We start from the raw sequence: 57,671 nt of genomic DNA, 5'->3' as shown, positions 1-57,671 counted from the left end.
GGAAGAAAAATTTGATGTCAATGAAATTGTGGACATCATTAACGGAAATGGACATCTGGGACCAATCGTTTCAGGAGAGCTTGATGTCGACAGGATGGATTATCTTTTAAGAGATTCACACAATACCGGAGTTTCTTATGGAAAAATTGATTATGAAAGATTAATCTCAAATTTAAGTTTAGACGACGGATTGATACTTGACATCAAGGGAGTCCAGGCAGCTGAGGGAGCATTGGTATCAAGATATTTCATGTACCCAAGCGTTTATCAACACCACACCACCAGAATCGTCAACACAATGTTTAGACGAGCATTGCAAAAGATAATTGATGAAGGCATGATTGATGAACGTGAAATATATAAATACGATGATACAGACCTCATTGCGATGTTCAGACAATGCGAAAACGACTATGCAAATGACATAATGCATAGACTAGACAACAGGATTGTTCCAAAAAGGGTTAAAACAATCCGTTTAGATAATTTTAAATTCCCTGAAAAGATGTATAAAATCCCCGCTGATGATCTTCGAAAAGCGGAAGAGGAAATTGCTGAAGACTATGGGCTTGACAAGGATTATGTATTCATAAACATTGCCGAATACCCTCGTTTTGATGAAATGAAAACTCAGGTAAGCGTTGATGGAAAACTATTCCCATTAACTGAAATATCAAATATCATCTCTGCGTTAAGTAAAGCAAGATTCAACATTCCAGACATTAGCGTTTATGTTCCAGAAGAGGAAAAATCCAAATTCAACAAATTAAAATTAGAAAATTACCTTGATTTACCGGAAATTGACCGTGAAAAATTCCACGGAATACATTATGACCAAATCAAACTATTTTAGGAGAATAATATGATAGTAGTTGGAATAACAGGAGCTAGTGGAGTCATATATGGAATAAGACTCATTGAAGCTTTAAAAAAACTGAATATTGAAAACAGTCTAGTCATAAGCGATGCGGCTAAAATCGTTATCGAATCTGAAACCGATTACAGCGTTGAAGATGTTATTAACATGGCTGATTCATATTATGATTTCAATGACCTGACTGCTTCCATCAACAGCGGGTCATTTAAGGCTGACGGCCTGGCAATTGTGCCATGTTCAATGAAGACATTATCATCAATCGCACATGGTTACGGTGCGAATACAATAACAAGAGTGGCAGATGTGAGTTTAAAAGAAAGAAGACCAACTGTTATTGTTCCACGAGAAACTCCGCTTAGAAGCGTACATTTAAAAAACATGCTAACATTATCACAAGAAGGAGCTATTATCTTGCCTGCAATGCCTGGCTTTTACTCAACACACGATACTGTTGATGACCAGATTAATTTCATTGTCGGAAAAATCTTAGACTCCTTAAAAATTGAAAATAACTTATTTAAAAGGTGGGAGTAAATGTTAGAAGATAAGGATTTTATCAAATCCTGTGACGTCCCAGGACCAACAAAAGAAGCCATAAGAGCAATAATATTATATAAATCAGAAGTGACATCAACCGATAAGGTTGTTGATTGTGGATGCGGAACCGGTGGAATAACCTGCGAATTTAGCCAAAGGGCAGGCGAAGTAATTTCCATTGACACCAATCCGGAAGCAATTGAAGTTACTTCAAAGAATCTTAAAAAATTCGGACTTGGAGACAATGTCACATTAATTAATGATGATGGGGCAAATGCCCTAAAAGATATTGAAAACATTGATATCGCTATTGTTGGAGGTAGCGGCAGACAATTGGAGAATATCTTAGACATCGTCCATGAAAAACTGAATTCAAAAGGAAGAATCATCATTACAGCTATTCTGGTTGACACTAAAGTTGAAGCAGTGAACAAGCTTAAGGATTTGGGATATAATCCAAAGCTTATGGAAGTTAATGCTTCTAATGGAAGAATCCTTGACAGAGGAATCCTGATGATTAGTGAAAATCCGATAGCAATCATAACCGCTAAAAAACGATAGATTGGAGATTAAATAATGAGCAAACGATTAAGTTGGAAAGTGAAATTTTCCATAGTAATGATTTTATTGATAATAATCATCTATGGATCAAATTACCTTGTACTAGGTGATGGAGAGCATATTATCTCATATGTCTGGACACACTTAGGTTTTATTCCGGTAGATATTTTACTTGTAGCATTTTTGCTTGATGAAATTATAGAAAAAAAGGAAAAAGAAGCTATGCTTGAAAAATTGGACATGCTTATGAGTACCTTCTTTTCAGAAGTTGGAAACGACTTAATTAACCAATTAAGCACAGCAAACAAATACAAAGCAAGTACCGAAAATTTAAAGTCAATCAAAGATTGGGATGAAAAGGACTTTGACAATAAATTGGCTGAACTGAAAGACGCTTCACTTGATTTCCAGGTCGACATTCCTGCTGAAGAACGTGAAGAGTTTTTAGAAAACTTAAGAACCATGCTTGCAAGTAAAAGGGAATTTATTATTAATTTAATTAATAATCCTAATTTGCTTGAAAAAGAGGAATTCACTGAATTGACCAATGCCATTCTTCACTTAGATGAGGAATTGGAACATAGAAAAGATTTAGCTTTAGTAAATGACACTGACTTTGGTCATTTGAATGGAGATATGAAAAGAGTATACGATAAATTAGTCTATGAATGGGTCCATTACTTAAAATATTTATATAAGAATTACCCTTACATGATTGCACTGATTATCCGTACCAATCCATTTGACGAAGATGCGGACGTGTACGTAAAATAATTTTAGGGAGATTTAATATGAGTAACGATTATGAAAATAGTGAAAGTATTAAATCCTGCATTATTTTATGTGGAGGTAAAAGTAGTAGAATGGGTCAGGATAAAGGTTCTATGATTATTAAAGACAAACCCATGATTAAACATATCCTGACTACTTTAAACCACCAGATTACTGAAGCAATAATTGTTTTAAATGATAGCGAAAGGATTGACAAATATAGCGAATTTATAGATCCTCAGGACTACACTTATAAAATTGCTTTTGTCGAAGACAAAATTAAAAATAAAGGCCCCATGCCTGGAATCATGACCGGACTAGAACAGATTAACAGCGATTATGCTTTAATTTTACCTTGTGATAGTCCATATGTTTCCAAAAATTATATAAATACTATTTTTAAAGAAATTGACGAGGATTATCAGGCCATAGTCCCATACCATGATAGCGAAAATAAATTAAAGACATCAGAACCTCTTCACTCAATTTACAATAAAAACATAATTCCTGAAATTGAAGACCTGATTTCCAATGACGTTTTGCACATCAAAGGACTGATAGAAAAAATAGATACAAAATTTGTTCTGATTGATAATAAAAAAATAGAAAAAAAAGAATTTAGAAATCTTAATCGTCCACAGGACATTTAAAGATGTTCTATTAACTCTTTTGTTTTTGTTACTGCCAAATTGACAGCGAAAAGAATGTCATCTTTGGTTAATGGTTCTTTTCCACCTTTTTGCATGGAACAGATGTGACCATCTTTTGTAACACCAACATTTAAACGAGCAGATGCTACTTTTTCTTCGGATAATGTTGGGTCGATAATCATTTTATCGCCGATTTTAACGAATGTGCATAAAGCCAATTCGTTGTTAATTGGCAAATCAAATGTTTCATCTTCACTAATGACAACTTCTTCATCGACAATAGTTGCAACAGGCAATTTAGTAGTTTTTAATGCAGCCATAACTGCTAATTCACATGCATCGAAAAGGTTTCCGCAGTTATCGATAATATGCAAGTCAATGAATAACATCCAAACATGTTTACCTTCTTCAACACATAATTTATCCAATTCTACCAATTCACTTTCACGAATACCCCTGTCAACTACACGAGCAAGTTCAATTGAATCGTCGCTAGGTGGTCCTGGTTCAAAAGTAGGATCAGCCATTGGCAACATTTCACAATTGGTCATTAAAACTCCTAAATCAGGAGTGTCTGGGAATGGACTTCCAAGCTGTGGTTTAATACCTACAATAACTTGAGTTCCACCGATTTTAACACGAGCAGAACCTTCAGCTTTAGAAATAACATTAGTTTCGATAGAAATGTCCCTATATTCATCAAGTGCCCTGCCATCTTCTCTTTTATCATTTCCGACAAGGTTTTCAATACTTCTTCTTGTAATTTCTGGTACTATCTCCATATTTCCACCCGCTTATTCTATAGAATATTTTTTCATTAAAGCCTCTTTTTGGATTTCGTTTACTTTACGACATCCTTCCATAGCCAAATCAATTGCTTTTGCAAATTCTTCTTCAGTCAAGTTACCATCACTTTGTAATAATGTGATTTCACCGGTTCTTGGCATCATAGCTATTGGAACATCAGCTTGACCTTCTTTATCTTCTTTTTCAGATAAATCAAGTACTATTTCATCATAAACTTTACCTGCAGCACAACCTACAACAATATCTTTCATAGGTATTCCTGCATCGACAAGTGCAACAGAAGCTGCTGTAATTCCAGCACAACGGGTTCCACCTTCAGCTTCTATTACTTCAATATAAATATCAATCATTGACCTTGGATAATTTTCTAACATTAATGCTGGCCTTAAAGCATCAGCAGTGATTTTAGAAATTTCAGAGGATCTTCTGTCTGGTCCAGGTCTTTTCCTGTCATCCACAGAAAAAGGAGCCATATTATATCTGCATCTGATTACACCAGTATTTGGTTCGAGCAATCTTCTGATGTATGATTCTCTAGGCCCATAAACAGCTACCAATATCTTATTTCCTCCAACTTCCAAGTAAGCTGAACCGTCTGCACGTTCAAGAACTCCAGCTTCAATCTTAATAGGACGCAATTCATCAAATTTCCTACCATCATCTCTTATAATATCTGACATCATATCAACCTCATAAATGTGAAGAATTATTTATTATTTAGTATGAAAGAATTGTTTGAGTTATCACTATAGGATAATGAACCATCTTTGCTTTTATTTTTTCTTTTAAATTCTTCAATAACTTCACCAATATCTGGTTTTTCTTTTTTCTCTTTAGTTTCCTCTGCTGCTTCTTCTTCAGCTTCGTTTTCTTCTTGTTCTAACTCTTCTTGTTCCAATTCTTCTTTGAAATTTTGAAGTTTAGGTTTTTCTAAAACAAATTCCTCTTCAGTTTCCTCAACTTCTTCAGGTGGCAATTCACCATCAATAGCCAGGTACAATTTGTTTTTGATTTTATTTGTTAAACCAGAAGTATGAGCTTCAGCTTCAATCAAGTGAATTATTTCGCGGGTAAGTTGTTCCATATCTTCGTTTCCTTTAACCCATACAAGACCATTTTGACCAACAACGATTTTACATTTGGTTTTGTCCTTAATCATGTTAATCATTGAGCCTTTTTTACCGATTAATCTAGGAACTTTAGTTGGAGCAATATCTACAATAATTCCTCCTTTGAATTTACCCATTCCTCTACCTTTTAAACCGAGTTTTGCCTTTTTGATTTCATCAACATCGACAACTCTTAAAAATAGCACATCCCCAACATCATATACTTTGTTGAGTTCTTTTTTCTCACGACCAAACACTTCAAAGGCAGGCAAAATTCCGGAATATGGTGAATTGATGTCTACATCCCACATTGAGAATCTGACATCTTTGATTTTACCAATTACAACATCTCCTTTTTTAGGAACATATTTGCTTTTTAAAGGAATAACTCTTATTTTTTTATTCCTTAAAGAAACACGACCCAATAAAGAAGAGCAAATTTTACCGTTTTCTTTAAAGGTACCTCTTCCTGAATAGTATTCGTCATCAGCCAATATTTGACCTGGAATAACTAAATCTTTATTTTCCACGTGTATCATAATAATCCCATTAATATGAAATTCATTTAAATTATTTTAAAGTCCTAGTTTCTGCTTCTCCACCTGAAATTTCAGCCATTTTAGAAGAAAATGAATTTTGAAGCCCTCCAGGCATTTCTACAATGCCAATCCAAGAGCCATCTTGCTGCCATTCTTCATTAATGATCTCTCCAAATCCATGAATAACATTATAAGCGCTGCCTGCTGCTGAACCCGGAAGCCTAACAGCAACTTTAACTTTTTCAAATCTGATTGGAATGAGTGGTTTAATAGATTTTAGAGCTGATTGAACCTGCTGGTCAACTGATGTGAACGGATCAAATTTAACCTTTGCCTCATCACATGCGTTTTCGATTCTTTGAACCGGATGAGGTAAACCGTTTTGAGGATTTATCGCTTCTTTAGCAATCTTATTTATAACAAGTTTTCTTTTATCCTCTTGCATTTTTCTTTTTTGATCGGCAGTGAGTTGAACAGTTCCCTTTTCAAGTATGATTTTAGAAACTTCAATAGGATCAGTAGTTTCAAAGATTTTATTCATAGCTTCATCAGAAGCCTTATCTCCTTTTTTAGAGTCTTTGAAAATTTCTTCAACAGCTAAAAGATCTTCGATGGCAACATCAGGGCCATCAGGATTTCGAAAATCTGCTGCCAAATCAGGGTCGACCAATATTTCAAAATGTTCGCCTGAGTACTCATATTTAGCAATTATAGCTTCATCAACATTTACCATCAAAGCATCCCCTAACTAATTAATAGAAAATAATTATTCTTCTTCTGAATCCTCTTCGGATTCTTCACTTTCGTTTTCTTCTTCCTCTTCTTCAGGAATCACTTTATCAATATATTCCTGTACTTCATCTTGAGAAAGTTTTACATATTTTTCATCTTCAAGTTTAATGACTGCGATTTCGACATTATTGGAAGTGGTTTCATGATCAGTAGCTTCATTAATAGCGGTTAATGCTAGTTCGATAGCTCCTTCCAATGACAAGTCATCTTCATATTTTTCTTCAAAAATATCCATTGCAGCATTTCTTCCAGAACCGATAGCAGTTGCTTTGTATTCAATTAAAGCTCCACTTGGGTCGGTTTCGAATAATTTACATTTACCATTATATATTCCACCAATGATTAAAGCAGAACCGAATGGCCTTACTCCACCATTTTGGGTATATAACTGTAACATGTCGCATAATTTCTTAGACAAGCTGGTTACGCGAATAGGTTCACTATAGGTAATTTTATTGATTTGCGCTTCAACTCTTGCTCTTTCAACCAATGCCCTTGCATCAGCAACAAGACCTGAAGTAGCTGCTCCAATATGGTCATCTATTTTGAATATTTTTTCTATAGATGAAGCTTCAACTAATTTTGAAGTAGTTCTTTTGTCAACAGCTAAAACAATACCTTCTGAACTTTTAACACCAATTGATGTAGTTCCTCTTTTAACAGCTTCTCTTGCATATTCTACTTGGAAAAGTCTTCCATCTGGGCTAAATACAGTAATAGCCCTGTCATATCCAGCATTTTGTAAAGGTTGCATATTAATACCTCATATTTTTATAAATATTAATTTTATATTCGACAACTTAAAAAAAATAAAACCAAATCTTCCATGAAAAGGCAAATTTTAATTTCAATCACAAATCTGTAGTGAATTAAAATATTTTTTATTCTTTTTTTCCATAAATCCAATTGATATTTATAATTATATTTATTTATAAAGTTTTCTATTTTAAAATAACAAAAAGTAATTAAATGAATTTTTGAGATGCCTTTATGGTTCCGGATATTCCGATGGTTGTAATGGAAATGGCCTTGCCGTTATACTTATAGGTCAACGCAAGGGAAGACCGTACATTTTCCGTAAAATCCCTTTGACATCTCACAATAGATTTATATCGAATATATTCATCTGTTTTTTCGATTTCATAAAATTTCATGACCCATAGATTAAAATTAGAGGTCATGCACTCTCCCTGAAATCGCATACATACATCCCAAATGATGTTCACCAATTCATCCTTGGAAATCGGAAAAGTGCTTTTAATATCTAATGTCAGATATCTGTTATTCTTTCTAAGAGTAGGCGGTAAAACCTTAAGCTTCATCATTTACCCTCCTCACTCCCTTAAAAATCAAGTCTTTTCTATTTTTATTAAATTCCAGTATGTTTTGAGAAGTTATAAACGATTTATTTATCTCATCATCATTCAATCCAGTTTGTTTAAACACAGAAACAAAATCCTGAGTAGTTTTAATATCAAAAATAGATTCTGAACATGATGATAAGATTAAAGGAAAATCAAATTTTCTATATAATGTAAAAATGTCTCTGAAATTGGAAATGATTTTAGCCCTAGGGGCAAGATAACTTCTTAAAATATCATTGAAGCATAATTCAACTGCAACATTATTGCGTAGAGACTCCTTTGCAAGAATATGATTCAGACCGGCATCATACCTTTTCAAATAAGGTCTTGACAGCACATCGATTTTTACGTTTTCCAAAACAGCCCTATTGACCTTTAAATCTCCACCGATTACAGATATGCATGATGCCCTATCCCTAAATTTATTTGCAGCCTTTCTAATTTCATTGATGTTTGTTGATTTGATTTCTAACGTATAATCAAAACTGATAATAGACTCCAAACCATCATCTAATTCTTCTCTTAAATTTAAGGCATTTTGAAAATCTTTTTGATTATATGAAAAGTTTATATGCTCCCATCCATATTCAGAAGCTTGCTTGGCTAACTTAATATTATTTTCCAAGCTACTGCCCTTAATATTCAAATCAAAAAACATAGTAATTTATTTATTATTTTATATATTTAAAAATTTGTTAAAAAAAAAATAAGATAAGTGATTATCAAATCACTTACTGATATCTATAGAATTCAACGTTCCAATTTACAGTCTCATAATAGTCTATTGTAAATTCCTCTTCAGACTTTAAAGTACACTCGAATGAATCAGATCTTGTTTCAACAGCACTTGAGGAACCCCAATCTACGCCACCTGACTCACCATTTGTACCTGATACATATAAATGGTTTGTAGCATAATTCAAAATTGGATATGCAGAAAGTTCGACCTTGATTTTACCTTTAGGAACTTTAATAGTTTTTGAACCTGAACCCGAACCGGAATAGCTTCCTATTGATACCCATTCTTTTGATTTGCTTTCAGATGTGGTAGTGGTTTTTGCTGAATCAGAATCATCATCAGATTTGACATCATTGGAATCTGCACTGCTTTGTGAAATAGAATCATCTACACCGGAATGTGAATTTAATGCAAAATAACCTATAACTCCAGCCAATATAATAATTACAGCAATTAAAGTAATTATCACATATTTGGAATTACCTGAGTCAGGTGAAGCATCCTCAGTGGATTGTGACAATACCCCTCCACATTTAGTGCAAAATTTTGCTTTGTCTTTATTTTCATGTCCACAATTACTACATTTCATGTTATCAATTGCCAAAAAATTTTCTATATTTATATTTTTAACAAGACATATATATGTAGTTAATTATTAAATATATTGTAATCAAAGAGGTGTTTAAATTAAACATACAATGTTATAAAATATTTTATATCATAAAGACAATATAATTACTTATGGTAAAAGATAACGATGAACTTTTGAAATTAGCTTCATATGTTCAAATCTCAAAATACCGAGAAAAAACATTAAAATCAATCGGTGATGATGTTAAAATACCAACAAACATTGCTAAGGATAGTGGAATTAGAACTAATCATATTTCAAAAGTTCTAAGTGAATTAAAAAGCAAAGAAATTGTTGAATGTATTAATGAGGAAGCCCGTAAAGGAAGATTATATAGATTAACCGATACAGGAAAAGACGTTTTAGAGACTATTAAAGAGAAAGAAGAAAAAGAAGAATAATTAACCTAATTCTATACCTTCTTTTATACTTTCTAATTCATTAATATCTTCACTGCTTGAAACTTCTTTTAAAACATCATGCAACATTTTTAATAAAACGCTATTTTTGACATCCAATGGAAAACAATTATCGGTTTCCTTAAAAATTGATTCATAAGATGGTTGAGTTAAATCTTTTCTGTATTGAAGCTTTATTTCGCTTCTCAACTCATCATCAATATATTTTTCCAAATAAATTATTATTTCGTTAGCAAAGGAATTTCCTAAAATCATCATGCTGTCCAATGAGTCATCATCAAACCCATAGCTCTCAACCAATACATTAAATGATCCGTAATTCTGATAACCGTACGGTATAAACCTTCCCTCAACCGTATGGGCACAATATTCATTCATGATTTTGAATTCGGGAAGGGTTAAAAAATACCAGACAAAACTTTGAAGGGTAGAAGATGACTTGACCTTAAAAACATGACATAACAAATTTTCAATAATTTCAAATAGGAAAAAATGGCCCAGTTCATGTATAATTGTAGCAATTTGAACTGAATCATCCAATCTGTCATCGTAATAAATGCTATTACCCAAAAATATAAATCCCCGTTCATATCCCCTTGCCTTAGGCTTGCATTCCGTAAATATGCCCGCCAAGTTCAAAATCTTATTCCTTATTGTATCTCCCCAAATGTCAAAATACTCCGCCCTGATAAAGATATTGGATAAAATCTGATTGTACTGCTCATTGGAAATCTGAGCATCCAACAACAGGTTCTGGTTAAATTCGGAAAATAATGTTTCAAAATCCTCAATGCTTATAGGATTAATTTGACTATTACATTTAACACACATGGTGGAAAAATCAGGATTGGTTTCCCCGCAAAACGGACAGATATGCTCCAAAATCAATTTGTTACCGCAATGGGTGCAATAGTTATTTTCCTTAAGATTCAAAGTTCCGCAAACATCACATTCCTTCACGTTCATCCCTACCTGAACATGCCTTTAAGGCTTTTGACAGTTGAATTGATTGAATTTTTTTGAATTATTCTTCTTTTGATATTTTTACCGCAATTTGGACAAAATTCCTCATCCCAATTTAAAATTTCTCCACAAGAACAAACAAATCTTGTTTTCACATTTCTCTGAGGATTCAACGGCCTTTCACAATTCTCGCAGAACTTTAAATGTTTATGATTTTTATGTCCGCATACGCAAAGTATCTTGGTATCTTCCTTTTTAAGATTAGACCCGCACTGAATGCAGAAATCTGATGTGACTTCATTTAGGGCAGAACAGGTGCACAGGATTGCGACTTCACCCAATTTGCCGTAATTGCTCAATGGAAGTCCACAGTTGCGGCAGAATTGTGAAAACTTTTCATTTTCCTCGCCGCAGAAACAAAATATTGAATCGTTAAATTCCAAATTAAAGTTACTGTAATTGTCATCTGAGGTCGATTGCTCATTTTTTAGCTGTTTTCCGCACATTTCACAGAATATATTTTCCATTGAGTTAATCGCCCCACATTCACATAAAACATTGTCAAAGGAAAATTTAGGTTTAGTATTTCTTTTGAAAATTTTTGAAAGTTTGCTTTGGGACCTTTTGGCTCCACACATATAACAGTAGTCATTGTTGATGTGGTTTAGATAACCGCAGGAGCATATTTCATATTTAAAATCATTTTTGGTATTGATATAAGGTGAAAAGTCTATTTGAAAATTGAAAAAACCAATATCATATATCGGAGGGGTAAAAACATGGAATACGTTTTTAGAATCATGACCTGTTTTATGGCCACAATTAACACAATAAGGTTCATATGGTAATATCCTATGACCGCATATTCTACAATAATTTCCCGCTGCCATTTTATCATTTTCTGGATAATGATTGTATCTCTTCTACAACTTTATATAATACCTCTTGGCCAAGGCCTTCAATGTATTTGATAGATCCTGCACATTCATGCCCTCCGCCATCTACACCGGCTTGAGGAACCTTTTCTATCATCTTTGCTACAATTTCATTTACATTGAATCCGTATTGTTCATTTACTGCATCAGTTGCTCTAAATACACCAAAATCAGGACCATGACCCAATGTTACGATAGGCTTATCCTCACCAAGTTCCTTTATGACATGGTCATGTACAAATCCGCAGGTTTTGCCCGGTGCAGGGAATGTGAATTTATGTGCGAATTTTTCAACATCCAGCAGATTGAAGTAAATTCCGTTTTCAAGTCTGGTCTTTTTAATGTTCGGAAGAGCTGCCCTAAGCTGAGTGTCAATCCTCTTTTGATATTCCTTGTATAGGGCATCAATCATTTTTCTGTGCTTGTCGATATTGTCAACTGCAAGAATGGTATCCATTATTCCTCTTCCATTCATGAATCTTAAGAAGTACGCTTCAAAATCAACACATTCAGCGACTTTTGAAAGATGTTCCTGGCTAAATCCTTTTTGTGCGGCAAGCTTTAGGTATTGATAAGTTTCACCGCATTCGGCACGGTCTCCCAATGATGCAATGGCCGGCAGATGCTTGATTAAATCTTCAACATCAGGATTTATGATATGTGCAACTTCGGTTGCAAGGCAGCCTGCAGTCAACTGTGAATCTCCACCGACAAGGTATGGATTTACATGAGTGTCCACATATTCATCAACCGCCACTGTTGCCCCATAGATTTCGCCATCTCTTTCATCTTTTGTGAGCAATTCGCCCGGGGAGTGATGGTCTATTACAACCACTTCGATATCATATATTTTAGCTTGCATTAATGCCACAATATCCTCTTCAGTTGAACCGTTGTCCAATAAGACGATTAAAGGCAATTTTTGGCCATGCCTTTCCTGGTCTTCCAGGGCAAATGACAAATCTTTCACAACATCTTCCAGTTCATAAAATGGCGCCTTGCTTGGTGACCTTTTAAAGTAATAGTATTCAGCATCATTGCTTGGATTTATCTCCTGTATCAAAGGAACAATAGCTTTTTCCATTGCAACACCTGAAACGATACCGTCCGCATCATTGTGGTGTCTGAGAAGTATTGTTCTTCCGTCAAGTATTGCTCTTCTAATTCTTTGAGCGGCCTCATACATCTTAGGCCTGAGCCTGTTTAAAACATCACTTTTGACAAAGAAATCGACCTCTTGAGGTCTGGCCTTTCTGTTTAATGCATCATCAATCAACTTATGTAGCTGGAGTGTACTTTCTTCATCAAGTTTTATCATTGAAGATGCCTCAATCTGTGTCTTTCCGCCATGTTCATTGACTTCACCGATGACCTGAACCGCATCATTCAGCTCGATTTCAGGATATGATCTCTCACCGGCCTTATCAAAAGCGGCAATTTCTGTTGTTCCGGTTTCATCGCTGATGATAAATATTGTAGGACCGGAGGTTTGCTGAATTTGCTGGACTTCACCGTCAATCCTGACAATCTTTCCCTTATTTTCATCCAATTGAGAAATAAGGGTTCTTGGAATTGATTTGGTGAGTCTTTTAAGATTATATGATTCAACATATGCAGGTGCAAAATCGATTTTGCCCTCTCTTGATTTGATTGAAGTTACAAATACTATTATTTCTTCTCCAACATTATATTCAGATACATCTCCTCTCATGAGCCCCCAAACATTATTGTTAAGGGAAATGAAAGCCCCATATCTTTCTATCCTAGTGATTTTTCCTTTGTATAGCTTATCCCTATCAATATCCTTCATAGTGCATATTGAATCCAGAACATATACATCACGGGCTTGTTTTCTTTTAGCTTCAAATTCATCATGCTTCATTTTCTCAGCCTTTCTTTTTTCACCGCATTCATGACATAAATCATATTTTTCATCAAGTATTTTTCCACAGTCCCTGCAAACGTTGATTTGACCTGTTCCATGACACTGAGGGCATTCTTCATAAACTTCAACTTGCCCTTTTCCATTACATACCTCACATGGAATGTCCTCTTCTCCTCCAAGGTCAAATTTATCACGTGCTTTACTGTTTACTCCCTTAAAATGACTTCCTATATCAAAAACATCATCTTCATAACCTGTTCCGCCACAGGCATCACATTCCTTATAGTCCACTACAACTGAACCTATTCCTTTACATTTCGGACATTTTGTTTTCATTTAAACACCTGTCTAACTAAATAATTTTGAATTATTCTGAACAATCCCATTTCTTTCATTCTGATAGTTCAATGCTTCATACATTATCTCGTTTGCGTAGCTTCCACAATCGGATCCGGTATAATTCTCTTCCATCTCCAAATAATATATTGCATCTCTTAAATTCTCAACGGCCTTTAATTTGAGTTCCAATTCTTTGATGGTTGTGTCAATGTAGTCTTTGTGAACTTCATTCAAGTCTTTATAATATTGATCTTTGATACTTTGCAGACTATGCAAACTACTATTATAATTGTCTCCGGCAGATATTGCTTTTTCTCTGGATTGGTCAAAATATTTGGTATTCAATAATTCAACGGATTCATTGTAATCCTTATCTCCCTGAACAATGCTGTCGCTAATCTTAGGCATTGATTCATTAACATTATCAATTGTACTCTCAATATAAACAACAGCAACAGACATTAAAAGTAAAACTACAATAAAAATTATTAATTTAATGTAACTAGACACATTATAAAGTATATTAAAAGATATTATTAAAATTTGTTATAAAAAAAATAAGGAAGTTTAAAAAATATTTTTTTAAACTTATTCGCTGGACCAAAGTCCGTGTAGGTTACAGAATGCTAATGCTTTAACATCATCGGTTGAGTTTACGGTAAATGTTGCTTCTGCAACGTCACCAGGTTTAAAGCATTTTGCGTATTGTTCTGCTCCTGCTTCAACAACTAAAAATTGAATGAAGTGGTCATCATCCATTGGGTGAGCAGCTTCACCGACTTTTACGGTTACTTTGTCGCCGTCGATTTCAACTACAGGTTTGTGTTTAGGAGCTTTTTCCCCTTCGGTTTGCACAGGGATAGCGAGCATGTGTGTGTCACATGTGTCGCCGTCGTCTTCAACTAAAACTTGGATAATACTTCCACAGTCATCACATTTTAATATTTTTGCCATAATAAAACATCTCCATATTTGGGTAAAGATAATTTATTAAACAAAGTATATATTATTATTGATTGTTTTCCTTATAGTTTTCAATTGCTGCCTGAAGGCCGTCTGCCGCAAGGTTTGAACAGTGCATCTTAATTGGTGGAAGACCATCCAATTCATCAGCAACATCATTTCTTGAGATTTTTAAAGCCTCATCAACAGTTTTCCCAACTGCAATTTCGGTTATCATACTGCTGGTTGCAATGGCTGCACCGCAACCGAATGTCTGGAAAGAAATGTCCTCAATGACTTCATCATCATTGACCTTAATGTAGATTGTCATCAAGTCCCCACAGGTTGGGTTTCCCACAGTTCCAACACCATTTGCATCTTCCATTTTTCTACAGTTTCTAGGGTTTGCAAAGTGATCCATTACTTTTTCTGAATAATCCATTATTAACACCTCTTACAAGTATCACTATGTTTTTTACACATTATATCATCATAATTAAGTTCCTGATTCCATAACGGAGACATTTGTCTCAATCTTTTGACAGCTTCGGCAACAGTGCTGACGAATTCATCCACATCGAAAGTGTCGCTTTCAGGTGCAAGTGAAATTCTCAGAGACCCATGAACATCAACGGGATCCAATCCCAATGCGGTGAGCACAGGTGATGCTTCAAGAGTATTTGAGGAACATGCTGAACCGGTTGAAGCCTGATAGCCTTTAGCATCCAATAAGAGAATCAATGATTCACCTTCAATCGCCTTAAATCTGAAGTTTACCAAATTCGGCAATCTTTCTTCCCTATCTCCATTCAGGTATGTTTCAGGAATGGTGGATAAAACTTTGTCAATCAGTTCATCTCTAATTGAAGAGAGTTTTTCATAATGCTCTTCAAGTTGATTGGCCGCCAATTCGCAGGCTTTTCCGAACCCTACAATGCCCGGAACGTTTTCGGTTCCGCCTCTGATTCCTTTTTCCTGTCCTCCACCATGAATAAGTGGCACGACACGAGTTCCTTTTCTGATGTATAATGCTCCAACACCTTTTGGACCATTAATCTTATGAGAAGATAAAGCCAGTAAGTCAATATTTAATTTCTCAACATCCACCTCTATTTTTCCAAAGCTTTGCACTGCATCAACATGGAACTTGATTCCCTTTTCGCGTGCAATCTTACCGATTTCTTCAATTGGCTGAATTGTACCGATTTCATTGTTGGCATGCATTACACTGATCAGGATAGTTTCGTCAGTGATTGCTTGTTTTAAGTCTTCGATTTCAATTATACCTTTTTCATTTACAGGCAGGTAAGTTACCTTAAAATCAAGAGATTCCAAAAATCCTAAAGTATTCTTTACTGCAGGATGCTCAATATTGGTGGTAATTATATGTTTACCTTTTTTTGCCAATTTAAAAGCAATTCCCTTAATTGCAAGGTTATCGGATTCAGATCCACCACTTGTAAATATTATTTCTTCAGGTTTGGCATTGATTGCATCAGCCACTCTTTGACGGGCCAAATCTAATGCCTTTTTGGATTCACGACCGTATCCATAAAGAGTGGAAGGGTTTCCGAACTCCTGTATGAAATATGGTTCCATTTCTTTAAAAACTTCCTCACTTACTTGTGTGGTTGCTGAGTTATCTAAATACATTCTTTATCTCCCAATTGTTGTTTTCTAATAAGTAAAATTTTATAATATAAATATTTTAAGTGAGTAAAGGGTTACTTTACTCAGATACTGTCAAGTGCTTGACTTAAATCAGCTATTAAATCATCAACATCCTCAAGACCAATTGAAAGTCTTATGAAGTCAGGTGTTACACCAGTAGCTTCCTGTTCTTCCGGAGTCAATTGCTGATGTGTTGTACTTGCCGGGTGGATTGCAAGACTTTTTGCATCCCCGATGTTTGCAAGTATTGAGAACAATTCGAGTTTTTCTATTACTTTACGTCCGGCTTCCTCTCCGCCTTCAACACCGAAACCTAGAATACCTGCAAAGTTGTCTTTCAAGTATTTTTTGTTGATTTCATAAGTTGGATGTGATTCAAGTCCAGGATAATTTACCCATTTGACTTTAGGGTGAGCTTCCAGGAATTTAGCTACTTTTAATGCATTTTCAGAATGTCTTTTTACTCTAACGTCAAGACTTTCCAATCCTTGAAGGAATAAGAAGCTGTGTACTGGTGCCAGGGTTGCACCCAAGTCCCTTAAGAGTCTTGCTCTTATCCTTACGGTAAATGCCAGGTTTCCGAGTTCCGGAACATCACCGAATGCATCCCAGAATACCAGTCCGTGGTAACTTGGATCAGGTTTTGTGAAGTTCGCGAACTTGCCGTTTCCCCAGTTGAATTTACCTGAATCAACAATGTATCCTCCGACAGCAGTACCGTGTCCGCCTACATATTTGGTTGCTGATGCAGCAATGACATCCGCACCATGTTCCAGAGGCCTTACAAGTCCAACGCCAACAGTATTGTCAACAATCAATGGAATGTCGTGTGAATGTGCAATTTCAGCCAATGCTTCAAAGTCGGGCACATCCAATTTTGGGTTTCCAATGGATTCGACATAAATAGCTTTGGTTTTTTCATCAATTGCGGCTTCAAAAGCTTCTAGGTCCTGTGAGTCGACAAACTTGACATCCCTTGCAAGATCCTTGAAAGTGTAGTTGAATAATTGATATGTTCCACCATAAAGGTTGTCTGCTGATACGATGTTGTCTCCAGGTTCGGTTACATTTAAGATTGCATATGAAATTGCTGCAAGACCACTTGATGTTGAAATACCGGAGTTACCGCCTTCGATAGCAGCAATTCTTGCTTCAAATACATCACTAGTAGGGTTAGTTAATCTGGAGTAAATTTGTCCAAATTCTTGAAGGGCGAATCTTCTTGCAGCCTCATCTGAGTCTTTAAATACATATGAAGTTGTCTGATAAATAGGAACCGCCTGAGCCCCAGTTGCGGGGTCTGGAGTTTGTCCTGCGCGTACACCTAATGTTGCTAATCCATAATCTTTATTTGTCATTTATTATCACCTTTATTTTTGAATTTCAGTAAAATATATCACGTGTTATATTCACTATATAACAATAGTTATTTTTTATATATAAATGTTTTGGTAAACCTAAAAAAAAGTAGAATAATAAATTATAACTTATGTTATACAAAAATAACATATGTTATTTTTAGTATATAAACATTGTTATATTTCTTGAAAAAAAATAAAAAAAGAAGAGAATAATTCTCTTAATCATTAATTTCATAACCTAACGCCTGTAGGTTATCACGGATTTTATCTGATAAGTCATATTGCTTGTTAGCTCTTAACTCGGATCTTACTTCAGAAATTAGATTAAGCAAATCATCAGATCCGGCATTTACCTCTTCACTTTCAAAGCTAACCCCGAAAATATGGGATGCATCATCCAAGAATGATTTAATGGCAATTTTATCAGACTCGCTAAAGTTATCCAAATCGTTTTTAGTATCATTGATTAAACCAAAAAGGGCAGCAATAGCTTTAGGAGTGTTAAAGTCATCATCCATACTGTTGAAGAATTCACCCTTGTGAGGTTTTAGAGCATCACATTCAAATTCCTCTTCGCCAACTTCAACATCCAATTGTTCGTAGTATTTTCTGATTCTTTCCAAACTTCTTTCAGACTGGTGAAGTGAATCTTTAGAAAAGTCAATTGGACTTCTGTAATGGGTTGACAATACAAAGAATCTGAAAGTTTCGGCAGCATAATCCTTAAGTAATTCACGAATTGTAATAAAGTTATTCAAAGATTTTGACATCTTTTCTCCATTTACATTTAAAAATCCTGTATGCAACCAGAATTCAACCATAGGAGCTTTCCCTGACACAGCTTCCATTTGAGTAATTTCCGCTTCGTGGTGTGGGAAGATTAGGTCAAGCCCTCCACCGTGAGCATCATATTGAGGTCCGAAGTAGTATTCGGTAATTGCTGTATCTTCAATGTGCCATCCAGGTCTTCCGTCACCCCATGGAGACGGCCAAGTTGGCTCATCCACTCCGACACGTTTTTTCCATAATGCAAAATCCTGTGGATTTTTCTTGGTGGTTTCAGCTATGTCCCTATGAGATTCCAATTCTTCAACATTCCTGTTGGATAACTTACCGAATTCAGGGAATTTGTCAATTTCAAAGTAAACTCCATCTTCGGTTTCATAGGCAAATCCCTTATCGATTAATCTTTGAATTTGGTCTAAAATTTCATCAACATGATCAGTTGCTCTTGCAAATAAATTAACGCCATTGACATTTAATTTGTTCATGTCTTCAATGTATCGTTTTTCGAATTTTCTGGCCAACTCATTAGCCGGAATTCCGCTTTCTTTTGATCTGTTAATGATTTTATCATCAATATCAGTGATATTTTGAATATAGAATACGGCATATCCTTTGTATTCCAAGTATCTTTTAATTGTATCAAAAGAAATGTAGGTTCTTCCGTGTCCAATATGTGCATCATCATATACAGTTGGACCGCAAACAAATAAGTTAACTCTATTTTTATTAATTGTTTTAAAATCCTCTTTACTACGAGTTAAAGTTGAATAAACTTTCATAAGAATAAACCTCAAAAAAAAGTAATTAAAAAGGCAAGTGAGGGACTTGAACCCCCGTATTATGGTCTGCAGCCACACACCTAGCCACTCGGTAAACTTGCCACTAACTAAAAAAGTATAATAAAATATTGGTAACTAATAGTTTAAATACTTTACTATATTTTCCAATATTTCACTATTCGGCTTCGGAACCAATACAAGATTGACAGTCTTCACCGAGTTCAGATTTATCAATATTGAGTTGGGCCAAAACGTCTGCAGTCTTGACATTTTTACAAATTTTACATGTTCTTGGTATCAAATCTGCTTTGGTGGCTTCGCCTTCTGACAATTGACGAGCAAATTCATGAATCATTGCTTTTACATCATCATCAAGCTTAATGCCGCTTCCACGTTTATCAGTGATGTACTGAGATACTGCAGGTTGGGTAATGTCCATAAGTTCTGAAACATCTTTCTGCTTCATTCCTAAGTTTAATAGCTCTTTTGCAAGTTCTGATCGGATTGCAGGAATTACATACCATACAACAATTTCACAAGGAGGTTTCATATTAATCGCCATCTTTTTTAAATAAATCCTCTAATTCTTCTTGTTCATCTCTAATATCTTCAGTCAAACAAATTTCGTGCTTTTCGAATAAAATTTCGAAACGCTTATCATTTTCCTGAAGATGTTTTTCGATTACTCTAATTGCATCGGCAACAGGGTCAGGAAGCTTGCCATGGTCCAAGTCAACCTCTTCATGACGCACACCTCTGCGTTTGACAATTCTTCCAGGAACACCAACACAGGTTGATTGAGGAGGAACATCTTTTAAAACTACTGCACCGGTACCGATTTTGGAATATTCCCCAATGGTAATGTTTCCCATTACCTTTGCACCGGCTCCAACAATCACTCCCTTTTCAACTGTTGGATGTCTTTTGGTTTTTTCTGTACTTGTTCCCCCAAGGATTACTCCCTGATATAACAGTACGTCATCACCAACAATAGCGGTTTCGCCGACTACAACACCCATACCATGATCAATAAATACTCGTTTACCGAATGTTGCACCAGGGTGAATTTCAATGCCCGTAAGGAATCTTGCCAAGTTGGAATTCATACGGGCCAAAAGCTTGAAAGAATGAATCCAAAGCCAATGGCTAACCCTATGCATTATCAGGGCCCAAAATCCTGGGTAACATAGAAAAATCTCCAATGTAGACCTTGCAGCAGGATCCTTTTCTTTAATAGCTTTAATTTCAGCCCTCAGATTGTCAAACATTGATAAACCTCATAATATGTTATACTTAAATTATATAACATATGGTATATATACTTAATCTTATTCAAATAACCAGTCAACAGAGAGATATCTCTCACCGTTATCAGGTAAAATGGCTATTATTCTTTTACCTTTATTTTCTTCTTTTTTAGCTAAATCTAAGGCAGCCCAAGTTGCAGCACCAGAGGATATACCTGAAAATATACCTTCCTCCTTAGCAAGTGCGAGTAAAGTGTTTCCCGCATCCTCATTTGCAACCGGAATAATCTCATCAATCACTTCGGCATCATAGATTGATGGAACGAATCCTGCACCTATACCTTGGATTTTGTGAGGTCCTTTTTCACCTTTTCCCAGGGTCTGTGAGTCTTTTGGCTCGACTGCTACGATTTTTACACCTGGAACCTCTTCTTTCAATACCTTACCTATTCCAGTGATTGTTCCACCAGTACCGACACCTCCAATAACGATGTCCACTTTTCCTTCAGTATCCCTTAGGATTTCCTGAGCGGTAGTTTCAGCATGGATTTTGACATTTGCAGGATTGTCAAATTGACCTAAAATTATTGAATCAGGAGTTTCCTCATTGAGCTCGTTTGCCTTTGCAATAGCTCCTCCCATTCCATCAGCACCAGGAGTCAATACCAATTCAGCTCCTAAAACACTTAGGAATTTTCTTCTCTCAATGGACATGGTTTCAGGCATGGTCAAAATCAATTTGTATCCTTTAGCGGCTGCTGCAAATGCAAGACCGATACCGGTGTTACCGCTGGTAGGCTCGATGATTGTTGAACCTTCCTTGAGAATGCCTTTTTCCTCTGCATCTTCAATCATTGCAACCGCTACCCTGTCCTTTACGCTTCCGGTTGGGTTGAATGATTCGATTTTAACGTCCACTTCTGCTTCTAAGTCTTTAGTTAAATTATTCAATCTTACAATTGGAGTGTTTCCAATAGCGTCGGTTATGCTATCGAGTACTCCTCTTTTTAATTTTGGAACATTTACCATATTTTATTCTCCTATATATTAATTATATTTTAGGCATATTAAAGGGGTTACATTAAAAGTCATATAACATTTGTTATAATAACTATTGTTATATAACATTGTTTTACTTTATAAATGTTTTGGTATGACTAAAAATTAGTTAGATATTTTCCCTGAAATAATCACAGATATCAGTGCATGGACAAATTTCACACTGAGGACCAATCGGTTTGCAGATGTTCTGGCCAAACTGAACCATCAAATCATTCAATTTAATCCATAACTCCTCTGGAGCAATCTTGCACAATTCAACCTCGGTTTCTTCAGGGTCTTTAGTATCAACAAGTCCCAAACGATTGGAAATTCTGTGAACATGAGTGTCAACAGGAATTGCCGGAAGCTCAAATGCAAATACCATTACGCAATTTGCGGTTTTACGGCCAACTCCCGGAAGCTTGACCATTTCCTCGACGGTATCCGGAACCTCACCGCCATATTGGTCAATCAAAATCTGTGAAACTTCCTGGATTCTGCCTGCCTTGACATTGTAAAAACCGGCAGGTCTGATCAGCTCCTTGACATCATCAATCGGAGCATCAACAACGGCATAAATGTCCGGATATTTGGCAAAAAGATTATTGGTTGCCTGGTCTGTATTTTCATCCCTTGTCCTTTGAGACAGGATGGTTCTGATTAAAACCTTATACGGATCATGGTCGAGGAAAGTCCTTATCTCAAAAACACTCTCCAGCTCTTCAATCAACTTGATAACACGTTCTTCCTTATTCATTTTTTAACTCCAATTCAAATCCAAGTTCTGCCATCGCTTCAATGAAATTAGGAAAAGACACGTCAAAGACTTCTCCGTTTGTAATTTCAATGTCATGCTTGAGGCCAATCAGTGAAAATGCCATTGCCAGTCTGTGGTCCCCATGTGAGTCGACAACACCGGAAGTTACTCCTCCTGTTATGCTCATGCCATCTTCCCTTTCAGTCAGCTTGCAGCCCAATTTCTCCAGTTCCCTGCAGGTCGTGTCTATCCTGTCGGTTTCCTTAACCCTTGCATGAGCAACACCTGTAATGTTTGTTGTGCCTTCAGCCATTGCAGCCAGAACCGCAACGGTAATGAGTAAATCAGGAGCATTTGACAAATCAACATCAATCGCCTTCAGATTGCCTTCGGAAGCGATTTCAACATAATCCTCTCCACGGATGACTGTAGCGCCCATCTTCTGCAGAATATCTAAAATGTACTTGTCACCCTGCTTGGAATCCCTGAACAGGTTTTTAATCCTGGCTTTTCCGCCGTTGATTGCAATCAATGCCAGCAGGTAAGATGCTGAAGAATAGTCCCCCTCAACAGTATAATCGCAAGCAACATAATCCTGCTTTCTTACAAGGAACTCGTCAATTCTGCAGCCCTGATGCTCCTTATCACAGTTTTCATGCTTCAAATAATATCCTTTTAGAGTTTTAACACCGAATTTCCTCATGATATCCAATGTCATGTTAACATAAGGTCTTGATTTGAATTCAGGCAATACATACAATCTTACACCCTTTTTAGATAATGGGGACGAAATCAGAATTGATGAAATGAACTGGGAACTGACGTTTCCCATGATATTGGTCTGACCACCGGCATAACCTGGTTTGATTAAAATCGGCGCCTTCTCATTATCTTTTAAAGAACAAGTTTCAACTCCCAGCGGCACCAATGCATCCATAAGAAGTCCCATCGGACGGGTCTGCAAAGAGTCATCACCGGTTAAAGTAACTTCATTATCGCTTAAAGCAGAAACTGAAGTCATTAATCTTAAGGTAGTTCCAGAATTTGCCAAATCAATTGGATCAGTAGAAGAATTATGTAATTTGCCTCCGGTCCCAATAACTTCCAAACAATCATTAGCCATATTTATTTTAGCACCCAAAGCCTTACATACTCTAATTGATGCCAAGGTATCTTCTGAGTACAGCATATCATATAATTTTGATGTCCCCTGAGCCAGTGACGCTAAAATCACTGCTCTGTGTGAATAACTTTTGGATGGCGGTGCCTTAACAACTCCACCAATTTCTGAAATATTTTTTACCTTAAGAATCATTGTATCCATAATTATTTTTAATTTAAATTAATAATATATTTAACTATGAAAGAAATAGAAAAGATGCTAGCCGGACTCGAATACTGCTATGACGATGAAGAGATATCCCTAATGAAATTAAATGCAATTGAAAATGCCAACATTTTTAATTCTCTTGCAGAAGATGATTTGGACAAGCAGCATGAAGTTCTTAGCGAGATTTTGGGTTCAGTTGGCGAAAAAGTGTGGATTGCAAAGAGATTCTGTTTCGATAATGGCAAAAACATTTTCATAGGAAACAACTTTACTGGAAACTTCAATTTGACAATACTTGACATCAAAGAAGTGTACATTGGAGATAATGTAATGATAGGTCCAAACACTACAATAACGACTGTTGGCCATCCATTATCCCCCAAAAAAAGACGTGAACATTTAGGACAGGCATCTGAAATCAGAATTGGCAATGATGTATGGTTAGGTGCCAACGTGACAATTCTTCCCGGAGTAAGCATCGGAGATAATGTGGTTGTCGGTGCCGGTGCGGTGGTTACTAAAGACATCCCTGACAATTCACTGGCAGTTGGAGTTCCCGCAAGAGTTATTAAAAAAATTGAAAATGATCTTGATTGAGTTCGGATAACTCAGAATAAAAAAAAAAGAAAAATATAGCTTAAAAAATTAAGCTATATCAGAATATAATAATCCAACAGCCCTTTGAGCAAAGAAGGTCATGTATGGAGTTACTATAATTGATAAAATTGATAAAACCGGTGAAAAACTGATGAAAGTTGATAAAATCATCTCAACAACAGCAACAATTACAATAATCAATAAAACAATTATTATTACCTTACTTACACCGATTCTTGCTATGTCTTTTACCGCTTCAAAAACATTCAAAGCTTCACTTAAACTACCTGTATTTGCCAATCTTGCCTGAGCCATAGTTTGAAGGAATGAAAAGATTACAAACAATACTATAGCAACAGTAAATGTGACAGCTAAAGACACTACCAAATTGGCAAATGCATGAGCCATTGCATCAGATACTAAAACAGTAGAATGTCCCATATAAACATTTTGTGCCAGTGAAATGATTTCTCTAGCAATTATCATAAAATTGCCGAAAACATTTGTAATATATCCTACAACTGCAACAATGAAAGCGGGAATTATGAAGTAGACTATTGTGACAATGAAATTATTAAAACCTGTTATGAAATTATCCCACCATTCAAACCCTGGAACTTTATCATCAAGCTCAATTCCGGATTTGATTACACTGATTAAATAACCGGACAATATCCATCCAATTAACATTGAAACAATAACGGCCATTCCGCCCCACATAAAGCATTCGGGAATGATAACTCCCAATATATATACAAAAGTTCCTATAAAAGAAAATGCCCCTGCCAATACTGACAGCAGAACATAAATCACTAATATTTTTATGTCTTTTGATGGAAATACAAAAGCATCCTTAATAATTTCTATTACATCCATATTATCATCTAATAACTTATTTTAATACTCCAATAAAAGAGATATTAATAATTTATTAAAAAAATAATATTTAAAATTTTGTTTAACAGACAGATGATTTTTAATTTTCCATTTAATTTATATATATTATTAAATACAATCTTTAATTAACAGACAATTGTTTTATTCATGTTTGAAATAGTTTTACTAAAAAATCAACCAATGTTGGTTCTGAAAATAGATTATTGCTCACAAAAAAATGAAGGTATGCCAATGGACAATAAAAAAATAATTATAATCAGCATAATCATTTTAATCATTGCAGCAGGCGTTATTCTAGTTATGCTGACTTCAGTAAATTATGAAAGAATTGACATAACACCCAACGGGACAAGCATAGATGTTCCCGCTAATCAAACCAAATATGGCGGAAATTTTGAAAACGCCAAAATATGGAACTGGAACAATGGAATATTGGTTACATACAATAGCCACGAGGATCAAAATATTATTAAAGTAAGTGAATTTGGCTTCAATACGCTAAATGACATTATAAAAAATGGAGAAAAGCAAAACATTGACGGTTTTACGTGTTATGTAATAAATGCTGATGAATTATTGGAAATCCATATATTTGATATCATTAAAGTGAACTATAACGGCAAATTCTATTGCATTCCTTTAGCCAATGAAACCACTCATGACAATATCATAATCTGTTGCAATGACAAAGACATTGCAGTCCACATGGCCAAATCAGTACAGTACAAAAACGTTTATCCTGACACTACCTCTTTTGACAATACAATTTCAACCGTGGAAAATATAACTGAGGATTTGCAGTCAAAGGCAAATGATTATGCAAACAATACCAATTTAACTGAAATCAAATCCACAGTAGAAGAAAAAACTGGCGTTAATTTAGATGACGCTAAAACCGAAATTGAACAATACACCGGTAAGCTACCCTTTTAATATTTCATCAAGAAGTGTTTAAAAAAATATGGAACAAAAAAAGAGTTATCATAATATATTATGTCGGCAGAAAAACTAATTGGTTCGGCGAAATCAAAGAAACCCACAAAACATATGATTATTCAAAATGAATAATCAATTTTTTTCTTTTTTTACAACAGAACATCTATAATTGATAATTTTAACTTATTATACATATTATTAAATAATGTAACATAGATAATTTATCATGTGAAAAGCATGTCGCTTTTTGATTTTTATTTTCGCTTGAAAAAGTGAATACGACAAATTTTGGAGGAAAAAAACATGGAGTCAAATAAAATATCTGGAATATTATCAGTAATTTTAGGATTAATTTTCATAATTTTCCCTATTTTTAGTACTGCAGCATTATCCATTCTCATTGGAATAAGTTTAGTATTCTTTGGTATAATATTAATACTAACCGGATTTACTGCAGTTAATATTGTAATTGGTATCCTGTCCATCATAGTCGGGCTAGTATTTGCATTCAACATTTCTGCATTATCATTCCTTCTTGGATTACAATTCTATGTAATAGGCCTTATATTGATTTTAGCAGGAATTGTTGGTCTTATTTCAGATACAAAAACATCAAAAATTGCTTCAGTATTGGTCATAATTTTGGGTATAATATCCTTTGCTCTCGGAGGATTCTCAATCGGTCAACCAATGTTCGCTGCAGTTCTTATAGGTGTGGCTTTAATCATTGAAGGAATAAGCCTATATCTAGAATAAGAATTTAAAAAGCAATCTTTTGATTGCTTTTATTTTATTTTTAAAAATTTAAATACTTTCTTTTTTCATTTATCCGAACTAATTTTAGTTAAAATTCCACTGAATAACAGCACTAAAACCATTATAATAATGTACACTATTGCCTCAAATGATTCGAGGTCGATTAATAAGTTATAAACTCCAATCAACCACATTACTATTAAAAAGCATGGCAGAACATATTTAATGACAACTTTCCAAAGAGAACCTACTTTAAATCTGCTGTTTTCATTAATTACCGGTATCAATGAATCCACATCATATATCCATGTGAAAATGATACATTGAATCGCAATTAGGAATAATATTCCAAATTCATTCACAAATTCATCAACAATACCTACAAGATAACTGCGAATTCCATTGATTTTTCTCTACAATTTTATCATCCGTTAACACTCTTAGTGAAACCTGTATTTAATCTTGATGTACAAAAAGTACTTTTTTAGAAAAAAAACTAAATTTCTTGATAGTCATTAATATATTTTTAATTTTATAAAAATGTAACTACAATATCTTTGAAAAAAGTTTAATCATTCAGTATCAAGCCTTATTAATCATCAATAATTGAAATCATTCACCATGTTGTGAGGAAGAGTGAGAAAAATCCTCCAATATATGGTTTGAAGTTGAAAAGGAAATGAAAGATTAACTGCACATATAATCAAAACATCTGCTGATTCACATTACGCAGCAAACTCCCCAAACTCAAAAGAAATAACAATTAAATAATAGTTAAAAATATATTATTAACTATATGTGAATTAATCTTTTTCAAATTTTACTATCAAAAAGGCGATAAAACATGAAAATGACAAAAAATTATAACGAAAAAGAATTACTGCTAATTATTGAAGGCCGTATGGATACAATTACTTCACAAGAATTGGAAAAAGAGATTAATGATGAACTAGGTAATTTTGAATCATTGACTTTAGATTTAAATGATCTAAAATATATCTCAAGTGCAGGGCTTAGAGTTTTGATTGTAACACAAAAGAAATTAGACTCCGACAATATTCCATTTACAATTATAAATGTCAATGGCACTGTTAGAGAAATATTTGAAATGTCCGGCTTTGATAAAATATTTACGATAAAATGAAAACAATAACATTAACCCCCGAATTGAGTGAATTATCCACTTTAAACGAGTTCGTTTTAAGTGAGCTGCCTCCAGAAAACATTCAAGTTAATCTAATTGTTGAGGAGATATTCGTCAACATTGTGAATTATTCAAAAGCGGATTTTGTTACAGTTAATTTGGAATATGAAAAACCAACATTAACCCTAGAGTTTATAGACAACGGAATCGAATTCAATCCCCTGCTAAAAGAGGATCCTAAACTTCCTGAAAGTATTGAAGAAGCTGAAATTGGAGGACTTGGAATTTTTTTAACAAAAAAAATGTCTGATGAACTTGAATATCATTATGAAAATGGTGAAAATCACCTGATAATTATTAAAAATGTGTAATTATGAAATCTAAACTGAAAAAAATAGCAATATCATTTATATTAATGGTACTGGTCAATATTATAATCAATTCAACAACTCTATTCGAATATGGTATCTCAACCCCTCATGTTGGGTTATTATATGTTTTAGGTTTATTATTCGGCCCATATGGTGTTGCAGGTGCAGTATTGGGAAATGCAGTGATAGATTTGATAATCGGATATTCGCCTTTACAAGTACTTCCTTCAGCAGTCATCAGTTTGGGAGTTTCATATTTAGCATATAAACTCTGGTATTCCGGTTTTAAAACCGACAAAATTACAAAGCCTACACTGGATAACATTTATCATCTTAACCTATTTTTATCCACAATAGTGATATGCGGACTTATCTATTCCGCTGCCCATGCAAATATGGTGGGAATCTTTTTCGACATACGACTGGATGAATATGAGTTTATTTCATATCTTTTGAACTTCATTAATTTCGCATTTATCTTCGGAGTATTCGGCATTTGGATTTCAAAAAAGATCGATTATATAACTGTCCCGAAAAAATCAGAAAGAAAAGTCAATAATAGATTATATGAGGTATTATTCGGTCTATTATTAATTATCACAATCATTTCATCAATAATGCTAATCATAACCCAAGACCTGACCATATTAACCATAAATACAATATTAATAGGAATTCTATTATTTGCTTATCTGACAAAGCCATTTGAATATAATGTAGAACCCTCTAATAAAAACACGATAATTGAAAATATTCTGCGTAATTTTCTTATATTGACCTTAGCAATTGCCTTAATAGGAGTGATAATTTCCTTTTTTAGCCTTAACATTCTATCAGACATGAGAAACATTAATCAATACATTCTTCTAATGCCAACACTCATAATCACTGATATAGTTCTAATTCTATTCTTTATTCCGTGCACAATTATTTTAAAATATATTGAAAATAAAGTACTCAAACCAATTTCATCATTTTCTGAAATAGAACAATTTATCGGTGAAAATAAAAAAATAGAAACTGAAGGACTGGTGAATATTTATTCCAAATATATCAATGAGAAAAATGAAATTGGAACTCTTGCCAGATCATATACCGACTTGATTACCTTCAATAACACTTATATTGAAAATATCGATAAAATTCAAGGCGAACAAAAGCGTATCGAAGCTGAACTTGATATTGCAACTAAAATTCAGGCGGAAAACCTGCCGACTGATGTAATTGAAACCGATGAATTTATTGTCAATGGGTACTCACACCCCGCAAAGGAAGTTGGAGGAGACTTTTTTGATTACTACACTTTAGATGATGACCGTATAGCTCTTGTAATTGGAGACGCTTCAGGCAAAGGTGTTCCTGCAGCAATTCTTGCAATGGTTAGTCAAGTCCTGATAAAACAACTCCTGGAATATGACCAAGACCCTTCAAAAGTTTTATGCTTATTGAATAATCAGATATGTGAAAACAATTCCGAAACAATGTTCATCACATTATGGCTCGGAATTTATAACAAATCAACTAAAGAATTAATATTTTCAAATGCAGGGCATAACCCTCCATTAATACGGGTAAATGACAAATTCAGATATTTGGACATCGATTCTGGAGTCGTGATTGGAATAATGGAAGACTTTGACTATGTCACAGAAGAGATAACATTAACAGAGGAATTAGTGCTATACACTGACGGAATAACCGATGCAAACAATAATGATGAGGAAATGTATGGTGAAGACAGACTTCTAAACTTCTTTAATAAAATAAATAGAAATGATGACCCGATTGATCCGTTATTGGAAGACATTCAAAGTTTCACCCAAGATGCAGAACAGTTTGATGATATGACATTAATGTACATTAAGATAAAATGATTAAATTAGCCTATTGCAATGTGGAAAACCTGGATTTGAAAAAAGCTTACGATTTAGTTTCACGAAATCGCCAGGAAAAGATTGATTTTTACAGATTCGAAAAAGACAAAAAACTGAGTGCCGGAGCTTATCTTCTTTTAAAAAAGTTATTGTCAGATGAAAATATCAAAAATCCAACCTTCAAAACTGGAAAATATGGTAAGGCATACATATCCAACATTGAAGATATCTACTTTAATTTAAGTCATTCTGACAAAATAGTTTTATGTGCAATATCTGATATGGAAGTTGGTGCAGATGTTGAATATAATGACCCTACGATTGATTTGAACATAGCTAAACATTACTTCTACAATAGCGAATATGAAAGCATCATGAATGCCGATAATCCCTCAGATGAATTCTTCAAATATTGGGTTTTAAAAGAAAGCTACATGAAATACACCGGCCTTGGAATGAACTTGAATCTGGACAGCTTTGAAATAATAATTGATGATGAAATCAAACTAAAAAATGATAATGAAAATTTAAAATTCAATATATTCAATATCGAAAATTATAAAATCGCAACAGCAAGCCATTATGAGGTATCTGATCTGATTGAAATAAACGTTGAGGACTTATATTAAAAAATTTGAAAAATAATGGAGACAGGCCCAGCCATTACCATTATACATACTCTTAACCTCAATTTAAAACACCACGGAGGAAATAATTATTCAATAAAGCCCATCTCCATTTACTAAATATATATTAACTTACATATATACTTTTAATAAGCTAAAAACAATATTTACATTAAGATATTAAATTTTAAAGCGATTACAAGATTGTTTGAAAATGGAAGTTGAAAATAAAATATCAACATTTAAATAATTCATATAACAATTTATACACATATATCAGTGTGGTGAAAACATGAGTGAAAACATTAAAAAAGATTTGGCTCAGGCAAAAAAGAATTATCAAAGCAAAAAATATGAAGATGCAAAAGACCTATACGAATCCCTTTATATGGAGCATCCTGAAGCATTTACAATTTGGGACAAAAGATTCTACAGCTGGGCACTATATCAACTATATGTGAAAAACCCTGAAGATGAAGCCGAGTTGTTTGAGGCAGTGGATTTGATAACACAACTAGTGCCACAGGAGGATCTTTCAAAAAAGGACGGAGTTTGCGCATACACCCTATCTATGATGAAGCTTCTCGATTATCTGTATAAAAACAATGACTATGAAAACATCCTCATCTGGGCAGACAAGTTAAATCCGGATTATTTAAGTGCCGCCACATCCTCTTTTGAAACAAGTGATGGAAGGGAAGTGAAACTAGCTTCAAATAAGGAGAAATACTACAATTGGGTTTCCAAATCACTTCAGGAAGTAGAGGACTATGACGAATGTTTAGTAGTTTCAAAAGAGGCTTTGGAAAAATTAAATAAATTCACAAACAACAGCGATATCTGGTTTAAATGGAGAATCGCAAGGTCATGTAGGGAATTGGGAGAATACGACGAAGCGATTGAATACCTTAAGGATATCTATAAATTCAAAAAGGATTGGTATATCCAGTGGGAAATAGCAGAAAATTACTTCTTTAAAGGTGAAGAGGACAAATCTCTTGAATATGCAGTTTCAGCCGCATTAAGCCATGGAGACAGCGACAAGAAAATCAAGTTATACTCATTGCTTGAAGATTTGCTTGAAGAGGACGAGCCTGAAATTGCACTGAAACATTCCTATCTGATTTATTCCATAAGGTTGCATAACGAATGGAGCATTGATGAGGATTTAAAAGAGCGAATTGCAAATGCAGGTTTGGATACGGAAAATGCCGAATACTGGAAAATCGAAAATGAACTGAAAAGCTACTGGAAAGATCTGAAATTCAAAACCCAACAGCCGAATTACGGAACCATAAAAAGGATAATGCCTCACGGCAAAACCGGATTTATCAAACGTGATGACGGCGAGGATTTCTTCTTTAACAGATTTGAATTCAAAGGAGACCCGAATAAATACCGTGAAGGAGTTAAAGTTTCATTTTTCCTGGAAGAAGGCTATGACAAAAAGAAAGATGAAATAAAACTGAATGCAGTAAATATCTATGATATCTAACAACATCTGTTGTTATATATCCTTATTTTTTAACTGGAGCAATCCATCGCCAATACATAAATCAAACCTTTGCGGAAGGCTTGTAACATTGATTGTACTGTTGATTAATGCCAACATAGGGTGTTTTCAATTTTGTTCAATAAATAATTAATATCATACAAATCTACATATTACTTAATATACCCCGGGAGGAATATGATGAAACTCAAAAGCGGTTTACTGCCCATATGTATAATAATTTGTCTGTTCACGATAGCGAGTGCAAGTGCAGGGGATGTTTACTAAAACGATAATCCTATTGTTATCAACATTAAAACCAATGCTAAAAAAGGAACTGTATCCATAACAGTTAACGGTAAAACTTACAATGCAAAAACCAATAAGAAAGGCATTGCTGAGATTACTCTTAAAAATAAAGTTTTTAAGAAATTAAAAGCAGGCAAAACTTATAAGGTTAAAATCACTTACCTGAAAGACATAATTAAAACACAAGTGAAAGTTAAAAAATAATGAGAGACATTTTTCTCTCTTTTTTATTTTAAAAAAAAGAAATTAGAGAAGTAATTATCTAATTACTTCAACAATCATATCTAGATTTTCAGATTGAAGGATATCCACTTTCTTACCGGATGCTCCAACAATTTCCTTTTTGATATTAAGCATATCTTCAGGAACTACAATTTCACCGATTGTAAGTTCGTGAGACTCTTCTAAAACAGCACCTATTTCATCAACAGGAGTTGATTTCAGATAACCTATGATCTTGCCGGCATCTCCTTTGAATGTAGGTCCGATTTTGGACATGTCCGGCTCCACTTCAATGATTTTTTCATGAACTTCAGGTTTTCCTGAGCTGATTGCCAAATCATTGATTTTTAGAGTTCCCTTAATGTCTGCATCAAATTGATTGAATACGTCAACCAAATTCTCATCAGAAGTGTAAACGTTTACTTCAGCGAGTTCCGCATTCAATGGGATTTTTGATGCTGATTTAAATCTTCTGACCTCATCAATAAGCTCAACAGTAATTTCCCCTTTTGTCTCCATCTCTTCACTGATTAATTCATCATATATTTCAGGCCATAAGGTGGTATGAATTGACTCATCTGAGAAGTATTGGTAAACCTCTTCTGTAAAGAATGGTGCAATAGGAGCCATTAATTTCAAGGATGTTTCCACAACTGTCCTTAAGGTGTATTTTGCAGCCTTTCTGGATTCGTCTGAAACGTCAGTGTATAATCTGTATTTTACCGCTTCAATGTATTCATCACAGAAATCATGCCAGAAGAACCTTTCGATTGGAGTGATTGTCTGAGCGAAGTTATAGTCTGCAAATGCCTCATCGACAGTTTTGTTCAAGTTATTGAGTTTTGACAATATCCATAAGTCCAATGGTCCGAGATTATCCTTGACCTCTTCATATGAAACTTCCTCATCAAATATCTGCATGCTGATGAATCTGAAAGCGTTCCAGAATTTTCTGAGGAATCTGTATCCGTGCTTGATGTCTTTCCAGTCAAATATTACATCAGACCCCGGTACACTGTTGGCAGCCCATGTCCTTAATGGGTCTGCACCGTATTTTTCAATAACCTCTTCAGGACCGACCACAAATTCTGGTCTGGATTTACTCATCTTGTTTCCGTCTTCACCGAATACCATACCGTTGATTACAATGTCATCAAACGGCTTTTGGCCGGTTAAGGCTATACAACGTAAAGTGGTGTAGAATGCCCATGTACGGATGATATCGTGTCCTTGAGGACGGATATTTGATGGGAAATGATTTACATAATCCTCGTCAGGCCATCCTGCAATGGATAGCGGTGAAATTGATGAATCCATCCATGTGTCCAGTACATCGACTTCAGGTACGAACTCTTCACATCCGCATTCGCATGCATGTTTTGGCTTGTCGACAGTTGGGTCAATTGGCAAGTCCTCCACATCAGGCAAAATGACTTTTCCGCAGTCTTTACAGTACCATACAGGAATTGGGGTTGCAAATATTCTTTGCCTTGAGATACACCAGTCCCATTCCATGGAATCTGCCCAGTTAACCATACGGGATTTCATGTGTTCAGGCACCCATTTCATTTCATCCGCTGCAACTTTGGTCTTTTCAATCAAATCACGGACTGCTACAAACCACTGCTCCTTAAGAAGAATTTCAACAGGAGTCTTGCATCTCCAGCATTGGCCTACATTTTGGTCAACCTCTTCTTTCTTCAACAGGTAACCTTCAGCATCCAAATCTTCAATGGTCTGCTTTTTACAGCTTTGCAAGTCCATTCCTTCATATCTTCCTGCAGCAGAGGTCAATGTGCCGTCATCGTCCATAACATCAATGACTTCAAGGTCATATTTTTGAACCCAGCTTACATCAGTCTTATCCCCAAATGTACAAATCATTACCGCACCGGTACCGAATTCAGGGTCTACCTCTTCATCTGCAATGATTTTTACTTTTTGGTGTGACAAAGGCACTTCAACATATTTGCCTAAAAGGTGAGTGTACCTTTCATCTTCAGGGTGAATTACAACAGCCACACAGGCGGACATCAGTTCAGGCCGGGTTGTTGCAATCAAAATTCCTTCCTCTTTTGGGTCAGCCTGTTTTCCGGATGCCTGAGATGAAACAATGTCATCATAGGAATCTTCAACAGCTGGAGGGAAGTTGACATAGTTTAAGAATGTAGTATTATCTGAATATTCGACTTCCGCAAAAGCGATAGCTGTCTGACAGCGAGGACACCAATTTACAGGGTGTTTTCCCTGATAAATCAATCCGTCTTCGTACATTTTCAAAAAGGAGTATTGGGTCCTTTTCATGTACTCAGGATTCATTGTGACAAACTCACGTGTCCAGTCCTGTGAATAACCCATTGCCTTCATGTCCTTTTTCATGCTTGCAATGTTTTTGGTGGTCAAGTCAATACAATATTCTCTGAACTTGGCTCTTGAAACATCATTTTTCTTGATTCCATGAGTTTCTTCAACTTTCACTTCAGTCGGAAGACCGTGGCAGTCCCATCCCTGTGGGAACAGGACGTCAAATCCTTTTTGTCTTCTGTATCTTGCATTCATATCAATATAAACCCAATTTAATACATGGCCCAAGTGAATGGCCCCTGTTGGGTATGGTGGGGGAGTGTCTATTATGTATCTAGGACGAGATCCATCTCCAATGTATTTGTAGATGTTTTCATCTTCCCATTTTTGCTCCCAAACTTTCTCTTTTTTAAAATCATAGTCTTTAGGAATCTCTTGGTTTGACATATATTTTCTCCTAAAATAATTAAGTAAAAATAATATTATTAATTATGTAGTTTATTATTTAAAAACATTTATTAATAGTTAAATATATTATATAAAAAAATCATATTATTAATATTATCAAAATAAGGACTGTGTATAAAAATGAATTTATTATGGTTTTATGTTGCAATCATTTTAGCTATGAGCGATATATTACACACCGCTTTAATGTGGAAAGTTTTAAATAATTTCTACATACTTTTAGGTGGCATAATCCAACAATCCACCCATTCTACCTGGCAAACATGGGTAGTTCATGAGATAATGGAAGCAGGATTTCATTTCATCGTAGTTTCAATGGTGTTTTTAAATCCAACTATTGGACTTCTAGCGGCCCTTATTCATTTTGTAATTGATGTAACCCATACAGTATTCATACGCAATATGGGCGAGTTAGAACATAGAGCGCTTCACTTTCTAGTTGAATCTCTATTTTTCATTTTAATTTATGGATTATAAAGTAATGGAGTTATTAAATGCCAGTTATAACATTCAAATATCAAGATTTAAAAGATTTAGGAATAGATATGGAAAAAGACGAATTGATAGACACCTTACCGATGATGTCTAGTGACATTGAAGACTTTGATGACGAGGAAATCAAAGTGGAATTTTTCCCTAACAGACCTGACAATTTGTCTGTTGAAGGAGTAGCCAGATCTTTTAAGGGATTTATCGGCCAGGAAATCGGTTTTCCAGACTATAATGTTGAAGAATCCGGAGAATATGTAACTGTAGACAAGGATGTTGCGGCAATCAGGCCATATATCGGATTTGCAAAAATCGACAATGTTGACTTTGCTGGCGACAAGCTCAAGTACTGCATGGACTTCCAGGAAAACCTCCATTGGGTTATCGGAAGGGACAGAAAAAAGGTCGCTATCGGTATCCACAATGCAGATGTTGTTAAAGGTCCATTCAAATATATTGCAACACCTAAAGATGCAAACGCTTTCGTTCCTTTAGAAAAAGACACAGAAATGACTCCAAATGAAATCTTGACAGAGCATGACAAAGGTAAGGACTATGCTCATTTGATTGAAGACTTTGACAAATATCCATTAATCCTAGACAAAGACGATAATGTCCTATCAATGCCTCCAATCATTAACGGAGAGCTAACCAAACTTAAAGAGGACACTCACAATATCATTGTTGATGTTACAGGTACTGACGAAAGGGCAGTCAACCAGGCATTAAATATTATCTGTTCATCATTTGCTGAAGTTGGAGGGCAGATCAAATCCATGGAAGTCAGATATGAAGACAAGACCATCAAGACTCCTGATTTGACTCCGCAAGAGATGAATGTTCATGTCGATACAGCCAATGAACTGATTGGAGGAACCAGCCTGACTGCACAGGACATTCATGATTTGCTTTTAAAGGCCCGTTTTGATGCTGAAATCATTGATGACAATGAGGTTAAGGCAATCATCCCTGCATACAGGGTGGACATCCTGCACGAAGTCGATATTGTTGAAAATATCGCAGTGCAATACCACATCAACGACGTTGTGGCTGAATTGCCTGACATCAATACTGTTGCTTATGAAAACAACTGGTTTAAGGCAGAAAGCACAATCCGTGAAGTGATGATTGGTTTAGGATTCCAGGAAATCATGAGCCTGATGCTCACCAGTGAGGAAGCACACTACAAAAACATGAATCAGGAAGAAAAGCCTCATGTTCAGGTTGCAAGGCCAATTACAATTGACAGAACCATGATCAGAACAAGCCTAATCAATTCCCTAATGGAATTCTTGGAGGACAACAAGCATGAGGACCTGCCTCAAAAGATCTTTGAAATAGGCGATGTCCTATACCTGGACGAAAGCACAGAAAACAAGACTGTCGCTTCCAAAAAATTAGCTGGAGTAATCTGCCATTCATCCGCAAACTTTACAGAAATAAAATCTGTCGTTACAAGCGTATTGGCCAATCTCGGATATTCAATGGAAATATCTGACAGCGAAAACAAGACATTCATTCCGGGAAGAGTAGCAGATGTTGCCGGTGCAGCTGAAAAAGGCTCCATTAAAGGTTTCTTTGGTGAGGTTTCCCCTGAAGTAATTACAAACTTTACTTTAGAATACCCAGTTATTGCGTTTGAAATAGAATTTCTAAATTAAATTCTTTTTCAATACCACAATTTTCTCATCTCGATTTCCATTTGGGCGTACTCGTTGACCTGCGGTGAAGTGCCATAATAATTAAAGATGAGTATCAAAATAAATAAAATAATTATAATAGCTATTAAAATTATTGTCCATCTCCTCAATTTAAAAACACCACATTAAAAAATTATCATTAATCAATAAGTTTAGCTACATCTTCACCCTTAGGTGTCAGCCTGTATACTCTGTTTTTACGTTTTTCCTCATTTATGCATTCCGCAACCCCACATTCCTTAAGCTCACGCAAGACCTTTGAAATGTGATTGGTACGAATACCGATGTCTTCCGCCAAATCGGTCGGTATCTTGTCGCTATTGTTAAGAGATTTAACTGATCTTTCCCTATAGGAAGAGCTGATTACATATCCATAAGTTTTTAAAGTTTCATCATCCATAAAAATTCTCCGCTTATTCACATCTTATTAATATATTATTCTCCTATTATTGTTAAACTTATGGTTCGGTTATGTCTTGGCCCATCGAGTTCAATGAAAAAAACTGACTGCCAGGTGCCCAAATCCAACCTGCCGTTTTTGATTGGAAGACACTCACTTGATGAAAGCAGAAATGATTTCAGGTGGGACTTTGCATTGTCATCGATTCTGTCATGCTGATATGTGAACTTATCAGTAATGAGATTATCTAAAGTGAATTCCAAATCGTTCAATAGTCCTGATTCGTTTTCATTGACAACAATGGCTGATGTGGAATGTTTTGAAAAAATGGAGATTATTCCGTTTTCAACATCAATCAGTTCGTTGATTTTAGATGTGATGTCAATGATTTCAAAGTTTCTGTTCGTATTTATTTTTATGGAATGAATTTTGACTGTCATTGATTAATTATTTGTTAAAAGTAGTTAATAAATTAAAAAAGAAAAAAAGGAAAATTTTAATGTTCGAATTCATCTTTACGCCAATATCCATAGATAAGCATTCCCATGATAGATAGAATACTTAATACCACAAGCCCTGATGTATTGGTAAGCTCTTTTGATGTTGTGACCGGAGGAATTATCTCATATGCTTTTCCTTCATCCATTGCATCACCGCTTCCGGAATCACCTGCATTTAAATCACCATTGGACAGTGCATCATTACCGTTATCAGATGTGTCTTGAGCTGGAATATCTGAACTGTTAGTTCCATAATTGCCTGATTTGTCTGAATTTGCAATATGTGAACCTGATGAATCTCCCCCATTTGAAGCGCCTTGGGAATTGGAATTTCCCTGAACTTCAGAAGTTCCACTTGCACTGCTTCCGCTAGAACCGGAATTATCATCACTTGCTGAAGTTTTTGAATCCTTTGCATCACCAGTTTCACCGGATGCATCCCTAACATCATATCTGTAATATTCATCGGCAATCTGAACTCTGACATTATGGTCGACATTAGGGTCCAACTGAGTAACGCTAGCCCTACCGTTGACAAAAGTTGCAGTATACACGTTTCCATCGACTTCAACATTTGTCTGGAATGTTGCAAACTCATTGACCGCCCTTCCGGAGGAATCCCTTAGCTGAAGGGTTAATGTATTACTGACGGAAAATGTATCCAATGTCATTAGAGATGCCAAAAGTCTTGGGCAGACAAATGTGTTTGTAGGATGATTTGAATTGTACCAATTCTGACCTAATTCAAAGTTTTCATTTTCCCAATAATTTTTGGCCTGATAGAATTCATTGTGAGCCAGATAATTATATTCGACTTTAAGTATTGAATCTCCTTTGCTTTTAAACCCTGATCCAAACAGCAACCCGTTACCGGTTTCGAATCCTCCCATGCTGGACCTTGGGTCTTTCCGGTTATGAGTCATGGAATTTGACTTTACAACATCATTGGTTGATGTGGAATTGATGTAAATTCCGTTGGTATTCTCATAAACATTGTTTCCTGAAATTAAAGTATGTGAAGATTTGTTGAATGTGGAAATTCCGTTCAAGCCGTTGTGATGAATAGTATTGTTCAATATTTTGCAATATTCAATGTTTGATGTTTCGATGCCTGATTTTTTATTGAGTGAAATAACATTCCTCTCAATAATACTATTCTTTACATTTTGAAGCTGAACTCCATTTTGCTTGGCTTTTGAAATGTCGTTTTCAGACATGGTAATTTTATCTGAATTCTTTATCAAAACACCATTTCCTCCACCAGTAACATCATTATTGGTTATTTTGATATTATTTGAGTTATCTACCACAATTCCATAATCACCGTTAGAAGCAATGAGAGTTATTCCAGATAAAACGCTGCCTGCTGCGTTTGATGTAAAGTAAAATCCGAAAGTTTTATCTATTCCCATATCCCTAGCTTTATCGCTCACTTCATCAGATACATAAACTACACTATCCTTTTTTGAAATGATGTTCAATTTCTTATCTACAACCAAAGATATGTCCTGATACTCAGGGTCTGTAAATTCAAAAGTGTCTCCATCATTTGCATTATCAAATTGTGACTGTATATCATCATTTGACAAATCGGAAGTGATGAAATGATTACTTCCACTAGAAAGGATAGTCATATTGTCATCCTGAATATCAGTTGCACTGACTGATGAAACTAAGAATAAGAACAATAATGATATGAAAAAAAGATTAAATACTTTTTTATCCATATTAAAAACTTCCTAATTACTATTTTTATAATCAAATAATTTTAATAGAAAAATTAACCTCAAAAGTAAAAATTTATCTATGTGAATAATATTGATTAATGATAATATTTTGATATCAAATATATATAAATCTAACCTATATAACGGCATTATATTAAAAATTTAAAACGATATGAGTCAAATTACAACAAATAACTATTCTTAACAATGTTATATCAAGAATTTAAGACATTTTAATTTAAATAATATGAAAATCAATATTAAATTAATTGCTTATCGATATAATTTTTTATGATCAAGTAATTGTTTAAAAAGATTTTAGAGGAAAATATTATGAATAAGAAGAGTTTAATATTAGCTGTTTTGTTAGTATTAATTGTATTCTTAGCTACAAATGCAATATCCGCAGAAGACGCCTCCAATATTGACAATAATGCTGGCGACATATTGGAAGTGTCCGAAGATAATAACATTGCAGCTGGCAAAGAAGTTACAATTGAAACTACAGATAACAATAATCAGATTCAAGAAAAAATCAATACCTTGGACGATGGAGATACATTAAACTTCCAAAAGGGAGACTATCATGACATCTGCATCTACATTAATAAAAGCGTGACAATCAACGGTAATGGTGCCACATTATATGGTTATGACAACCCAAGCAATGATAATATTCCAGACATCATAATGAACAAAACAACCGATGGAGGATATGCCATTACCAATAAAGCAACTTTATATATCCTTAAGGCAAATGATGTCGTTTTGAAAGACATTAATTTTGTTGCAGGTGCAAACAGTGGGACTGCAACCCCAACCGGAACTGATGATCCAAAATACACAAATTGTGTAATATATAACTATTTTTCAAACCATACCACAATATCCAACATTACAATTGATGGCTGTTCCTGGGGTATCTGGTTCCAAAATTGTGATGATGGAACAATAGAGAACAATACAATCAGGAATCAGTTGATTACCGGAATCCTGAACTTCCAATCAAAAAGAACCATAATCAGATACAATACAATAATCAATGCCAAAAATCACGGTATTGATGTAAGGCATGGTGTCGGACCAAATGTTAAAGTATTAAACAACACTGTTATCGGTTCAAAAGAGGGAATTTACCTATTGCACTCACCTAAACATGTTGTAACTGGAAATACAATTATCAATTGTACTGTAAGTTCAATTACATGTTGTGGTGCAAGCCATATTACCATCAAAGACAATAAGTTATACAACTCTAGAATAGGCATTCTTTTAGGTGGAGGAGCACCTCAAGGAGGAGCTTATACCGGATACAATAACATTACCATTGGAACAAATGAATGGAAAATTGATGAATTGCCGTTCCCACCGTCTTTCCAATATTATGTTGCTGAAGCAAAAGCCGATTATGCAAGTATGGACTCAATGATGGGTACCCACACTGACAGCAGCCTTTCAAACATCACATATGTGGAATATAGTGAAATCCCTATTCCAGGACCTATCGTTATTGACTATAACACCATCTTAAAACCAACAGGCGATGAAGTGTTAATAACCTCTGGAATGACAAATGAAGAAATTCAGAACAGAATCAATAACATGAAAGATGGGGACACATTAATTTTTGAAGAAAACGCAATATTTGTAAATATCAGCATTTACATCGAAAAGAACATTAAAGTGATTGGAAACAATGCAACATTAATCAGTTATGAATCCGCAAGCCTTGATTTGGTTCCTGAAAGAATAAAAAACAAAACCAATGAAGGAGGATTCGGAGTAAGTTATTCAGCTGTATTATACTGCATGAATGCTTCAGACATTACTGTGAGCAAATTAAATATTGAATGCAGATATCCTGGATATGACACCACAACAATCGGAACAAACCAAAATCTAAGAGAATACTGTACAGCGGGTATCTATTCAATACTCAGTCCAAACCTTACCATTACCCAATGTAATATTAATGGTGCTTCATGGGGTATGTTTATAGGTGAAAGACAACAAGGACGTCCAAATGCAATAATCACAAACAACAAAGTAAGCAATCAGTACACAACAGGAATACTATGCTTCGGATGTAAAAATTCAATAATCGCAAATAATACTATCACCAATGCATACAACCACGGTATAGACGTAAGATTCAATCAGGGAAGTGGAGTTACTGTCTTTAACAACAGCGTTTCCGGTTCTAAAGAAGGAATATACCTCCTACATTCCAGCGGACATAAGGTTTACGGAAATACAATATCCAACTCAAAAATCAGTTCAATTACCTGTTATGGATCTGGAAATGAATATATTTTCGACAACACCTTTATTAAAAGCAGAATTGCAATCATACTTGGTGGAGGATATTATAATGTCACTATAGGTAAAAATACATACAAACCTGACAAATTACCGTTCCCACCTACCTTTGAACATTTCCTTGTAAAATCCGAAAATAAATATTATGACAAAATCGGAGCAAAAGTTGTAGGAACTTACGGCGACTCCAAAAATGTGAACCTAAGTGCAGCTGATGTGACTGTCGGATACAAAAAAGGCACATTGGAAATTACCTTAAAGGACATTACCGGAAAAGCACTGGCCAATAAAGCAGGAACCGTAACCATCAATGGAAATGTGCAAGAGTTCATAACTGATGAAAACGGAACCGCTTCCATCAATCTAGCTTTAACAACCGGAACATATACTGCAAAAGTGCATACCGTCAGCGACTATTACAATAAGGCAGGCAATACCGAAGCAGCAATTACAGTTGTGGATGATAGAGCTTCCGCTGCATTGACTGCTCCTGGAAAAACATTCTACTTGCAGGCTATCGCTAAAGGATCTAACTATCAAGTTACCCTTAAATCCAACGGAAAAGCTCTTGAAAACAAAGAAGTTACCATTAACTTCAATGGAAAAACCATTACTGCAAAAACCAATTCCAATGGTGTAGCTACTTTCAAATTAACTGCTACAGCAACTGGCTCCAAACAGGCAACAATTACATTCAAAGGCGATGATGCATACAAAGCAACAACTGCAAAAGCTACAATCAAAGTAACCAAAGAAGCAAGCAAAATTACAGCCAAAAAGAAAACATTTAAAGCTAAATCCAAAACCAAAAAGTATGCAATTACCCTAAAATCTAAATCAGGTAAAGCAATCAGTGGAGTTAAAGTAACTATCAAAATCAAGAATAAAAAGTTCACCGCCAAAACTAATTCTAAAGGAAAAGCAACCTTTAAAATTAAAAAATTCACTAAAAAAGGAACTTTCAAAAGCACTGTCACTTTTACAGGAAACAAATACTTTAGCAAAACCACCGCAAAAGTTAAAATTAAAATGAAATAGAAGAGATTATTTCTCTTCTCAAACTTTCTTTTTTTAAAAAAAAATCAGTAATATTTTTTTCTGCGGTCAACAGCAGTGTAAATGATAAACAGACCAATGATTATAAGGACTATCTGCGGAAATACCGCTGCAATAATAGCTGGAATCAATCCCAAATTAACCAATAGCCACAAAACACCATAGATTACAATTATGACTCCAAATACGATTGCAATCTTATAGGTCAAATCCTTAATGTCAGGAATGTCAAACATCGGCATTTGAATCACTATAACTCTTTGGTGCCGTCATCGGTTCCGATGATTACCTTATCAACCATCTGTGAAAAGATTCCGTTTTCAACAACACCCGGAATTGCATTCAAATCAATTTCCAAGTGAGCAGGTGATTCGATTTTTTCGAATTTGGCATCTATTACAAAGTTTCCGTTGTCGGTTATTACAGGACCATCCTTTCTTTGGGCCATCCTTATCTCACAGGTTGCTCCCATGTCTTCAAGTTCCTTAATGACCATCCTTGACGCATCAGGAAGCACTTCCACTGGAACAGGGAAATTTCCCAATTCGTCAACGACTTTGGATTCGTCAACAATGACTATGAATTTGTCTGCAGCATAATCAACAATCTTCTCTTTAGTATGGGCAGCTCCTCCACCCTTAATCAGATTAAACTCAGAGTCAACTTCATCCGCTCCGTCAACGGACAGGTCGATGTCATGCTCTTCCAAGGTTGTTATTGGAATATTCCATTCCTTGGCCTTCAACAATGACTGGAATGATGTTGGAATTCCCATAACATTTATTCCCTCATCTCTGATTCTCATGCCCACCTTTTCAATGAAAAAGTGTGTGGTTGAACCTGTTCCAAGTCCTAAAACCATTCCATCTTCAACATATTCTGCAGCTTTGTATCCTGCATTCATTTTAGAAGAGCTATTGCTACTAGTATCTTTCATTTAAATCACAAATCCCAAAGTTAAGTTATTAAGTTTCAAGCCTTTCTTGCATTCCCCTTTATGCTTTCCATTGTTTTCCAATACTATGCACTTGTCGTTTTCAACCAATCCTTCAGGGAAACACAAGTCATGATAATCGCAGTTTTCATCGCATTCAGGAGCATTATATGTAAATGTTGATCCTTCAAAGATGTTTTTTGAAGTTGTCAGTATGTCTATTTCGGCTCTGTCAACCTCAACAGGAATTACCTTGCCTTCAGCATGTATCGGACAGTTCTGCTCGTTTTCCTTTACTTCAGTTACAACATATTTCCTATTCTTTTCCAGGTTTCCAACACAGGATGACTTAAATCTGCAGTCTTCACATTCCTTGGCAGGACCTAGAAAAATAAACTCTTGACCTTTTTTAGCTAAATCTATACCTATCAATGTTATCATTAAATCACCTCTGTTTTATAAGCCAGTTCATAAGCAGCTTCTTTTGAAATTCCATTGTCTCCTAAAATGGTATATCTTTCAGGTCGGATTTCATGAGCCATCATCAATGCTTCAATAATGTCATCCTCAGCAATGTTCAGTTCTTTTGCAGTGGTAGGGGCCTGCACGGCTTTTAAGGCATCCCTTATTGCCTTCCAATCCCCACCATGAAGATACATCATCATGATTGTTCCAATACCGCACTGCTCGCCGTGAAGTGCAGGCTTGTCGAGAATCTTATCCAACGCATGTGAAAAGAGATGCTCTGATCCGCTTGCAGGCCTTGATGAACCTGCGATGCTTATTGCCATTCCACCGCTGAAAAGTGATTTCATGACTATTCTTGCACTAGGCTCAAGATTAGGTTTGATATTGGCAATGTTGTCGGTAATCAGGTGAGCTGACATTATTGACAATGCAGCAGCAGACTCCGAAAAGGATTCGTTTTTCAGTCTATGTGCCAATTCCCAATCCTTGATGGCAGTGAAGTTTGCAATCAAATCCGCACATCCTGCAGCCAAAAGCCTGAATGGGGATTGTGCAAGGATTTCCGAATCTGCAATGACCGCTATCGGAGAGTGTGCAGTTGCTGATATTGAAGTATTGGGGTTTTTGATTGATGCCAAAGGAGATACGATACCGTCATGAGAAGCAGTTGTTGGCATGGATACAAAATAGACGCCCTGATTATATGAAGATATCTTGGCCACATCAATGACCTTTCCTCCGCCAACACCTAAAACGGTTGTGTCCGGAGTGATCAGTTCTTCAACTTCAGATATTGATTCATAGGATGCCCTGTCAACTTTGACTACATCAAAATCCATATCTTCCTTTTCAAGGCTTTCCATTACAGGTATTGCACCAACATCATATGTATGGGTACCTGTAACGATTAGAATCTTTTTATCCAAATGCAAAGATTTGCAAATCTCACCAGTATCTTTTATAATGCCCGGATCAATGTAAACTTCACGGGGCATCTGTATTCTCCTGTTGCTCATGATATCTCCTAAATGTTAATTATACATTAATATATATTTAAGTGGCAATTATAAATAACTTTCTTTAAATAAGTTTAATACTTATTAAAAACAGATAATTTAATATTATAAAAAATTATTTTAGGTGATATGGTGGAAAATTTTGACGAATGGTTTCATGACATTTTAGAACAAGCAGACATAACCGATTCAAGATATCCTATTAAGGGAATGGCAGTTTGGAGACCATACGGTTTTCAGATAAGAAAACATTCAATGAACATTATTAAAAATTTATTGGATAAGGACCATGATGAGGTACTGTTCCCAATGCTTGTTCCTGAAACTGAACTTGCAAAGGAAGGAATACATGTTAAGGGATTTGAGGATGAAGTATACTGGGTAACAAAAGGCGGACAGACTGAATTGAACGAACAGCTAGCCTTAAGGCCAACCAGTGAAACCGCAATCTATCCGATGTATTCATTATGGATCAGGACACACATTGACCTGCCAATCAAGATGTATCAGATTGTAAACACTTTCAGATACGAAACAAAACATACCAGACCTCTAATCAGGGTAAGGGAAATCACTACCTTCAAGGAAGCCCATACCGCACACGCAACCAAAGAGGAATCCGACGAGCAAATCCAGGACTTCATTGAAATGTATAAGGAATTCTTTGATGATTTGGGAATCCCATACTTAATCTCCAAAAGGCCTGAATGGGACAAGTTCCCTGGTTCAGACTATACAATGGCCTTTGATGTCATAATGCCAAACGGCAAAACCCTGCAAATAGGTACAATACACAATTTGGGCCAGACATTCGCAAAAACATTTGACATTACCTTTGAAGACAAGGACGGAGAACACAAATTGGTTTATCAGACCTGTGCAGGAGTGTCCGACAGGGTTATCGCATCCGTCATTGGAATTCATGGAGATGAAACCGGATTACGCTTACCACCAAAAGTATCACCGAATCAGGTTACCATAATTCCAATCCTATTCAAGAAAGGAAAAGAGGAAGTTCTTGCAAAATGCTCACAAATCAAAGAGCAGTTAGAGGCAGCAGGATTGAGAGTCCAGCTGGATGACAGGGACATCAGGCCAGGCAAAAAATTCAACGACTGGGAACTTAGGGGAACACCTGTCAAACTTGAACTTGGACCAAGAGACCTGGAAAACAATATCACCGTTGCAATGAGACGTGACGAAGGAGAAAAGATTGAAATTCAATTGGATGACAATCTGGTTGACAATGTGATTGACTTATTGGACAAATCTTCTGAAAACTTATCCTCACAGGCATGGGACTTCCAGAATGAGCATGTTAAATTTGCAGAAAACCTTGAAGAGATTCCTGAACTTGTAGAATCCGGAAATGTCGTTAAATTCTACTGGTGCGGAGATGAAGATGTCGGTCATGAAATCGAAGAAAAAACCGGCTATGACGTTTTAGGCATTCAGGAAGAAGTCTCTGAAGGCAAATGCATAGCCAGCGGAAAAGATGCAAAATACATTGCCTTAATTGCCAAAACATACTAGTGATAATATGGACAACATTTATGCGATAATACCAGTAACCACATTCAAAAATGCAAAAACCAGGCTTTCCCCATTTTTATCTGCCGAAGAGAGGGAAAACCTCCTAAAGGCAATGCTTAGAGATGTGACCGATACCTTAAAAAAGCATGTGGACAAGATTTTCATAATCAGCCGGGATGAAGATGTGTTAAGCTATGCTGAAAGCCTGAATGTGAACACCATACAGGAAAATGACAATTCCAACCTGAACAAGGCCCTTACACAGGCAATGAAAATCTGCAAAGGCAAAACAAGGAAGGTAATTATAGTTCCTTCAGACATTCCATTGATTGGCAAAACCAATGTTCAGATGCTGATTGACGCATCCAAAAGCCTGGATTTCATCATTGTTCCATCAAAAGGCGGCGGAACAAACATGATCATAATGAAACCGATGGCCATCAGAACAAGATATGAAGGATTCAGCTATAAGGAACATGTTCAGGCTGCAGAAAGGAAAAAACTGAATCCGCAGGTTCATGATTCATTTTTCATGGCGTTGGACGTCAACACCACTGAAGATCTTGGTGAAATCATGATTCACGGCGAGAAAACCCACACCCGACAATACCTAAAGGAGCTAAAGGTCAATGTCGAGTCATTCCGTGGATCCGAACGTCTTAAAGTCACAAGAGCTGATTAGATGATAGTGATGAGCATTGCAGGCGTCGACCCGTCAGGAGGTGCAGGGGTTTTTGCCGATTTGAAGACATTTCAGGCAATTGGAGTTTATGGTACAGGAATTGTAACCGCCCTGACTTCTCAAAATCCCTATAAATTTTTTTCAACACAGGCAGTTTCACCTGAATATATTGAAGAGCAGATAGATTCAGTAATGGATGCCTACGAAGTGGAATTCATCAAGACAGGCATGCTCTACTCACCGGAAATAATCAAATTGGTGGCTGAAAAGATTAGCGAGTATGACTTAAAGGCTGTGGTTGACCCTGTTATGGTTGCAACATCAGGCGGAGATTTGACAGGAGAAGATATAGCCGAAGCATTTAACAAATACTTGCTTCCAAAATCAATGCTTACCACCCCAAATGTCAGTGAAGCTGAAAAACTAAGTGGAATCAATATCAATAATGAAAAAGATGCCGTTAAAGCTACAAAACTTATAGATTGCAACTGTTTCATTACCGGGGGACATTTGGACGGAAACAATGTAATCAACATCAATGATGAAATAACCATCAAAAAACAGGATTTGATTGAAACCGAAAATTTACATGGCTCAGGCTGCAATCTGTCATCTGCAATAACAGCATATTTGGCAAAAAATAATTCTTTAATGGATTCCTGTTTAAAGGCAATGGATTATGTTTATGAAGGAATAAAAAATGGAAATTATGGGACATTAATAGCTAAAATATAACTATTCGCCCATATCTAAGTTTTCTACAATTGATTCTTGAAGTGCAATGAATTCCTTTGAATCTCTTTTTCTTGGCCTTTCAATATCCACTTCAATGACTTTATCTATTCTTCCGGGGTTTTTGCCCATGATGACGATTTTATCTGCAAGATACACCGCCTCATCAACATCGTGGGTTACGAAAACGATTGTGTTTTCGAACCTTTTCCAAACGCCTATGAGCTGTGACTGAAGCTTGTGTCTATTTTGCATATCCAATGCAGAAAACGGCTCATCCATAAGAAGAATAGGTGAATGATTAAGCAGGGATCGGATAATTGCAACCCTTTGTTTCATACCACCTGAAAGTTCATGAGGATAGCTATCCTTAAAGTCAATTAAACCCACACTTGTCAGGTATCTCTCAGCGGCAGCAATATTTTCCTCTTTAGCACCCTTTTTTGTCATCTCCAAACCAAAGGTAACATTCTGCAGGACAGTCAGCCATGGGAACAATGAATACTGCTGGAAAATTACTGCCCTATCCCCAGATGGCTTGGTAACCTTTTCACCGTTGGCAATTATTTCACCGGAGCTAGGCTGGTCAAGACCCGCAATTAATCTTAACAGAGTGGTTTTTCCACAACCGGAAGGACCTAAAAGACAAACTAATTCCCCATCATCAATGGTTAAATTAATGTCTTCCAAAACTGATAGCTGGTCTGTCTTTTTACTTACAAATGATTTATTAATATTTTTTACTTCAATTGACACATTAACACCTACCAGAATATCCTTTCTTGGGCTTTAGTAAATACATAATCGAATATGATACCTATTAACCCTATATCTAACATACCAACAACTGTTGTACCCGGATCGAATAAACTAGTTGCTGTCAAAATCATATAACCTAAACCACTGCTTGAACCAACCATTTCAGCTGAGATTGTACACATCAAAGCAATACCAATTCCAACTTTCAAACCAGAGACAATATATGGAACTGTTGAGGGCAATATTACCCTTTTTAAAACATTCCAATCGCTTGCTCCCAAAGTTTGAGCTGATTCGATTAAAACATTATCAGTTCTTTTAACTCCATCAATTGTATAGACCAATATTGGGAATACGCATCCCATGAAAATAATGAAAACTGCCGGAAACATACCTATTCCAAACCAAAGGATGGAAAATGGAATCCATGCAACAGGAGGAATCGGCCTTAATACACTGATTACCAAAGTTGCAATGTCTTCGAGAGTCTTATACCATCCAAGAAGAATTCCTAAAGGAATGGCAACAACAGCCGCCAAAATCAGACCTCCAAACACTTTATATAAAGTATCCAGAGTGTTTGTTAGAAGCTTTCCATTCAATATTAACTCCCAGGCGGACTGACAAACTGTAATCGGACCGGGAAGGATGTATGGATTGACAATGCCCAATCCTTCAGTAATCAGATACCAGAAGATAATTATGCAGATTGGTAAAATCAATGGAATAAACTTATTCTTATAATTATCAAACATTAAATCACTTAATCAAAAATTTTTTTATACATATTAAATTATGTTTTAATAATATAAAAACTTTAGAAAAATATCCTCGTGCAAAAAAAACTATAATAAGATTTATATTGTAAAAATATAATTAATGAATATAGGTGAAAAATTGAACATTCATAAAAAGTTTTTCTCAAAAATAGGGGCAAATTACCTGATACTGGGCATAATGGCAATAATATTTCAGATAATCATAGTCAATATCATTTCCATAATAAATCCGGAATATCTGGGTGACATAAACATATTGACTGCATTATCATCATTATGCAGCTACATCCTTCCATTTCCAATCTTCTATTGGCTGATGAAAAAATTGGATGACGTTGAAATCGAAAAGAAAAGCGTCAGTGCAAAAACATTCATACTATACACCGGAATTACAATCACATTAATGTGGATTGGAAACATAATCGGCTTAATCATTACAATGCTTTTGAGCGGTGCAATGCAAAATGACATTTCAAATCCCGTTCAGGAACTCATCAACAGCACAAACATCTGGATCAATCTGGTGCTTATCAGCATAATCGCTCCGATATGTGAGGAAATCATTTTCAGGAAATTTCTAATCGACAAGACAATCAAGTACGGTGCAAAGGTATCCATAATCCTATCTGCAGTTGTGTTTGCATTTTTCCACGGAAACCTTAACCAGTTCTTCTATGCATTTCTGATGGGAGGATTTTTCGCATATGTCTACATCAAAACAGGAAAGATAACCTATACAATAATCCTGCATGCAATTGTGAACTTTATGGGATCGGTCGTGAGCCTAATCCTTGCAAATTCAGTTGCAAATATCCAAACAAGTTCCAACCTCATTGATGCATTGGTAATCCTGGGATACTTTGCAATCATATTAATCTTTATACTGATTGGGCTTTACGGACTGACTAAAATCAAAAAGGCAAGATTCAACGGTTCAAAAACACAAATCAGTCTGAAAAATCCATTTAGAACAGTATACTTAAATTATGGGATGATTCTCTTTATTCTGTTTTTTATAGGTGAGATGGTCTATCAGGTTTTAGGTTAAATTGTATTAAAATACAATACTAAAAAAAATAAGAGAAGAATTATGCCTTATCTTCCCTTTCCTCTTCAATAGCTTCAACAACACTGTTTAAGATTTGAAGTGATTTGGAGAATGCAGGCATACCTGAAGTCAACAGGACTACTCTTAAGACATCAACGATTTCATCTTTTGTAATGCCTAATACTTCAATAGCGCTCCTGATTTGTTTTTTGGTAGCTCTTGCATCGGCACGTGAAGCGGCAATTCCGATAGCAATCAATTTTTGAGTCTTATAATCCAATACCTTAGCATTCCAAACAGTACTGTTTATATCAGAAACCAATTCATATAAATCAGGATATTCGCCTTCGAGTTCCCTGATTCCTTTTCCGTAATATACATCTCCTTTCATATAGATAGTATGAAAGTTGTCATACTTATATATTTTGTCGGAAAAATATTACTTTTCAAATGCTCTCTCTAACAATATTTAAAAAATAAAATACATAGGTGATAGCATGAATAACGAGCTCATTAAGAATATGTGTTTAAGTTGCAATCATTCAAAACAGACACAGAACAACTATAACCTTTCACTTCGGAAGTACTGTGAATATTTCGACATGTCACTTGAGGAACTTCTGATGGAAGCTGAAGAAGATGAAAAGAACAATGTAAGATGGAAAAATTGCCGTTTAAGAGCTAAACTGATTGAATTCAGACACCACCTGTTACAGAATTATGCTGCAAGCACTGTGAAAAAACACATCTGGAGCATCAAATTCTTTTACAAATTCTATGACATTGAAATACAATCATTGCCTAGAGTTACCCAACAGTCTTTGAGAAAACCTCAGCCAATCTACTATAAGGATTTGCCTGACAAAGAAGTGATAAGGGAAGCATTTAAAATATCTTCACCATTGATGAAAGCCATAATACTGTTTTCATGTTCAAGCGGTTGTGCTAGAGCAGAAGCATTGAGTTTAACAATACAGGATTACATAGATGCAGTATCAGAATATATACCTAGGCGCAGAATGGACATTTTTGAGGTAATTGATTTCTTGAACGAAAAGGATGATGTCGTGCCTACCTTCAATCTCCGAAGGAAAAAAACAAACAAATATTATATCACATATTGCAGTCCAGAAGCAGTAAATGCAATCAATGCATATATTTTAACACGCACAGATTCAGTTAAAAATGACAGCCCCCTATTCGATGTAAGCCCAACACATCTTGGAAGATCATTTCAAAAAATAAACGATACATTGAATCTTGGAAATGTTGGAAAATATGCTAGATTCAGAAGCCACATGCTGAGGAAATTCCATGCAAGCGCATTATACAACGACGGCATGAGCATAGACAAGGTCAACGATTTGCAGGGAAAGGCTAAAAACGTAACTGATTCCGTTTATTTCATGACCAATCCTGAAGAGTTGAAATATGAATACATCAGGCATTTGCCTGCCGTAACAATCAATATGGATGTTGAAAAGCTATCAATCAAGTCTCCTGAGTTCATGCAACTGGAAAATGATAAAAAGAAATTGGAAACTGAACTTGAGGTCCTTAAGCGAGAAGTGGCAGATATCCGATCGATGAAAAAGGATTTTGAACTCCTTAAAGCACAGATAGGAAAATAATCTTGTGATGGCATTTGACCCTGTTGAATGCCATTGCCAAACATTCCTAATACTTGATGCCAACCCTGATATAATCAATAGCTAATATTTTTCTTTTAATTTGATGAACTGGATTTGACATTAACGGCAACCTTTTTGGATTTGGATTTGATTTTTAAACTGGGATATATATGCAAGGATTCTAGAAAGTAAGTTTTGAATAGCTAATGGCTAGCGTTAATGTTCTTCTGATGATTTGATTAAATATTTATAGTAAAGTAAAGATATATTAATTCTATTAACAAGAGGGTCAATATATGTTTGTACGAAAAGAGAATGGTCGTCAATTAGCAAGATGCATCGCTTATTTTTATTTTATTTTATGGATTCTTTTCATAATTTTCATGCTGACTAAATTTGGTCTGAGGGCATATTTAGATATTGATTTACTGATACCCTTGATTGTAACAACAGTTGTTGACATCTTATTGGCTTTCATTATTTATGTATCTTCATATAAAATTGAAAATGATAATTATCTATGCGTTTTATATGGTATTCTTTGCGTAGTTTCAGTTTTATGGTACTTTAATTGGTTTGGATTAATTTTTTTGATATTATTTATAATAACAATATTGATTATTAAATTAGGAGAAGATTCCTAATTTAAATTATCCTATTTTATATTTAGGTGATTAAATGTCATTTAATGAGGAATTATATGGATTAAAGAAAATTACTATATGCCTATATTTATTAATTTTGATTATTTTCACAGGTTTATCTATATTACTAAATAACAAATCTTTTTTAGAAATTTTACCCGGCATTATATTACTTATAAGTAGTTATCATTCTAGAGATTATTCTGCTATCTATGAAAAGTATTTTAAACAGGAATATTCCTTGTTTAAAATATATTTGAAGGTTTGTTTTATACCTACATTTTTATTTATCATATTTTCTGAAATTCTATTAAGAATTTGCTTTAATTCAAGTTTAATCTTACTACTCCTAAGATGACATTAACATTAATGGTCGCCGTTTCGGATTTGGATTTAGATTTTGGACTGGGATATATATGCAATGGTTTCGGAAAGTAAGTTTTGAATAGCTAACCCCAGCCGTTAATGTTATTTGATCCAGAATAATTAAATTCTGAATCAATCATTTCGTATTAAAACCAGATCATATGTCCCCAAATATTTCCTCACCCTTTTCGGTTAATCTGTACAATTTTCCCCGTTTCACTTCAGGATTGACGCATTCGACGAGGCCCAGCTCTTCCAACCGATTCAAGGGATTGGAAACATATGTCTGTTTGGTACTATTCCATTCCATGCCTTCCTGAAGAGACATTGCCTTAATATCTATCATATCCCAGTTTTCACGTCCGACTTCCAGATTCCAGTTATAGATTATGTTGCAGGTCCGCTGTGAAATAAATCCATTTTTTAAAACCTCCGTTATTTCATCTAGCGAATCCACCAGGAAGAAAATTGAATGGCTTGAATAAAATCCGTATCTTTGAACCCTTTCTTTTTGAGGGATGGAATGGAGGAATTTCAAAGCCTCATCATGTGTGCTTGTCCAAGTCAATCCGGAAACGTCTTTTTCATCTGTAAAATCAATTATATATTCGTAAATCCAATTCAGCAGGTTTTTATTGCTTTTGCGGATCATCTTTTTTATACCTCACTTTTTCATTAATAGTGATTAATTGTTTTATGTGATGGATTATTTAAGCTGAAAGTGAGAGCATTTGAAAAGTAATCGCTTCAACAAAATGGCCGTATTGGCATTTAAATTAATTGATATCATTGAACTACCAGCAGTTTACACTGTACTTAAATGATAATCTGATTATATTTGAATAAATACTTTTGACAATTGTTATGCTCTGAAAACAGTGCCCTGATATGTATTTTGATTATGACTTCGTTTCACTGGCAAGTGTTAGGCTTCATTCCAATTTGAATTTTATACAATCTGATTTTTTTGTCGAAATAGTCTGTTGAAATGTTTAGCAAAATTTGTGAAAACACAAGGCTTAAGGACACAAAAATTTCAAAAAAAACTGAACAGATTAATATCGAATCGCAAAAAATAGAATGCAAATGTTTAAATAGAGATAATTACAAACAAAGTAATTGGCCCACACCATTATTACGAAGTCAGAGCAATTTTACATGCTCGTACAACTTTTTCTTGGTGAGGCCTAAACAGTGATCTATGGAGGTAAAATATCAAAAAAAGTAATGAGAAAAAACAGATTATAAAAAAAGGATTATATTATGAATAACGAGCTAAATATTATTTTTTAATATAATCCTATGGGGTCAGTAAGAGAAAAATAAGAATAGTTAAACAGAGCCGCGAAACTTTGTTAAAAATTAATACTTTTCAAAACTTAACCCAATATCTAGTATATTTTAAGGAATATATAAATATTGCCACATTAACAATGGCAAACTTATTTTATTCTAAATATTCGTTAAGAGATGGAAAATTAATTTTACTCGAATGCTATTTTTATTTTTCAAAGACTTCTGGCCTCAATGTGTTTTAGACTGTTGATCATGCACTCCCATAATGGGAAAACAGGAGGCACCAAATAATGTGTGAAGTAATCAAACCCCGACCCAATGAAGTAATAATTTTCAATAACTTCATGGCACTTGAAGAAGCAATTGCTGAAATTCAGGAAACTGAAAACATCCGCAATGAAAAGGAATTTTTCGATTCATACAGAATCAAGATAATGAAACTGGACTAAACACGAATAAAAAATATTTAAAACACAAGAGAGGTCAAAAAATATGTTTGAACAAGAAATTGATGGCGTACAATACGTTACAGTCCCCAAAGAGCTATGGGACAAAATGTGGGAAATGTTTGATAAAATTGATCAAATAGGTGAATAGACATGAGCAGCTATTCACCGTTTGAAAAACATGATGCAGACCAATACGCATTACCTAACCAGTTCAAAGACAACTACCATGGCATCCTCACCCACAATGGCGAGATCAAAGTTGCCAAAGGTGATGTGGAACAGGAAATCCTCTACATTGACGATGACGGTATCGTATTGGTGGATGGTGGCGAAAAAGCATACCAAACACTAATACACTCCAAGCTGTTAGGACTGATTCACTATGCAACTGAAGGTGATATTGGCTTAATCAAATTCATAAGAGGAGAAGCATTCATTGTCGGATTCAGGAAAAACAAACCGGAGGGCAAATATGGAACAAACACTTCTTGAGATGCAGGAAAATCTTACTGACGGATTATTCATTGAATTTGCATCCATTGATGAAGACTGTTATTATTCACTGACCAAATCCGATGAACTCAAATTCCTCGACGATAAAACAGTGCTCATACGCAGAAAAAGCGGAAGGCATACAATAATCAACCTGAATTGGATTATTGATATCAGCATCAAAAGGGGGTTATTTCAATGACCAAACCGGCAAGATTATATCCTAAAGAGGAACCGATGAACTTGAATCCCAAAGTAATCTTTATTGGGAGCATAATATTTGCTGTAATAATTGGCTGGATTGGTATAGCAACCAGCACCGGAGGAATCTAAAATGAATTCTTCCAATCAACATGAAGGTGATAAAATGGTAAAGGCAGAACTTATAGAAAACCCACAAGTTCCTGAAGAAACAGGATTAATAGCTGCAGACAACGTTCCGGATGTCGATGTAGCTATTGAACAGTGGGACGCTTATCAAAAACTATGTAAAGGATTATTAAACGAAACAGACTATCAAGAAATAATTGTTAAGGAAAAAGATGAAGACGGAAACTATGTTAAAGTGAAAAGACACTTCAAAAAGAAATCAGCATGGCAAAAGCTCTCAAGAGCATTCAACGTTGACACTACCATAGTTGACAGATCATTGGAAAGAACCAAAATGGGAAGAGTGCGTGAAGCCTACTACTGCGTAAGGGCAACACTGCCTAATGGCCGTAGCGTTGAATCAGACGCATTATGCTCCCGTTCTGAAAAAGGAAAAGACAAAGTCTCAGACCACACTATCATGTCCACTGCAAAAACACGTGCAACCAACAGA

At 35.3% G+C, this 57,671-nt stretch carries 64 protein-coding genes and 1 tRNA gene (1 of these 65 running past the window's edge); 28 read left to right on the top strand and 37 right to left on the bottom strand.

The window, feature by feature from the left end:
• The 5 genes in view from ACJMML_RS10965 to ACJMML_RS10945 are tightly spaced (at most 17 nt apart) and all read left to right on the top strand, a layout consistent with a single transcriptional unit that may run on beyond the window.
• Positions 1-853: the 3' portion of an HD domain-containing protein gene (locus ACJMML_RS10965; RefSeq protein WP_405307354.1), read on the top strand. It extends 374 nt beyond the left edge of the window; 853 of the gene's 1,227 nt are visible here — the last part of the coding sequence; its start codon lies off the left edge, out of view; its stop codon occupies positions 851-853.
• A gap of 9 nt (positions 854-862) precedes the next feature.
• Complete coding sequence (locus tag ACJMML_RS10960) at positions 863-1,411, top strand: UbiX family flavin prenyltransferase (protein WP_405307353.1); 549 nt, start codon at positions 863-865, stop codon at positions 1,409-1,411.
• Positions 1,412-1,975 carry a precorrin-6Y C5,15-methyltransferase (decarboxylating) subunit CbiT gene (cbiT, locus tag ACJMML_RS10955; protein ID WP_405307352.1) on the top strand — a complete coding sequence of 188 codons (564 nt, stop codon included), beginning with the start codon at positions 1,412-1,414 and terminating at the stop codon, positions 1,973-1,975.
• 15 nt (positions 1,976-1,990) lie between these two features.
• A complete protein-coding gene (locus ACJMML_RS10950; RefSeq protein ID WP_405307351.1) occupies positions 1,991-2,749 on the top strand; it encodes a hypothetical protein in 759 nt (252 codons plus the stop codon).
• A gap of 17 nt (positions 2,750-2,766) precedes the next feature.
• Positions 2,767-3,396: a molybdenum cofactor guanylyltransferase gene (locus ACJMML_RS10945; RefSeq protein WP_405307350.1), complete on the top strand. Its 630-nt coding sequence runs from the start codon at positions 2,767-2,769 to the stop codon at positions 3,394-3,396.
• On the opposite strand, the gene rrp42 is transcribed toward ACJMML_RS10945, so the two are convergent.
• The 8 genes from rrp42 to ACJMML_RS10905 all read right to left on the bottom strand — a co-directional run bounded on the left by rrp42 (position 3,393) and on the right by ACJMML_RS10905 (position 9,335).
• The gene (gene rrp42, locus ACJMML_RS10940) at positions 3,393-4,178 is read right to left on the bottom strand and encodes an exosome complex protein Rrp42 (protein WP_405307349.1); all 786 of its coding nucleotides are present in this window, start codon (positions 4,176-4,178) and stop codon (positions 3,393-3,395) included. The genes ACJMML_RS10945 and rrp42 overlap by 4 nt on opposite strands.
• A gap of 12 nt (positions 4,179-4,190) precedes the next feature.
• Positions 4,191-4,886, bottom strand: a complete 696-nt coding sequence (gene rrp41, locus ACJMML_RS10935; protein WP_405307348.1) for an exosome complex exonuclease Rrp41 — start codon at positions 4,884-4,886, stop codon at positions 4,191-4,193.
• A gap of 23 nt (positions 4,887-4,909) precedes the next feature.
• On the bottom strand, positions 4,910-5,851 hold the full coding sequence (gene rrp4, locus ACJMML_RS10930) for an exosome complex RNA-binding protein Rrp4 (protein ID WP_405307347.1): 942 nt from the start codon (positions 5,849-5,851) through the stop codon (positions 4,910-4,912).
• A 31-nt stretch (positions 5,852-5,882) separates the two neighbouring features.
• A complete protein-coding gene (locus ACJMML_RS10925) occupies positions 5,883-6,584 on the bottom strand; it encodes a ribosome assembly factor SBDS (RefSeq protein ID WP_405307346.1) in 702 nt (233 codons plus the stop codon).
• A 33-nt stretch (positions 6,585-6,617) separates the two neighbouring features.
• Positions 6,618-7,397 (bottom strand): archaeal proteasome endopeptidase complex subunit alpha, encoded by a 780-nt coding sequence (gene psmA / locus ACJMML_RS10920; RefSeq protein ID WP_405307345.1) that lies wholly within the window; start codon positions 7,395-7,397, stop codon positions 6,618-6,620.
• A 211-nt stretch (positions 7,398-7,608) separates the two neighbouring features.
• Positions 7,609-7,965, bottom strand: coding sequence for an Rpp14/Pop5 family protein (locus ACJMML_RS10915; RefSeq protein ID WP_405307376.1), 357 nt, complete (start codon positions 7,963-7,965; stop codon positions 7,609-7,611).
• Complete coding sequence (rnp3, locus tag ACJMML_RS10910; protein WP_405307344.1) at positions 7,955-8,665, bottom strand: ribonuclease P protein component 3; 711 nt, start codon at positions 8,663-8,665, stop codon at positions 7,955-7,957. Before rnp3 ends, ACJMML_RS10915 begins: the two co-directional genes overlap by 11 nt.
• 73 nt (positions 8,666-8,738) lie before the next feature.
• A complete protein-coding gene (locus tag ACJMML_RS10905) occupies positions 8,739-9,335 on the bottom strand; it encodes a zinc ribbon domain-containing protein (protein ID WP_405307343.1) in 597 nt (198 codons plus the stop codon).
• Positions 9,336-9,487: 152 nt separating this feature from the next.
• Here ACJMML_RS10905 and ACJMML_RS10900 point away from each other — a divergent pair, with 152 nt between their 5' ends.
• Positions 9,488-9,778, top strand: a complete 291-nt coding sequence (locus ACJMML_RS10900) for a winged helix-turn-helix domain-containing protein (RefSeq protein ID WP_405307342.1) — start codon at positions 9,488-9,490, stop codon at positions 9,776-9,778.
• Here the strand turns inward: ACJMML_RS10900 and ACJMML_RS10895 are convergent, their stop codons facing one another.
• The 15 genes from ACJMML_RS10895 to aroA all read right to left on the bottom strand — a co-directional run bounded on the left by ACJMML_RS10895 (position 9,779) and on the right by aroA (position 23,817).
• Positions 9,779-10,756: a zinc ribbon domain-containing protein gene (locus ACJMML_RS10895; protein WP_405307341.1), complete on the bottom strand. Its 978-nt coding sequence runs from the start codon at positions 10,754-10,756 to the stop codon at positions 9,779-9,781.
• 8 nt (positions 10,757-10,764) lie between these two features.
• Positions 10,765-11,649, bottom strand: coding sequence for a hypothetical protein (locus tag ACJMML_RS10890; RefSeq protein ID WP_405307340.1), 885 nt, complete (start codon positions 11,647-11,649; stop codon positions 10,765-10,767).
• A gap of 4 nt (positions 11,650-11,653) precedes the next feature.
• Complete coding sequence (locus ACJMML_RS10885; protein WP_405307339.1) at positions 11,654-13,915, bottom strand: OB-fold nucleic acid binding domain-containing protein; 2,262 nt, start codon at positions 13,913-13,915, stop codon at positions 11,654-11,656.
• Positions 13,916-13,927: 12 nt separating this feature from the next.
• Positions 13,928-14,380: a hypothetical protein gene (locus ACJMML_RS10880; protein WP_405307338.1), complete on the bottom strand. Its 453-nt coding sequence runs from the start codon at positions 14,378-14,380 to the stop codon at positions 13,928-13,930.
• A 126-nt stretch (positions 14,381-14,506) separates the two neighbouring features.
• Positions 14,507-14,872: a desulfoferrodoxin family protein gene (locus ACJMML_RS10875; RefSeq protein ID WP_405307337.1), complete on the bottom strand. Its 366-nt coding sequence runs from the start codon at positions 14,870-14,872 to the stop codon at positions 14,507-14,509.
• Positions 14,873-14,927: 55 nt separating this feature from the next.
• On the bottom strand, positions 14,928-15,302 hold the full coding sequence (gene nifU / locus ACJMML_RS10870) for a Fe-S cluster assembly scaffold protein NifU (protein WP_292600174.1): 375 nt from the start codon (positions 15,300-15,302) through the stop codon (positions 14,928-14,930).
• A 2-nt stretch (positions 15,303-15,304) separates the two neighbouring features.
• On the bottom strand, positions 15,305-16,513 hold the full coding sequence (gene nifS, locus ACJMML_RS10865; protein WP_405307336.1) for a cysteine desulfurase NifS: 1,209 nt from the start codon (positions 16,511-16,513) through the stop codon (positions 15,305-15,307).
• 80 nt (positions 16,514-16,593) lie between these two features.
• On the bottom strand, positions 16,594-17,889 hold the full coding sequence (locus ACJMML_RS10860; protein WP_405307335.1) for an O-acetylhomoserine aminocarboxypropyltransferase/cysteine synthase family protein: 1,296 nt from the start codon (positions 17,887-17,889) through the stop codon (positions 16,594-16,596).
• Positions 17,890-18,110: 221 nt separating this feature from the next.
• The gene (gene cysS / locus ACJMML_RS10855) at positions 18,111-19,457 is read right to left on the bottom strand and encodes a cysteine--tRNA ligase (RefSeq protein WP_405307334.1); all 1,347 of its coding nucleotides are present in this window, start codon (positions 19,455-19,457) and stop codon (positions 18,111-18,113) included.
• Between the two features lie 31 nt (positions 19,458-19,488).
• Positions 19,489-19,559: transfer RNA gene (locus tag ACJMML_RS10850), tRNA-Cys, on the bottom strand.
• Positions 19,560-19,632: 73 nt separating this feature from the next.
• Positions 19,633-20,007 carry a transcriptional regulator gene (locus tag ACJMML_RS10845; RefSeq protein WP_405307333.1) on the bottom strand — a complete coding sequence of 125 codons (375 nt, stop codon included), beginning with the start codon at positions 20,005-20,007 and terminating at the stop codon, positions 19,633-19,635.
• Between the two features lies 1 nt (position 20,008).
• The gene (gene cysE, locus ACJMML_RS10840; protein WP_405307332.1) at positions 20,009-20,725 is read right to left on the bottom strand and encodes a serine O-acetyltransferase; all 717 of its coding nucleotides are present in this window, start codon (positions 20,723-20,725) and stop codon (positions 20,009-20,011) included.
• Positions 20,726-20,785: 60 nt separating this feature from the next.
• A complete protein-coding gene (cysK, locus tag ACJMML_RS10835) occupies positions 20,786-21,733 on the bottom strand; it encodes a cysteine synthase A (protein WP_405307331.1) in 948 nt (315 codons plus the stop codon).
• Between the two features lie 139 nt (positions 21,734-21,872).
• A complete protein-coding gene (gene nth, locus ACJMML_RS10830) occupies positions 21,873-22,502 on the bottom strand; it encodes an endonuclease III domain-containing protein (RefSeq protein ID WP_405307330.1) in 630 nt (209 codons plus the stop codon).
• Positions 22,495-23,817, bottom strand: a complete 1,323-nt coding sequence (gene aroA / locus ACJMML_RS10825; RefSeq protein WP_405307375.1) for a 3-phosphoshikimate 1-carboxyvinyltransferase — start codon at positions 23,815-23,817, stop codon at positions 22,495-22,497. The genes nth and aroA overlap by 8 nt, the downstream gene beginning before the upstream one ends.
• A gap of 45 nt (positions 23,818-23,862) precedes the next feature.
• Between aroA and ACJMML_RS10820 the strand changes: the two genes are divergently transcribed.
• The gene (locus ACJMML_RS10820) at positions 23,863-24,429 is read left to right on the top strand and encodes a sugar O-acetyltransferase (RefSeq protein WP_405307329.1); all 567 of its coding nucleotides are present in this window, start codon (positions 23,863-23,865) and stop codon (positions 24,427-24,429) included.
• 48 nt (positions 24,430-24,477) lie between these two features.
• Here the strand turns inward: ACJMML_RS10820 and ACJMML_RS10815 are convergent, their stop codons facing one another.
• Positions 24,478-25,305, bottom strand: coding sequence for a DUF4013 domain-containing protein (locus ACJMML_RS10815; RefSeq protein ID WP_405307328.1), 828 nt, complete (start codon positions 25,303-25,305; stop codon positions 24,478-24,480).
• Positions 25,306-25,557: 252 nt separating this feature from the next.
• Between ACJMML_RS10815 and ACJMML_RS10810 the strand changes: the two genes are divergently transcribed.
• On the top strand, positions 25,558-26,259 hold the full coding sequence (locus ACJMML_RS10810; protein WP_405307327.1) for a hypothetical protein: 702 nt from the start codon (positions 25,558-25,560) through the stop codon (positions 26,257-26,259).
• Between the two features lie 306 nt (positions 26,260-26,565).
• Positions 26,566-27,018 (top strand): DUF308 domain-containing protein, encoded by a 453-nt coding sequence (locus ACJMML_RS10805; RefSeq protein WP_405307326.1) that lies wholly within the window; start codon positions 26,566-26,568, stop codon positions 27,016-27,018.
• A gap of 65 nt (positions 27,019-27,083) precedes the next feature.
• On the opposite strand, the gene ACJMML_RS10800 is transcribed toward ACJMML_RS10805, so the two are convergent.
• Positions 27,084-27,395 (bottom strand): hypothetical protein, encoded by a 312-nt coding sequence (locus ACJMML_RS10800; RefSeq protein ID WP_405307374.1) that lies wholly within the window; start codon positions 27,393-27,395, stop codon positions 27,084-27,086.
• Positions 27,396-27,862: 467 nt separating this feature from the next.
• Between ACJMML_RS10800 and ACJMML_RS10795 the strand changes: the two genes are divergently transcribed.
• The 5 genes from ACJMML_RS10795 (at position 27,863) to ACJMML_RS10775 (ending at position 32,528) form a co-directional block, all read left to right on the top strand.
• Complete coding sequence (locus tag ACJMML_RS10795) at positions 27,863-28,162, top strand: STAS domain-containing protein (RefSeq protein ID WP_405307325.1); 300 nt, start codon at positions 27,863-27,865, stop codon at positions 28,160-28,162.
• Positions 28,159-28,533, top strand: a complete 375-nt coding sequence (locus ACJMML_RS10790; RefSeq protein ID WP_405307324.1) for an ATP-binding protein — start codon at positions 28,159-28,161, stop codon at positions 28,531-28,533. Before ACJMML_RS10795 ends, ACJMML_RS10790 begins: the two co-directional genes overlap by 4 nt.
• 2 nt (positions 28,534-28,535) lie before the next feature.
• Positions 28,536-30,407 (top strand): PP2C family protein-serine/threonine phosphatase, encoded by a 1,872-nt coding sequence (locus tag ACJMML_RS10785; RefSeq protein WP_405307323.1) that lies wholly within the window; start codon positions 28,536-28,538, stop codon positions 30,405-30,407.
• Positions 30,404-31,036 (top strand): 4'-phosphopantetheinyl transferase family protein, encoded by a 633-nt coding sequence (locus tag ACJMML_RS10780; protein ID WP_405307322.1) that lies wholly within the window; start codon positions 30,404-30,406, stop codon positions 31,034-31,036. Before ACJMML_RS10785 ends, ACJMML_RS10780 begins: the two co-directional genes overlap by 4 nt.
• A gap of 289 nt (positions 31,037-31,325) precedes the next feature.
• Positions 31,326-32,528, top strand: a complete 1,203-nt coding sequence (locus ACJMML_RS10775; protein ID WP_405307321.1) for a hypothetical protein — start codon at positions 31,326-31,328, stop codon at positions 32,526-32,528.
• A gap of 564 nt (positions 32,529-33,092) precedes the next feature.
• On the opposite strand, the gene ACJMML_RS10770 is transcribed toward ACJMML_RS10775, so the two are convergent.
• The gene (locus tag ACJMML_RS10770; RefSeq protein ID WP_405307320.1) at positions 33,093-35,807 is read right to left on the bottom strand and encodes a valine--tRNA ligase; all 2,715 of its coding nucleotides are present in this window, start codon (positions 35,805-35,807) and stop codon (positions 33,093-33,095) included.
• A gap of 141 nt (positions 35,808-35,948) precedes the next feature.
• Between ACJMML_RS10770 and ACJMML_RS10765 the strand changes: the two genes are divergently transcribed.
• Both ACJMML_RS10765 and pheT read left to right on the top strand, forming a co-directional pair.
• Entirely contained in the window at positions 35,949-36,305 is a 357-nt protein-coding gene (locus tag ACJMML_RS10765; RefSeq protein WP_405307319.1) for a hypothetical protein, read from the top strand.
• Positions 36,306-36,322: 17 nt separating this feature from the next.
• Complete coding sequence (gene pheT, locus ACJMML_RS10760; RefSeq protein ID WP_405307318.1) at positions 36,323-37,978, top strand: phenylalanine--tRNA ligase subunit beta; 1,656 nt, start codon at positions 36,323-36,325, stop codon at positions 37,976-37,978.
• A gap of 178 nt (positions 37,979-38,156) precedes the next feature.
• Here the strand turns inward: pheT and ACJMML_RS10755 are convergent, their stop codons facing one another.
• The 3 genes from ACJMML_RS10755 to ACJMML_RS10745 are packed head-to-tail and all read right to left on the bottom strand — an operon-like array spanning position 38,157 to position 40,644.
• Positions 38,157-38,417, bottom strand: a complete 261-nt coding sequence (locus ACJMML_RS10755) for a winged helix-turn-helix domain-containing protein (RefSeq protein WP_405307317.1) — start codon at positions 38,415-38,417, stop codon at positions 38,157-38,159.
• Between the two features lie 35 nt (positions 38,418-38,452).
• Positions 38,453-38,857, bottom strand: coding sequence for a secondary thiamine-phosphate synthase enzyme YjbQ (locus tag ACJMML_RS10750; RefSeq protein WP_405307316.1), 405 nt, complete (start codon positions 38,855-38,857; stop codon positions 38,453-38,455).
• A 56-nt stretch (positions 38,858-38,913) separates the two neighbouring features.
• Complete coding sequence (locus ACJMML_RS10745) at positions 38,914-40,644, bottom strand: right-handed parallel beta-helix repeat-containing protein (protein WP_405307315.1); 1,731 nt, start codon at positions 40,642-40,644, stop codon at positions 38,914-38,916.
• A 333-nt stretch (positions 40,645-40,977) separates the two neighbouring features.
• Between ACJMML_RS10745 and ACJMML_RS10740 the strand changes: the two genes are divergently transcribed.
• Positions 40,978-44,001, top strand: coding sequence for a right-handed parallel beta-helix repeat-containing protein (locus tag ACJMML_RS10740; protein ID WP_405307314.1), 3,024 nt, complete (start codon positions 40,978-40,980; stop codon positions 43,999-44,001).
• A 44-nt stretch (positions 44,002-44,045) separates the two neighbouring features.
• Here ACJMML_RS10740 and ACJMML_RS10735 read toward each other — a convergent pair whose 3' ends face one another.
• The 4 genes from ACJMML_RS10735 to ACJMML_RS10720 are packed head-to-tail and all read right to left on the bottom strand — an operon-like array spanning position 44,046 to position 46,437.
• The gene (locus ACJMML_RS10735) at positions 44,046-44,261 is read right to left on the bottom strand and encodes a hypothetical protein (protein WP_405307313.1); all 216 of its coding nucleotides are present in this window, start codon (positions 44,259-44,261) and stop codon (positions 44,046-44,048) included.
• Between the two features lie 8 nt (positions 44,262-44,269).
• Positions 44,270-44,956, bottom strand: coding sequence for a ribose-5-phosphate isomerase RpiA (rpiA, locus tag ACJMML_RS10730; protein ID WP_303738449.1), 687 nt, complete (start codon positions 44,954-44,956; stop codon positions 44,270-44,272).
• Positions 44,957-45,394, bottom strand: coding sequence for a UPF0179 family protein (locus ACJMML_RS10725; RefSeq protein ID WP_405307312.1), 438 nt, complete (start codon positions 45,392-45,394; stop codon positions 44,957-44,959).
• Positions 45,394-46,437 carry an NAD(P)-dependent glycerol-1-phosphate dehydrogenase gene (locus ACJMML_RS10720; RefSeq protein WP_405307311.1) on the bottom strand — a complete coding sequence of 348 codons (1,044 nt, stop codon included), beginning with the start codon at positions 46,435-46,437 and terminating at the stop codon, positions 45,394-45,396. Before ACJMML_RS10720 ends, ACJMML_RS10725 begins: the two co-directional genes overlap by 1 nt.
• Positions 46,438-46,566: 129 nt before the next feature.
• Between ACJMML_RS10720 and proS the strand changes: the two genes are divergently transcribed.
• The 3 genes from proS to thiD are packed head-to-tail and all read left to right on the top strand — an operon-like array spanning position 46,567 to position 49,387.
• Entirely contained in the window at positions 46,567-47,970 is a 1,404-nt protein-coding gene (gene proS / locus ACJMML_RS10715) for a proline--tRNA ligase (protein WP_405307310.1), read from the top strand.
• A 7-nt stretch (positions 47,971-47,977) separates the two neighbouring features.
• Positions 47,978-48,652, top strand: coding sequence for a 2-phospho-L-lactate guanylyltransferase (gene cofC / locus ACJMML_RS10710; protein WP_405307309.1), 675 nt, complete (start codon positions 47,978-47,980; stop codon positions 48,650-48,652).
• Positions 48,653-49,387: a bifunctional hydroxymethylpyrimidine kinase/phosphomethylpyrimidine kinase gene (gene thiD, locus ACJMML_RS10705; RefSeq protein WP_405307308.1), complete on the top strand. Its 735-nt coding sequence runs from the start codon at positions 48,653-48,655 to the stop codon at positions 49,385-49,387. It begins immediately after the preceding gene.
• On the opposite strand, the gene ACJMML_RS10700 is transcribed toward thiD, so the two are convergent.
• A complete protein-coding gene (locus tag ACJMML_RS10700) occupies positions 49,388-50,140 on the bottom strand; it encodes an ABC transporter ATP-binding protein (protein ID WP_405307307.1) in 753 nt (250 codons plus the stop codon).
• A gap of 8 nt (positions 50,141-50,148) precedes the next feature.
• Entirely contained in the window at positions 50,149-50,898 is a 750-nt protein-coding gene (locus ACJMML_RS10695) for an ABC transporter permease (protein ID WP_405307306.1), read from the bottom strand.
• A gap of 142 nt (positions 50,899-51,040) precedes the next feature.
• Here ACJMML_RS10695 and ACJMML_RS10690 point away from each other — a divergent pair, with 142 nt between their 5' ends.
• Positions 51,041-51,970, top strand: coding sequence for a CPBP family intramembrane glutamic endopeptidase (locus tag ACJMML_RS10690; protein WP_405307305.1), 930 nt, complete (start codon positions 51,041-51,043; stop codon positions 51,968-51,970).
• Between the two features lie 40 nt (positions 51,971-52,010).
• Here ACJMML_RS10690 and ACJMML_RS10685 read toward each other — a convergent pair whose 3' ends face one another.
• Positions 52,011-52,361 carry a carboxymuconolactone decarboxylase family protein gene (locus ACJMML_RS10685; RefSeq protein ID WP_292844143.1) on the bottom strand — a complete coding sequence of 117 codons (351 nt, stop codon included), beginning with the start codon at positions 52,359-52,361 and terminating at the stop codon, positions 52,011-52,013.
• A gap of 106 nt (positions 52,362-52,467) precedes the next feature.
• On the opposite strand from ACJMML_RS10685, the gene ACJMML_RS10680 reads away from it, so the two are divergent.
• Both ACJMML_RS10680 and ACJMML_RS10675 read left to right on the top strand, forming a co-directional pair.
• On the top strand, positions 52,468-53,601 hold the full coding sequence (locus ACJMML_RS10680) for a site-specific integrase (protein WP_295114589.1): 1,134 nt from the start codon (positions 52,468-52,470) through the stop codon (positions 53,599-53,601).
• Positions 53,602-53,897: 296 nt separating this feature from the next.
• Positions 53,898-54,245: a hypothetical protein gene (locus tag ACJMML_RS10675; RefSeq protein ID WP_295114588.1), complete on the top strand. Its 348-nt coding sequence runs from the start codon at positions 53,898-53,900 to the stop codon at positions 54,243-54,245.
• Between the two features lie 523 nt (positions 54,246-54,768).
• Here the strand turns inward: ACJMML_RS10675 and ACJMML_RS10670 are convergent.
• Positions 54,769-55,263 carry a hypothetical protein gene (locus ACJMML_RS10670; protein WP_295114586.1) on the bottom strand — a complete coding sequence of 165 codons (495 nt, stop codon included), beginning with the start codon at positions 55,261-55,263 and terminating at the stop codon, positions 54,769-54,771.
• 934 nt (positions 55,264-56,197) lie between these two features.
• Between ACJMML_RS10670 and ACJMML_RS10665 the strand changes: the two genes are divergently transcribed.
• The 5 genes from ACJMML_RS10665 to ACJMML_RS10645 form a co-directional block, all read left to right on the top strand.
• A complete protein-coding gene (locus tag ACJMML_RS10665) occupies positions 56,198-56,356 on the top strand; it encodes a hypothetical protein (protein WP_295114584.1) in 159 nt (52 codons plus the stop codon).
• A gap of 150 nt (positions 56,357-56,506) precedes the next feature.
• Entirely contained in the window at positions 56,507-56,848 is a 342-nt protein-coding gene (locus ACJMML_RS10660) for a hypothetical protein (RefSeq protein ID WP_405307304.1), read from the top strand.
• Positions 56,829-57,050 (top strand): hypothetical protein, encoded by a 222-nt coding sequence (locus tag ACJMML_RS10655; RefSeq protein WP_295114580.1) that lies wholly within the window; start codon positions 56,829-56,831, stop codon positions 57,048-57,050. The genes ACJMML_RS10660 and ACJMML_RS10655 overlap by 20 nt, the downstream gene beginning before the upstream one ends.
• On the top strand, positions 57,047-57,181 hold the full coding sequence (locus ACJMML_RS10650) for a hypothetical protein (protein WP_295114578.1): 135 nt from the start codon (positions 57,047-57,049) through the stop codon (positions 57,179-57,181). Before ACJMML_RS10655 ends, ACJMML_RS10650 begins: the two co-directional genes overlap by 4 nt.
• A 34-nt stretch (positions 57,182-57,215) precedes the next feature.
• On the top strand, positions 57,216-57,671 hold a 456-nt coding region (locus tag ACJMML_RS10645; RefSeq protein ID WP_405307303.1), incomplete at its 3' end, for a hypothetical protein.

This window comes from Methanobrevibacter sp., assembly GCF_045130115.1.
GTDB lineage: Archaea > Methanobacteriota > Methanobacteria > Methanobacteriales > Methanobacteriaceae > Methanocatella.
This window is presented reverse-complemented; position numbering and strand designations above follow the sequence as displayed.

What these genes read in the sequence shown, in the direction of transcription:
- cysE (WP_405307332.1), bottom strand. Translation starts at nt 20,725, where the DNA reads ATGTTTGACAATCTGAGGGCTGAAATTAAAGCTATTAAAGAAAAGGAT.
- rrp4 (WP_405307347.1), bottom strand. Translation starts at nt 5,851, where the DNA reads ATGATACACGTGGAAAATAAAGATTTAGTTATTCCAGGTCAAATATTG.
- ACJMML_RS10735 (WP_405307313.1), bottom strand. Translation starts at nt 44,261, where the DNA reads ATGCCGATGTTTGACATTCCTGACATTAAGGATTTGACCTATAAGATT.
- ACJMML_RS10915 (WP_405307376.1), bottom strand. Translation starts at nt 7,965, where the DNA reads ATGAAGCTTAAGGTTTTACCGCCTACTCTTAGAAAGAATAACAGATAT.
- ACJMML_RS10880 (WP_405307338.1), bottom strand. Translation starts at nt 14,380, where the DNA reads ATGTCTGTTGCTGTTGTTTATATTGAGAGTACAATTGATAATGTTAAT.
- ACJMML_RS10695 (WP_405307306.1), bottom strand. Translation starts at nt 50,898, where the DNA reads ATGTTTGATAATTATAAGAATAAGTTTATTCCATTGATTTTACCAATC.
- cofC (WP_405307309.1), top strand. Translation starts at nt 47,978, where the DNA reads ATGGACAACATTTATGCGATAATACCAGTAACCACATTCAAAAATGCA.
- ACJMML_RS10890 (WP_405307340.1), bottom strand. Translation starts at nt 11,649, where the DNA reads ATGGCAGCGGGAAATTATTGTAGAATATGCGGTCATAGGATATTACCA.
- ACJMML_RS10925 (WP_405307346.1), bottom strand. Translation starts at nt 6,584, where the DNA reads ATGGTAAATGTTGATGAAGCTATAATTGCTAAATATGAGTACTCAGGC.
- ACJMML_RS10725 (WP_405307312.1), bottom strand. Translation starts at nt 45,394, where the DNA reads ATGATAACATTGATAGGTATAGATTTAGCTAAAAAAGGTCAAGAGTTT.
- ACJMML_RS10815 (WP_405307328.1), bottom strand. Translation starts at nt 25,305, where the DNA reads ATGGATGTAATAGAAATTATTAAGGATGCTTTTGTATTTCCATCAAAA.
- ACJMML_RS10790 (WP_405307324.1), top strand. Translation starts at nt 28,159, where the DNA reads ATGAAAACAATAACATTAACCCCCGAATTGAGTGAATTATCCACTTTA.
- psmA (WP_405307345.1), bottom strand. Translation starts at nt 7,397, where the DNA reads ATGCAACCTTTACAAAATGCTGGATATGACAGGGCTATTACTGTATTT.
- cbiT (WP_405307352.1), top strand. Translation starts at nt 1,412, where the DNA reads ATGTTAGAAGATAAGGATTTTATCAAATCCTGTGACGTCCCAGGACCA.
- ACJMML_RS10950 (WP_405307351.1), top strand. Translation starts at nt 1,991, where the DNA reads ATGAGCAAACGATTAAGTTGGAAAGTGAAATTTTCCATAGTAATGATT.
- ACJMML_RS10885 (WP_405307339.1), bottom strand. Translation starts at nt 13,915, where the DNA reads ATGAAAACAAAATGTCCGAAATGTAAAGGAATAGGTTCAGTTGTAGTG.
- rpiA (WP_303738449.1), bottom strand. Translation starts at nt 44,956, where the DNA reads ATGAAAGATACTAGTAGCAATAGCTCTTCTAAAATGAATGCAGGATAC.
- ACJMML_RS10780 (WP_405307322.1), top strand. Translation starts at nt 30,404, where the DNA reads ATGATTAAATTAGCCTATTGCAATGTGGAAAACCTGGATTTGAAAAAA.
- rnp3 (WP_405307344.1), bottom strand. Translation starts at nt 8,665, where the DNA reads ATGTTTTTTGATTTGAATATTAAGGGCAGTAGCTTGGAAAATAATATT.
- nifS (WP_405307336.1), bottom strand. Translation starts at nt 16,513, where the DNA reads ATGTATTTAGATAACTCAGCAACCACACAAGTAAGTGAGGAAGTTTTT.
- ACJMML_RS10680 (WP_295114589.1), top strand. Translation starts at nt 52,468, where the DNA reads ATGAATAACGAGCTCATTAAGAATATGTGTTTAAGTTGCAATCATTCA.
- proS (WP_405307310.1), top strand. Translation starts at nt 46,567, where the DNA reads ATGGTGGAAAATTTTGACGAATGGTTTCATGACATTTTAGAACAAGCA.
- cysK (WP_405307331.1), bottom strand. Translation starts at nt 21,733, where the DNA reads ATGGTAAATGTTCCAAAATTAAAAAGAGGAGTACTCGATAGCATAACC.
- ACJMML_RS10795 (WP_405307325.1), top strand. Translation starts at nt 27,863, where the DNA reads ATGAAAATGACAAAAAATTATAACGAAAAAGAATTACTGCTAATTATT.
- nifU (WP_292600174.1), bottom strand. Translation starts at nt 15,302, where the DNA reads ATGGATTATTCAGAAAAAGTAATGGATCACTTTGCAAACCCTAGAAAC.
- ACJMML_RS10720 (WP_405307311.1), bottom strand. Translation starts at nt 46,437, where the DNA reads ATGAGCAACAGGAGAATACAGATGCCCCGTGAAGTTTACATTGATCCG.
- ACJMML_RS10750 (WP_405307316.1), bottom strand. Translation starts at nt 38,857, where the DNA reads ATGACAGTCAAAATTCATTCCATAAAAATAAATACGAACAGAAACTTT.
- ACJMML_RS10740 (WP_405307314.1), top strand. Translation starts at nt 40,978, where the DNA reads ATGAATAAGAAGAGTTTAATATTAGCTGTTTTGTTAGTATTAATTGTA.
- rrp42 (WP_405307349.1), bottom strand. Translation starts at nt 4,178, where the DNA reads ATGGAGATAGTACCAGAAATTACAAGAAGAAGTATTGAAAACCTTGTC.
- ACJMML_RS10785 (WP_405307323.1), top strand. Translation starts at nt 28,536, where the DNA reads ATGAAATCTAAACTGAAAAAAATAGCAATATCATTTATATTAATGGTA.
- ACJMML_RS10675 (WP_295114588.1), top strand. Translation starts at nt 53,898, where the DNA reads ATGTTTGTACGAAAAGAGAATGGTCGTCAATTAGCAAGATGCATCGCT.
- ACJMML_RS10650 (WP_295114578.1), top strand. Translation starts at nt 57,047, where the DNA reads ATGACCAAACCGGCAAGATTATATCCTAAAGAGGAACCGATGAACTTG.
- cysS (WP_405307334.1), bottom strand. Translation starts at nt 19,457, where the DNA reads ATGAAAGTTTATTCAACTTTAACTCGTAGTAAAGAGGATTTTAAAACA.
- ACJMML_RS10810 (WP_405307327.1), top strand. Translation starts at nt 25,558, where the DNA reads ATGGACAATAAAAAAATAATTATAATCAGCATAATCATTTTAATCATT.
- ACJMML_RS10670 (WP_295114586.1), bottom strand. Translation starts at nt 55,263, where the DNA reads ATGATCCGCAAAAGCAATAAAAACCTGCTGAATTGGATTTACGAATAT.
- ACJMML_RS10960 (WP_405307353.1), top strand. Translation starts at nt 863, where the DNA reads ATGATAGTAGTTGGAATAACAGGAGCTAGTGGAGTCATATATGGAATA.
- pheT (WP_405307318.1), top strand. Translation starts at nt 36,323, where the DNA reads ATGCCAGTTATAACATTCAAATATCAAGATTTAAAAGATTTAGGAATA.
- ACJMML_RS10945 (WP_405307350.1), top strand. Translation starts at nt 2,767, where the DNA reads ATGAGTAACGATTATGAAAATAGTGAAAGTATTAAATCCTGCATTATT.
- ACJMML_RS10905 (WP_405307343.1), bottom strand. Translation starts at nt 9,335, where the DNA reads ATGAAATGTAGTAATTGTGGACATGAAAATAAAGACAAAGCAAAATTT.
- ACJMML_RS10655 (WP_295114580.1), top strand. Translation starts at nt 56,829, where the DNA reads ATGGAACAAACACTTCTTGAGATGCAGGAAAATCTTACTGACGGATTA.
- ACJMML_RS10665 (WP_295114584.1), top strand. Translation starts at nt 56,198, where the DNA reads ATGTGTGAAGTAATCAAACCCCGACCCAATGAAGTAATAATTTTCAAT.
- ACJMML_RS10660 (WP_405307304.1), top strand. Translation starts at nt 56,507, where the DNA reads ATGAGCAGCTATTCACCGTTTGAAAAACATGATGCAGACCAATACGCA.
- ACJMML_RS10860 (WP_405307335.1), bottom strand. Translation starts at nt 17,889, where the DNA reads ATGACAAATAAAGATTATGGATTAGCAACATTAGGTGTACGCGCAGGA.
- ACJMML_RS10685 (WP_292844143.1), bottom strand. Translation starts at nt 52,361, where the DNA reads ATGAAAGGAGATGTATATTACGGAAAAGGAATCAGGGAACTCGAAGGC.
- nth (WP_405307330.1), bottom strand. Translation starts at nt 22,502, where the DNA reads ATGAATAAGGAAGAACGTGTTATCAAGTTGATTGAAGAGCTGGAGAGT.
- ACJMML_RS10755 (WP_405307317.1), bottom strand. Translation starts at nt 38,417, where the DNA reads ATGGATGATGAAACTTTAAAAACTTATGGATATGTAATCAGCTCTTCC.
- ACJMML_RS10900 (WP_405307342.1), top strand. Translation starts at nt 9,488, where the DNA reads ATGGTAAAAGATAACGATGAACTTTTGAAATTAGCTTCATATGTTCAA.
- ACJMML_RS10770 (WP_405307320.1), bottom strand. Translation starts at nt 35,807, where the DNA reads ATGTCAAACCAAGAGATTCCTAAAGACTATGATTTTAAAAAAGAGAAA.
- ACJMML_RS10805 (WP_405307326.1), top strand. Translation starts at nt 26,566, where the DNA reads ATGGAGTCAAATAAAATATCTGGAATATTATCAGTAATTTTAGGATTA.
- aroA (WP_405307375.1), bottom strand. Translation starts at nt 23,817, where the DNA reads ATGATTCTTAAGGTAAAAAATATTTCAGAAATTGGTGGAGTTGTTAAG.
- ACJMML_RS10745 (WP_405307315.1), bottom strand. Translation starts at nt 40,644, where the DNA reads ATGGATAAAAAAGTATTTAATCTTTTTTTCATATCATTATTGTTCTTA.
- thiD (WP_405307308.1), top strand. Translation starts at nt 48,653, where the DNA reads ATGATAGTGATGAGCATTGCAGGCGTCGACCCGTCAGGAGGTGCAGGG.
- ACJMML_RS10845 (WP_405307333.1), bottom strand. Translation starts at nt 20,007, where the DNA reads ATGAAACCTCCTTGTGAAATTGTTGTATGGTATGTAATTCCTGCAATC.
- ACJMML_RS10775 (WP_405307321.1), top strand. Translation starts at nt 31,326, where the DNA reads ATGAGTGAAAACATTAAAAAAGATTTGGCTCAGGCAAAAAAGAATTAT.
- rrp41 (WP_405307348.1), bottom strand. Translation starts at nt 4,886, where the DNA reads ATGATGTCAGATATTATAAGAGATGATGGTAGGAAATTTGATGAATTG.
- ACJMML_RS10765 (WP_405307319.1), top strand. Translation starts at nt 35,949, where the DNA reads ATGAATTTATTATGGTTTTATGTTGCAATCATTTTAGCTATGAGCGAT.
- ACJMML_RS10875 (WP_405307337.1), bottom strand. Translation starts at nt 14,872, where the DNA reads ATGGCAAAAATATTAAAATGTGATGACTGTGGAAGTATTATCCAAGTT.
- ACJMML_RS10820 (WP_405307329.1), top strand. Translation starts at nt 23,863, where the DNA reads ATGAAAGAAATAGAAAAGATGCTAGCCGGACTCGAATACTGCTATGAC.